Genomic DNA, 56,194 nt, shown 5'->3' on the forward strand with positions numbered 1-56,194 from the left:
CGTGGCGAAGGCCGCCGCGCCCGCGCGGCACGCGGTCACCCCGTGGTGGCCGGATCCGGCCGACGGCAACAGCACGCCGACGGCCACCGCGGCCACGATCAGGGCGACGGCGAGTCGGTGAAGGTGCGGCACGGGCGCCCCCAGCAGTCCGGGCCCACGGCGATCTGTGCGACCGTGCGCGACGTCGAAGTTCCGCGCGGAACGGACCTTCGACCAAGACGATCCGCGCCGCGCGGACTCTTACTTCCCGCTCCCCGGATCTTGCAATCCGTCACCGGGGCCACCAGCCGGTGACCGGCTCAGTGACCGGCGTCCTGCCAGGTGCGGCCGGTGCCCATCGAGACCTCCAGCGGCACCCGCAGGTCGTACGCGCCGCTCATCTGCTCGCGCACGAGGGACTGCAGCGCCGCCAGCTCGCCCGGCGCCACCTCGAAGATCAGCTCGTCGTGGACCTGCAGCAGCATCCGCGACCGCAGCCCGGCCGCGTGCATCGCCCGGTCGACGTTCAGCATCGCGACCTTGATGATGTCGGCCGCCGACCCCTGGATCGGCGCGTTCAGCGCCATCCGCTCGGCCATCTCACGCCGCTGCCGGTTGTCGGAGGTCAGGTCGGGCAGATAGCGCCGCCGACCCATGATCGTCTCGGTGTAGCCGTCGTGCCGGGCCGTGGCCACGATGTCACGCAGGTAGTCGCGCACCCCGCCGAACTGCTCGAAGTACTCGGCCATCAGCGCGCGCGCCTCGTCCGGCGTGATCCGCAGCTGCTGCGACAACCCGAACGCCGACAGGCCGTAGGCGAGGCCGTAGTTCATCGCCTTGATCCGCGACCGCAGCTCCCCGTCGATCTGCTCGGGCGGCAGGTCGAACACCCGTGAGGCGGTGATCGTGTGGAAGTCCGCGCCGGACTCGAACGCGTCGATCAGCGCGGCGTCCTCCGACAGGTGCGTCATGATCCGCAGCTCGATCTGGCTGTAGTCGGCGGTCAGCAGGCAGTCGTAGCCCTCCCCGACCATGAAGCCCTCGCGGATCTGCCGGCCCTCGGCCGTGCGGATCGGGATGTTCTGCAGGTTCGGATCGGACGAGGACAACCGGCCGGTCGCCGCGACCATCTGCCCGAACGTCGTGTGGATGCGCCGGTCCTCGTCCGCCATCGGGATCAGCGAGTCCACCATGCTCTTGAGCTTGGCGACCTCGCGGTGCCGCAGCAGGTGCTCCAGCACCGGGTGGCCGGTCTGGGCGAACAGGCTCGTCAGCGCGTCGGAGTCGGTGGTGTAGCCGGTCTTGGTACGCCGCGTCTTCGGCAACTCCAGCTCGTCGAACAGCACCTGCTGGATCTGCTTGGGCGACCCGAGGTTGAACTCGTGCCCGATCGCCTCCCAGGCGCCCTCCTCCATCGCCTTGACCTCCCCGCCGAAGGTCGCCGACAGCTTCGCCAGGTAGTCGATGTCCAGGGCGACGCCGACGCGCTCCAGCCCCGCCAGCACCTCCACCAGCGGCAGCTCGACCTCCTGCAGCAGCCGCGTCGCGCCCCGCCGCTCCAGGTCCGCGTCGAGCGCGTCGGCGAGGTCGACGACCGCCCGCGCCCGTACGACGAGGTCGAAGGCGGCCTCCTGCTCACCAGAGCCGTCGATCGTCAGCTGGCCGCCGTCCTCGGCCTCCTTGCGCAGCTCCCGGTGCAGGTAGCGCAGGACCAGGTCGCCCAGGTCGAAGGAGCGCTGGCCGGGCAGCGCGAGATAGGCGGCCAGCGCCGTGTCGCTCGTCACGCCGTCCAGCCGCATGCCGCGCGCGGCCAGCGCCAGCATCGGGCCCTTGGCGTCGTGGATCGCCTTCGGCCGCTTCGGGTCGGCCAGCCAGGCGGCCAGCGCCCGCTCGTCGTCCTCCGGCAGCTCCACCGGGTCGACGAAGGCTCCCGCGCCCGCCTGGTTGGCCAGCGCGAGGCCGGTGATGTCACCGGTGCCCCGCCCCCACGTGCCGGTCACCGCGACGCCGACCCGGCCCTCGCCGGTGGCGTGCTCGGCCAGCCAGGCGGCGAGCTCGCCCGGCCCCGGCCGCGCCATCTCGACCTCGAAGCCCTCCTCCGCCTCCGGCTCGACCGCCGACAGCGTGGCGTACAGCCGCTCGCGCAGCACCCGGAACTGCAGCGTGTCGAACAGCGTGTGGATCTCGTCGCGGTCCCACTGCCCGATCGTCAGCTCGGCCGGGGCCGCGTCGAGCGGCACGTCGCAGACCAGCTGGTTGACCTGGTAGTTGCGCATGACCTCGCCGAGGTGCTCGCGCAGGCTCGCCCCGGCCTTGCCGGTGATCTCCTCGACGTGCTCGATGACCCCGTCGAGCCCGTCGTACTTGGTGATCCACTTGGCCGCGGTCTTCGGGCCCACGCCCGGCACGCCCGGCAGGTTGTCGCTGGTCTCCCCCACCAGGGCGGTGAGCATCCGGTGCCGCTCCGGCGGCACGCCGTACTTCTCCTCGACCGCGGCCGGCGTCATCCGCGCCAGGTCGGACACGCCCTTGCGCGGGTAGAGCACCGTGCAGTGCGGGCCGACCAGCTGGAAGGCGTCCCGGTCACCGGAGACGATCGACACCTCCATGTCCTGCTCGACCGCCCGCGTGGCGAGCGTGGCGATCAGGTCGTCGGCCTCGTAGCCCGCGACGGACATCCGCGGGATGCGCAGCGCGTCGAGCACCTCGAAGATCAGGCTGATCTGGCTGCGGAAGTCGTCCGGGGTCTCCCGCCGGTTCGCCTTGTACTCGACGTAGGCCTCGTGCCGGAACGTCGGCTCCGACCGGTCGAAGCACACCCCGACGTGCGTGGGCGCCTCGTCGCGCAGCACGTTGATCAACATCGACGTGAAGCCGTACACCGCGTTGGTCGGCTGACCCGTCGTGGTCGAGAAGTTCTCGATGGGCAGCGCGAAGAACGCCCGGTAGGCCAGGGAATGCCCGTCCAGGAGCAGCAGGCGCGCGTTTTCAGAGGTCGCTTCCGTCGTCACCACGCCAGCAGCCTAGTGCCGTGTCAAGCAACCTTGTTCGTATGACCAGCCGCTTGTTCGTGGTCCTCCGATGGTCTGGCCGGTTTGCCCGGCGATCCTTGGAGGAGGTCGGGTTTTGTCGTAGGTACTTGGTGTAATCACCTCGTGCCTCAACGTGTTGACCCTGAAGCCCCTCGGACGGTGCTGCGCACCGCCCGGGTCGGCCTACGAGTCACGCCCGCGCAGCGGCGGCGCTGTTTCGGGTTGCTGGTCGCGGCCGGGGATGTGTGGGCGTGTGCGCTGGATATGAACCGGTGGCGGCGGCAGCGCGGCCTGGCGCCGATCATCAACTTCCAGCAGCTGTGCCGGGAGCTGCACAAGGCCGGCCCCGGGGCGTTCGGTGATCTGAACTCTCCCTGCGCCGAAGGGGTGCTGCGTCGTTACAGCGACGCCTGGTTCGCCGCCGCCAAACGCCGCGCCGAGGGCGATGCTTCGGCGCGGTTCCCGCGTCGTAAACGCCGTCTAATGCCGGTGCGGTTCCGCTACGGCGGCTTCGCTATCGACGGGCAGCGCCTGCGGCTGGCGGTCGCCCGCGGGCGACCGCGCCTGTGGGTGCGCCTGGACCGGGAACTGCCCTATCCGGTCGGGCAAATCCGGTCGGTCACCCTGCTCAACGAGGGCGCTCGGTTGTTCGTCGAGGTGACCGCCGAAGTCCCTGTCGCCACCTACCCGCCCGGAACCGAACCCGACCCTGCCCGGTTGGCTGGCGTAGATCTGGGCGTGATCCACCAGTACGCGGTCGCCGGACCGGACGGGGAAGGGTTGTTGGTCTCGGGGCGGGCGATGCGCGCCGAGGCCCACCTGCACCTCAAAGACACCAAATACCGCCGCCGGGCCGTCGCCCAGCGGGCGCCCAAACCCGGGCAGGCGGGGTCACGGCGATGGCGCAAATACCGCGCCCGCCAGCGCAAACTCGAAGCCCGCCACAAGCGCCGGATCAAACAGGGCCAGCACGAAGCCGCCAAACAGGTCATCCAATGGGCCGTCAAACGACGGATCGGGACGCTGCGGGTCGGTGACCCGCGTGGCGTGCTGGACCTCGAGGCCGGGCGGCGACACAACCAGCGGCTCCGTGACTGGCGGCCCGGCTATCTGATCCGCTGCCTCAAGGACAAGGCCGAACAGGCCGGGATCCGCGTCGAGCTGGTCGATGAGCGTGGGACCTCTTCGACCTGCCCGGTCTGCGGGCGGCGGGTTCCCAAACCCGTCGGCCGCGGCTTCACCTGTATGCATTGTGGTTTCCGTGGGCACCGCGACCTGGTCGGCGGCGCCAACATCGCCCGGCGTGGCCCTGGCGGCTCCATCACCACGAAGGATTCGTTCCCGGCGGTGATCACGCACCGTCGAGCCGGACGGCACCTGCCCGGTGCCGGACCGTCCCGGCGTGACCCGAGACGACGCCCCCATCACGGCACCGCACAAGGGTCCCCTGGCCGGCCGAGGCCCGCCCCACCACCAGTGGGGAGTCGCTCGCCTATGGCGAGGATCAACCAACACGGTCACTCCACGACCAACGTTGCTTGACACGGCACTAGTCTTCACCTCGGACAGAGCAAGGTGACGGAGGATTCATGAGCGAGGCCGGCGGCCACCCCATCAACGATCTCGAGGGCGTGGACGTGCGCGGGGACCTCGCCACGGCGATGGGCGTGGAGGTCCTCGAGGCGAGCGCCGAACGCGTCGTGGCGCGCATGCCCGTCAAGGGCAACACCCAGCCGTACGGCGTCCTGCACGGCGGCGCCTCCTGCGTCCTGGCCGAGTCCATCGGCTCCCTCGGCGCGGCCCTGCACGCCGGCCCCGGCCGCATCGCCCTCGGCATCGAGATCAACGCCACCCATCACCGCGCCGCCACCAGCGGATACGTCACGGCCGTCGCCACCCGCCTGCACGGCGGACGCACCCTGGCCAACTACGAGATCGTCATCACCGACGAGCAGGAGCGTCGCGTCTGCACCGCCAGACTCACCTGCGCCATCCGTGACCAGGCATAGATTTCTCGCATCTTTTGCACCAGTCACTCCAGTCTCGCTACCGTTGGAGGGCAAGAGCCCGGAGCGCTGAGTAGAAAACGTACGATCCGGTCCCCGTGCAGGGCCGGGGAAGGCATGCACGGGTCACCAGACCGTACGGCACCAAAGGCGCTCCGGGCTTATTTTCGCCCGCGGGCCCCGGCCACTCCGACGCGACCTCGCCGCCGCCGGTCGCTTCCAGGCGCGCTCGATCACGCCGGTCTCAGCGCCGCGCCGGTCTCGATTCGGCCACAGCCGCTTTGCGCGTCGGCCACGGAGCCTTTGCATGATCGCGCCCGTCGCCTACCGTCGCGCTGTGCGCCCCTTCGCGATCACACACGGCGTCCGCACCCGGCACCGATCCGGCGCGCTCCGCGCCCTGACGCCCCTGCTCGCCCTGACCCTCGCCGCGGCGGGCTGCGGCCACCCGGCCCACGACTACACCATTCCGCCACAGGCCCTCCCCGAGCACGAGACGCCGCTCCAGGGCCGGACCGCCGCCATCGGCGAGGTCACCTACACCGCGATCGGGGTCCGCACCAAGATCCCCGAGGTCATCGGCTCGCACGCCAGCTGGATCCCGCACGGCCAGTACGTCCGGGTCCGCCTCCTCATGGTCAACCACGGCCGCGAACGCCACGACCTCGACCCCTCCCGCCAGCGGCTCATCACCGCCGACGGAACCGCGTACGCCCCCAGCATCGACGCCATGCAGATCTCCCGGGCGCCCGCCGGAGTGCAGACCATCGCCTCCCAGGAGATGCGCGCCTTCGATCTGTGGTTCGACGTGCCCGCGAACGCCAAGGTGAAGGCCCTGCGCGTGCTCGGCGACCCCTCCTCCTCCCGGCTCGGCGACCAGCTCAAGGGCGGCGCCGTCAAGAACGCCAAGAACCCCGTCGACATCTCCCTCACCTGACGCGCCGACGACGAAAGGGGCGGCGGCCCGCCCGCGAGCCACCGCCCCTTTCGACACCGACGAACGGTCAGTCGCCCGGACCGGCCGCCGCCTCCGCGCCGCCGCCGAGGTACGCCGCGCGCACCTGCGGATCGTTCAGCAGCTCGCTCGCCTCCGCCGACTTCACCACCGAGCCCGTCTCCAGGACGTACGCGCGGTGCGCGACCTGCAGCGCCTGCTGGGCGTTCTGCTCCACCAGCAGGACCGTCGTGCCCCGCCGGTTGATCTCCGTGATGATCTCGAAGATCTGCTGGATCAGCTTCGGCGCCAGACCCATCGACGGCTCGTCCAGCAGCAGCACCCTCGGCTTGGTCATCAGCGCCCGGCCGATCGCCAGCATCTGCTGCTCACCGCCGGACATCGTGCCGCCCGCCTGGTTCTTGCGCTCGGCCAGCCGCGGGAACAGCTCGTAGACCTCCTCCAGGTCCTTGGCGGCCTGGTCCCGGCGCGCGTACGCGCCCATCTGGAGGTTCTCGACGACCGTCATACCGGGGAAGATGCCCCGGCCCTCCGGCGACTGCCCGATGCCCATGAGCACACGCCTGTGCCCCGGCACCTTGCTGATGTCCTTGCCGTCGAACCGGATGCTGCCGCTCGTGAGCGGACGCAGCCCCGAGATCGTCTTGAGCGTCGTCGTCTTGCCGGCGCCGTTCGCGCCGATCAGCGTGACGACCTCGCCCTCGTCGACCTCCACGGACACGCCCTTGAGCGCCGCGATCTTGCCGTAGTGGACGTGGATGTCCTCGATCTCAAGAAGCATCGGCGGGGACCCCCAGGTACGCATCGATGACCCGCTGGTTGTTCTGGATCTCGGCCGGCAGACCCTCAGCGATCTTCTGGCCGAAGTCCAGCACGGCGATCCGGTCGCTGATGCCCATGATCAGGCTCATGTCGTGCTCGATCAGCAGCACCGTCCGCCCGGTGTCCCGGATCCTGCGGATCAGCCCCTGCAGGTCCTCCTTCTCCGTCGGGTTCATCCCGGCGGCCGGCTCGTCGAGCAGCAGGAGCTTCGGGTCCGTCGCCAGCGCACGAGCGATCTCCAGTCGCCGCTGGTCGCCGTACGGCAGGTTCTTCGCCGTCTCCTCCATCCGGTGCGCGATCCCGACGAACTCCATCAGCTCCCGGGCCTTGACCCGGCCGTCGCGCTCCTCCCGGCGATGCCACGGCAGCCCCAGCGCCGCCCCGGCCAGCCCGGTCCGGTGGTGCGCGTCCGCGCCCACCATGACGTTCTCCAGCGCCGACATGTTGTGGAACAGCCGGACGTTCTGGAACGTGCGCGCCACGCCGCCCTTCGTCACCTGGAACCGCTTCTTGCCGTCGATCCGGGAGCCCGCGAAGACCACCTGGCCCTCGGTCGGCCGGTACACGCCGGTGACGACGTTGAACACCGTCGTCTTGCCCGCGCCGTTCGGCCCGATCAACGCGAAGATCTCACCCTCGTTGATCGTCAGGTTCAGGCCGTTGATCGCGACGACGCCGCCGAAGCGCATCGTGATCTCACGCAGCTCCAGCGCCGGCGTTCCGGTGCTCTTCTCCGCCGGAACGGCTGTCGTCTCGCTCATTCGCCCACCTCACCAGCGGCGACGGTCACCGGACCGCCCACCTCCGCACCGAGGCCGCCCATGCCGCCCTCGCCCTCGGCGAGCTCCGCCTTACGGCGCCGCGACGGCAGCAGACCCTCCGGCCGGAAGATCATCAAGAGGACCAGCACCCCGCCGAACACCAGCACGCGGTACTCCTGAAGGCCACGGATCCGCTCCGGGATCCACGCCACCAGGAACGCCCCGAGCATGACTCCGGGGAGGTTCCCCGAACCGCCCAGGACCACCGCCGCCAGGATCGTCGCCGACAGGATGAACGGGAAGTTGTTCGGAATGATCGACGTCGCCTGCGACCCGTACACCACGCCGCCCGCGCCGCCGATCGCCGCGCCGATGGCGAACGCCGCCAGCTTGAACTTGAACGTCGGAACGCCCATCAGCTCGGCCGCGTCCTCGTCCTCCCGGATCGAGGCCCACGCCCGGCCCACCCGGCTGTTCTCCAGCCGCTTGACGAAGATGATCGCCAGGACGATCACCAGCAGCATCACGTAGTAGTACGGCTTGCCGTCCAGCGCGCCGTACTTGAACGGCTGCACGCCGCCGATCCCGATCGCGTCGAAGAACCCGTTGTCCGGGATCGTCCACTCCGACAACGTCGGCGGGTGCGGAATGCCGCCGATGCCGTTCGGGCCGCCGATGTAGTCGGTGTTCTGCGCCACGATCCGGACGATCTCCCCGAAGCCCAGGGTCACGATCGCCAGGTAGTCGCCGCGCAGCCGCAGCGTCGGAGCGCCCAGGATGATGCCCGACGCCGCCGACAACAGCACGCCGACGACCAGGATCTCCCAGAAGCTCAGGTGCATCTTCGTGCCGAAGATGGCCATCGCGTAGCCGCCGATCGCGAAGAACGCGACGTACCCCAGGTCGAGCAGACCCGCCTGCCCCACCACGACGTTCAGGCCGATCGCCAGCAGGATGTACCCGCCGATCGGGAAGAACAGCAGCGTCGGCCAGTCGGTGTACGGCGACATGAAGCTGCCGATGCCGTCCGCCGGCAGGATGATCGCGACCACGATCAACAGCAGGTAGACCACCCAGCGCGCCCAGCGCGGAGCGGACCCCCACCGGTCACGGAGCGAATCGGAGAAAGAGGAGTACCCGTCCCGCGCACGGGCGAGCGGGTTTCGGTTGGTCGAATCGTTCATGCGCGCGCCTGCTGAAGAGACTCACCGAGAATGCCGGTGGGACGGAACATGAGGACAAGCACCAGAACGCTGAATGCCACGACGTTCTGCCACTCGGAGCCGAAGATCGCCGAGCCGTACATCTCGATCACGCCGAGGACGATGCCGCCGACCAGCGCGCCGCGGAGATTGCCGATACCGCCCAGCACCGCGGCCGTGAACGCCTTGATGCCCAGCAGGAAGCCGACGTCGAACTTCGTCTCCTCGAACCGCAGCATGTACAGCGCCGCCGCCACACCCGCCATGGCGCCGCCCAGTGCGAACGTCGCGGTCACGATCCGGTCGATGTTGACGCCCATCAGCACGGCCGTCTCCGGATCCTGCGCCGTCGCGCGGATACCGCGGCCGAGCTTCGTCCGGTTCACGAACACGTCCAGCAGGACCATCATCAGGACCGCGCCGACGATCACGATGAGCCGGTCGTTCGACAGCTCGAACCCGCCGATGTGGATCACATCGTCACGGTGCACGAAGTGCCCCTGGACCGGCAGCGCGCCCTTCTCCTTCGGCAGGCCGAACGCCTGCGGGATCACGAGCCGCGCGAAGAGCTGCTGCAGGAACAGCGACGCGCCGATCGCCGAGATCAGCGCCGCGAGCCGTGACGCGCCTTTCCGCCGCAAGGGCCGGTACGCCACGTACTCCAGGATCACCGCGCTGCCGCCCGACGCGACACCGCCGACGACCGCCAGCACGAGGGCCAGCCCCACCAGCGCGAAACCGCCGACGTTCGACGGCATCCCGAAAAGGTGCAGGGCTCCGAGCACGCCGAACGTTCCGATCATGAAGATTTCGGAGTGCGCGAAGTTGATGAGTCGCAGGACGCCGTAGACCATCGTGTAGCCGAGCGCCACCAGCGCGTAGATCGCGCCGAGCGACAGGCCGTCAATCGTGTACGGCCAGAATTGACTGAAAAGATTGTTCAATGTGGTCGCCTTTGCCGCAGGGGCGGGAGCATGTCGCTCCCGCCCCTGCGCCTGTCCTAAGGCCGCCGTCTGGCAGGCGGACTACTTGACCGTCGCGTTCTTGGCGCTGCCCAGCAGCGGGAGCTGGTTGCCCTTGACCTCGTAGACGTAGACGTCCGTCGCGGTCGGCTCACCGTTGCTCTGGAACTTGATCTCCTTCGAGACTCCCGGCTTGTCGACCTTCGTCAGGAAGTCGTTGATCTTCTCCGGGGTGGTGTTGCCGGCCTTGACCGCCTCGATGAACGCGGTGGCCGCGTCGTAGCCCTCGGCCGAGTAGATCGCCGGGTCGGCGTTGAACTTCGCCTTGTAGTCCGCGGCGAACTTCTTGCTCGCCGCGCTCGCCGTACCCGTCGGGTCGATCAGGCACGGGCAGCCGATGACCGAACCCTCGGCGTTCGTGCCGCCGGCGCCCTTGGCCAGACCCTGGTCCAGCGAACCGTCACCGGACAGGAAGCGCGCCTTCACGCCACCCTCGCGCAGCTGCTTGATCAGCTTGCCGCCGGCCGCGTAGTAGCCGCCGAAGAAGATGGCGTCCGGCGAGAACGCCTTCACCTTGTTGACGGTCGCGGAGAAGTCCGAACCGTTCGGGTCGATCGGGTCCTCGGAGGTCTGGGCGCCGCCCTTCTCCACCGTCGCCTTGACCGTCTCACCGAGCGGCTTACCGTACTCGGAGTTGTCGTGGACGATGAAGACCTTCTTGGCCTTCAGCCCGTTCGTGATGAACTCACCGATCCCCGCGCCCTGCACGTTGTCGTTGGCGATGAGGCGGTGCCAGTACTTCCAGCCGTGCGTCGCCAGCGCGGCGTTGGTCGCCGAGGAGGAGATGTTCGGCAGCTTGCCCTCCTCCAGGACCGGGTCGGCCTGCGCCGACTCGCCGGAGAAGGTCGGGCCGATGAGGCCGGCGATCTTGTCCTTGGTGATGGCCTGCTTGGCCAGCGGCACGGCCTGCTCGCCCTTGCCCTGGCTGTCGTAGGTCTTGAGGGTGATCTTGACCTTCGGGTTGGTCGCGTTGTACTGGTCGATGGCCAGCTGAGCGCCCTGCTTGGGCGGGATGACGATGCCGGAGTTCTCGCCGGTCAGGTCGCCCATGAACCCGATGGTGACATTGTCACCACCACCCTTGGAGTTGCCACCGCACGCGGACGCGCCGAGCGCCAGTGTCGCGCTCGCCGCCACCACGCCGACGACCGTAATCAATCTGCTCCGCAAGGTAGCTCTTCCTTCCGTCCGAATCCCCTGGATCAGGGACTTATCACCACCCAGGTCGTGGACTCGGTGCGGGCGAAACAGCACGTTTCCTGGGGGCTCGGTGGGTAGTACACCGAGCACCGGCTACGAACAGTAGAGATCCAGCGATGGTGTTGCTGATTCGTTACTGCCCTGTGCCCTAAAAGTCCAGTTTTGGTTACGGACGGCTACTCTGCGTAGTGGCGCAGATCACTTCGTTTCGGGGATGTTAACGGACATAGGACGTCCTGCTATTCGGCTGGTCCGCCAGACGTCTCTCCCGAGCCGCCCGCGATGACCGCCTCCGCCACCGCCCGCATCGTCAGCCGGCGGTCCATCGACGTCTTCTGGATCCAGCGGAACGCCTCCGGCTCCGACCACCCGTGCGCGCTCTGCAGCAGCCCCTTGGCCCGGTCGACCAGCTTCCGCGTCTCCAGCCGCTCCCCGAGCGAGCTCACCTCGGCCTCGAGGCTCTTGATCTCCTGGAAGCGGCTCACCGCCATCTCGATGGCGGGCACCAGATCCGCCTTCGTGAAAGGCTTCACGAGGTAGGCCATGGCTCCGGCCTCGCGCGCCCTCTCGACCAGCTCACGCTGGGAGAACGCCGTCAGGATGACGACCGGCGCGATGCGCCCGGCGGCGATCCGCTCGGCCGCCGAGATCCCGTCCAAGATCGGCATCTTCACGTCGAGGATCGTGAGGTCCGGGAGCAACTCCGTCGTCAGGCGGACGGCCGTCTCCCCGTCCCCTGCCTCACCGACGACCTCATAGCCGTCTTCTTCCAGCATCTCCTTGAGGTCCAGCCTGATCAGGGCCTCATCCTCAGCGATCACAACACGACGCGCGCTCTCGGTCACGCGCACGAGCGTACCCGGACCCGCTACCCTGGTACCCGACCCGGGGTCACTCCCGGTCATCAAAACGGACATATAGCCGGATGTCAGGAAATAGGCCCCGATATCCCAACGGCAGAGGAAATGGTCTCAAACACCATCTAGTGTGGGTTCGAATCCCACTCGGGGCACTTTATGAATCGCCGTTCCCAGCGAGCGGCGATTTTGTCGTAGGACAGCGCGACACTGAGCGCATGTATGACATCGCCACCCGTAATCGCGCCTTAGAACTTCTCGCGCAGGGCTTGACCGTCAGCGAGGTCAGCAGACGCACGCGGATCTCCCGATGGGCCATCCGGGACTGGCAACTGCGGGCCGACCAGGGCAGATCCGTGGCGTCATACCGCACGGCTCCGTGCCCCCGCTGTGCGACGCCTCCGACGATCCCGCAGCCTGCGGACCGATACGCTTATCTTCTAGGGCTCTATCTCGGTGACGGCTGCATCAGCCCCGTCAGCGATCCCGCCAAACGAATCTGGGCTTTGCGCATTTTCTGCGCGGACAGCTACCCCGGCCTGCAGACCGAGTGCGCGGACGCCATCCGCGCGATCCGGCCGGACAATAAGATCCGCTTCCTCAAGCTCGTAGGCTGCACCGAGATCAACAGCCATTCGAAACACTGGCCGTGCTTCTTTCCCCAGCACGGCCCAGGCAAGAAGCACAACCGGACGATCGCGCTGGAGTGCTGGCAGCAGGAGCTGGTCGGGCGATTCACGGAGCCGTTCGTCCGTGGGCTGATCCACTCGGACGGGAGCCGCTCCACGAACCGCGTGCGGCATTCGACGGAAGGCGGCGAGCGCTGGTACGAGTACCCCCGCTACTTCTTCACCAACGAATCGGCCGACATCGCCAGGTTGTTCACCGACGCGCTAGACAGACTCGGCATCGCGTGGAAGCGGTCGAACCGCAACAACATCTCGGTGGCGCGGAGGGAGGCGGTGGCGCGGTTGGATGAGTTCGTGGGGCCGAAGTACTGATCAGCTCGCGTGGCGGATCAGGAACTCCTGCTGGGCGTCCGGGGCCGTCAGGATCGAGCCGGGGACGGCGGGGTCGCGGTGTTCGGACTGGAGGTCCTCGGGGCGGGGGCGCGCGGGCAGGGAGCGCCAGCGGGGCGTGGACACGTCCCGGGAGGGAGCCTTCCGGTCTTCGCTCATGATTCCAGGATGCCGCGCGCCAAGGCGCGTACCAAGCTCCGACCGAATTCCGGTGCGCCTTGACGGTGCACGTCTTCACGTCTCGGATGAGCGTCGCGGGTGGTCAGGCGTCGAAGGCGGCGAGGAGACCGCCCACGATGAGACCCATGCCCACGAACGCGAACGGGCCCGCCGTCCGGGTCGCCGCGCGTGCCTGTGCCGGGGTGGCGCCGGCGGCCCTGAGGATGCGTCGGGCGTCGGCGTAAGGCTCGCGCCGGTCGGGTAGCGCACCGGCTGCGACGGGGATGTGCACCAGGCCGGCGAGTCCGGTGACGACGACGGCCGGCCAGCGGCTCCCGGTCGCGTCCACGAGTGCCAGGCCGATGGCGAGGGCGGTGGCGTAGCCGGCCATGGCGGCGAGTTGTACTCCGGCGGCCAGCAGGGCGGCCGAGGGGATGCCGGTCCCGCCGATCCGGAGCAATGAGCGCCACAGCCGTTCCCCGACCTTACGGCGGAGCAGCATGCCCCACCCGAAGAGGACGAAGAAGGTGACCAAGGGCATGGTCATGACCGTCTCCTCACGGGCGTGGCGCTCGTCCCCGGCCTATGCGGGGCCATCGCCTGGCACGACGATGGTCCCGCACCGGACCGTGGTCCAGCCGCGTCAGGACACCGGGGGCATGGCGATGGCGTCGCCGAGGCGGTGGACGCGCAGCGCGTTGGTGGAGCCGGGGATGCCGGGGGGCGAGCCGGCGACGATGACGACGCGGTCGCCCTTCTGGAGGCGGCCGATCTCGAGGAGCGCGGCCTCGACCTGGCGGACCATCTCGTCGGTGTGGAACACCTCGGGGACGATGAAGGTCTCGACGCCCCAGACGAGGGCCAGCTGGCTGCGGGTCTCGGGGCGGGCGGTGAAGGCCAGGAGGGGGATCGGCGAGCGGTAGCGGGACAGGCGGCGCGCGGTCTCACCGGTCATGGTGAAGGCGACGAGGGCCTTGGCTCCGACGGTGGCGCCGACCTCGGCGGCGGCGCGGGCGATGGCCCCGCCGACCGTCTCGGGGACGCGGTCGAGGGAGTGGGTGGCGCGGAGGGTGTGCTCCTCGGCGGCGCAGACGATGCGGCCCATGGTCTGGACGGACTCGATGGGGTAGTCGCCGACGCTGGTCTCGCCGGAGAGCATGACGGCGTCGGCGCCTTCGAAGACGGCGTTGGCGACGTCGGAGGTCTCGGCGCGGGTGGGGCGGGGCGCGCTGATCATGGATTCGAGCATCTGCGTCGCGACGATGACCGGGCGGGCCTTCTCGCGGGTGAGCTCGATGGCGCGTTTCTGGACGATGGGGACCTGCTCGAGCGGGAGCTCGACGCCGAGGTCGCCGCGGGCGACCATGATGCCGTCGAAGGCTTCGACGATGTCCTCGAGGCGGTCGACGGCCTGCGGCTTCTCGATCTTGGCGAGGAGGGGGACGGTGCGTCCTTCCTCTTCCATGATGCGGCGAGCGGTCGTGGCATCGTCGGGGCTGCGGACGAAGGACAGGGCGACCATGTCGACGCCGAGGTGGAGGGCGAAGCGCAGGTCGTCCTCGTCCTTCTCGGTGAGGGCGGGGACGCTGACGGCGACGCCGGGGAGGTTGAGGCCCTTGTGGTCGGAGACCATGCCGCCGACGAGGACGCGGGTGCGGACGCGGGGGCCGTCGACGGCGGTGACGTTGAGGACGACGCGGCCGTCGTCGATGAGGACGGTGTCACCGGCGTTGACGTCGCCGGGGAGCCCGCCGTACGTCGTGGAGACCATGCTGCGGTCGCCGGGGACGTCCTCGGTGGTGATGGTGAACTCGTCGCCCAGGGTCAGGCGGACCGGGCCGTCGGCGAACCGGCCGAGCCTGATCTTGGGTCCCTGGAGGTCGGCGAGGATGCCGACGCCGTGCCCGGTGACGTTGGAGGCTTCACGGAGATATCGATAGACCTCCGCGTGCTGCTGCTGGGTGCCGTGGCTCATGTTGAGCCGGGCGACGTCGATCCCGGCCTCCACGAGGGCGTTGATGCGCTCCTGGCTGGAACAGGCGGGACCTATCGTGCTGACGATCTTTGCTCGGCGACTCACGCTACAACCCTAGGTAGTTACTGGGCGGTACGCGTATTCATGCAGGTCGGCGTCGCCCAGTGTTCACGTATTGGTCTAGACCGAAGGGGTCGAGACGGGCCCCTTGGTCCAAATGTGAGGGTATGCCGCGTCGCGACGAACAGGCAGCCGGATCCCAAAGTCGGGCTTGCCCGGTTTCGCGGTGCGGGCAGTCGCGCGCCCGTCCATCCGGCCGCTCGGGCGGCCGCGGGCGCGTACGTCCGGCGGGGTGTCTCCGGCGCCGCCGGAGCCGACCGCGCCGGAGACCATGCCTCACCGGGAGCGGCCGCCCGCCCCGCGACCGGCCGGGCGGATGCCGGGGCGGGCGGCCGGCACGCCATGTGCCGGCCGGCCGGGCCGGCGGCTCAGGCCGCGAACGTCTCGACGAGCTCCTGGCAGAAGGCCTTGAGGTCGTCGGGCTTGCGGCTGGTGATGAGGGTGTTGGAGCCGGCGGTGCAGCGCGTGACCTCCTGGTCGACCCAGGTGCCGCCCGCGTTGCGGATGTCGGTCCGCAGGCTGGGCCAAGACGTCAGGGTGCGGCCGCGTACGACGCCGGCCTCGACGAGGGTCCAGGGCGCGTGGCAGATCGCCGCCACCGGCTTGGCGCTGTCGAAGAATCCCTTGGCGAAGGCGACGGCCTTCGGCTCGGTGCGCAGGAAGTCGGGGTTGGCGACGCCTCCGGGGAGGACAAGCGCGTCGAAGTCGTCGGCCGAGACCTCGTCGACGGTGGCGTCCACGGGGAAGGTGTCGGCCTTCTCGAGGTGGTCGCGGGCCTGGACCCGGCCGCCGCCGGTGGAGACGAGCCGTGGCGTGCCACCGGCCTGCTCGACGGCCTTCCAGGGCTCGGTCAGCTCGACCTGCTCGATCCCGTCGGGGGCGACGAGGAAGGCGATCGTCTTGCCGTGAAGGTTGGTGCTCATGGGTCGGTACCTTCCAAATGATGCTTGAGGCCGTTCGTCAAGAGCCCTGCCCGGCATCGGAGCCGATATTCACGTTCCGGTGTGACGTTCGGAACAGAGCGCTCATCCGGGCGGTGGACCGGCGCCGCCGCTGCCGCGCCCGGCCTGGGGCCGCCTCCCCCGTTGAGCGCGGTCGATCATCGATGGCCCGACAATAGTCCTTTCTCGCCACAAATTGGAGAAACAGCGAGTCAGGCCGATTGTCCGAATCAACGTTTCCGTCACTCGATCATCGAGCGTCGTTCATACGTTCGCGTTGCATCCGGCCCCATGGATGAGCCATTTTCTATGAGGTGTTTTCGTGGTCTGGATTCGACGGGAGCGTACATATGCCGGAACTCACCCGCCGCCGCCTGTTCAGTTCGGCGGGGGCGCTGGCCGCGGCGGCTTTCGCCGCGGAGTTCCTGCCTCCGAACCTGCGGCGGGCGATGGCGGACTCGCCGCCACCGGGAAAGGGCCGACTCGGCGACATCAAGCACGTCGTCGTCCTGATGCAGGAGAATCGCTCGTTCGATCATTATTTCGGGACTCTTCCCGGGGTGCGGGGTTTCTCCGACCCGGCGGCGATCACGCTGAGCACCGGCCGGTCGGTCTTCCACCAGCCGGATCCGGAGAATCCGGCGGGCTATCTGCTGCCGTTCCACCTGGACACGCGCACGACGAACGCGCAGGCCATCCCATCGACCAACCACGCCTGGAAGGTCCAGCACCAGGCGTGGAACGGCGGCAGGATGGACAACTGGCTGCCGGCGCACCGGGCGGCCGACGGGGTGAACGCGCCGTACGTGATGGGCCACTACACCCGAGCGGACATTCCGTTCCAATTCGCCCTGGCCGAATCTTTCACGATCTGCGACAGCTATTTCTGCTCGGTGCTGGGGCCGACCTGGCCGAACCGGCTCTATCTGATGAGCGGCACCATCGATCCGGGCGGCGAGCAGGGCGGGCCCGTCACCGGCAACCGGATTCCGGTTCCGTGCCGGTGGAAGACCTATCCGGAGGCGTTGACCGAGGCCGGGGTCGACTGGCGGGTCTACCAGGAGGTCGACAATTACGGCTGTAACGTGCTCGAACGGTTCGAGTCGTTTCAGAACGCCCCGGTCGACTCGGCGCTGTACCGTAACGGCCTTCGTACGTACGCCGCGGACCAGTTCGAATTCGACGCGGCCCACGACCGGTTGCCGACCGTGTCCTGGATCATCCCGACGAGTTACCAGTCCGAACATCCGGACTACACCCCGGCGGCCGGCGCCGACTATGTGGCGAGCAAGATCGACGCGATCGCGTCCAACCCCGCCGTGTGGGCCAAGACGTTGTTCGTCCTCAACTACGACGAGAACGACGGGCTGTTCGACCACGTCCCGCCCCCGGTCCCTCCGCCGGGGACCGCGGACGAGTTCGTCGCGGACCTGCCGATCGGGGCCGGCTTCCGCGTGCCGTGCATCCTCGTGTCCCCGTGGACGCAGGGCGGCTGGGTGGCCCGTGAACCGTTCGACCACACCTCGACGCTCCGGCTGCTGGAACGGCTGACGGGGGTTCCGGCGCCGAATCTGAGCGCCTGGCGACGGCGGGCGTTCGGCGATCTGACTTCCGCGCTCGGGGTGGCGGTGCGCGGCCGGCCGCCGCGGCTGCCCCCGACGAAGCAGGAACTGGCGCAGGCGGCGGACGCCGTCGACCGGTTGCCGACCCCGGAGTTCCCCGGTGCCGCGCAGACCCTGCCGCACCAGGAGAAGGGCCCCCGGCCTCGGCCTCGGGGCTGAGCCGCGGCGGACCGGAAGGGATCCACACGTGCGAAAGCGCATCTCCCGGCGGCGTCTCCTCCTGGCGGCGGGCGGCGTCGCGGGCCTGGTCGTCCTCGCCGTCCCCGCGGGCTCGGCGGCACAGGGTCCCCGGCCGCGGCCCAGCCCCAGCAACAGCGCGCCCGGCGACCTGGAGTGGGAGGCGCCGGGCGAGCGGCCGCAGGCGCGGCGGGCGACCGGCCCGTACATCGCCTATGTGGCGCTGACCGGCGGATACACCGTGGCCACCGTCGACGTCGCGGCCCACCGGATCGTGGCGAACGACATCCTCACCGACTCCGCGCAGGGCGTCGCGGCGACTCCGGACGGCGCGAAGGTGTACGTCGCCGACACCGGCCAGTTCGACGTGCTGGTCGTCGACCCGGCGACCGGCACCGGACGCCGGGTGCGCGTCGGCCCGTTCCCCAGGAGCGTCGCGATCTCCCCGGACGGGACGAAGGTGTACGCGGCGGTCACCGGCGGGGACACTGGGAAGGGCGGTTCGGACACGGTCGCGGTGATCCACAGCCGGTCCGACACGGTCACGCGGTCCGTACGGGTCGGGACGGCGCCGCGCCAGGTCGTGTTCGCGGCGGACGGGGCGCGGGCGTACGTCACGTACGACTCCGGGGTGGCGGTGCTGGACGCCCGGAAGGACCGCGTGGTCCGCAGGATCCGCGACTCGGCCGGTCCGCAGGGCGTCGCGGTGGACCCGACCGGCCGGACGCTGTACGTGACGGAGCCCCGGGCGAATACGGTCGCGGTGTTCGACGCGGCGAGCGGCCGGATGCGCGGCCGGATCGCCGTCGGGGACCAGCCGTGGGGCGTGGCGGTCACGCCGAACGGCGCCAAGGCCTACGTCAGCCGGATGAACGCCGACGCCGTGGCGGTGATCGACACGGCGACGCGGCGGATCCAGCGGACGGTCGCGGTCGGCCGGATCCCGGCGACGGTGGCGATCACGCCCGACGGCACGGAGGCGTGGGTCGGCAACGTGACGTCCGGCGATATCTCGGCGATCAGCACGGCCTCGGACTCCGTCATCGCGACGATCGCCGGCAGCCCGGGAGGGAAGCGGGTGCGCGCGGCTCCGCTCGGCATCGCCTTCGCCAGGACCCCAGGTGAACCACCGCCGGCGGCCCGTAGCCCCAGGCAGGTCAGGCCCACGGTGGGCCGCCAGGGCCCGCCGGCCGGACCTGCGGGCGGCCGACGGCCGGTCGCCGACGACCACGAGGTTGCACGGCCCTTCGTGCCGGGTGGCCGCGCCATGCCCCCGGACGTCTTCGCCCCGGCGCGGGCCGAGGACGCCGAGGACGCATGGCCGTTCGTGCCCGGTGGCCCCCCGGCCTTGCCACCGGACGTCTTCGCCCCCGCGCGGGCCGAGGACGCCGGGGACGCACTGCCCGCGGACGTGGCCGGGTACGGCGCGGACGCCGTCCCCTGGGTGTCCCCGGCCGGCGGGGTGACGGTGGAACCCGCCACGGAGGACGCCGACGCCGAGGCGGAGGAGTCCGGGACCCGGGTCGAGGACCTCGTGCCCGACCTGACGCCGCTGATCGGTACGGCGCCGGACACGGCCGTCGCGACTCTGTCCCCCGGGCCGGGGCCTAGGGACGCCGACCCCGCAGGCCGTTACCCGGCGGGGAATCAGGTCGCGGCTTCGTGAAGACCGGAGATTCCGGTCCCGATCTCCCGTGAGGCGAGCCATTGCTGAAGTTCGAGATGCCGGAACTGGTAGGCGTCTCCGGACGCGCAAAGGAGGCCGATCTCGTGGGCCCAGGCCAGGAAGATCGCGAACCGCCACGGCAGGTCGCCGCGGAGGGCAGCGGTACGCCTCTGCATGAAGTTCCGCAACCACTTCCACCATGTCAGAACGCACCCTGCGAAAATGATCACGCCAATACAGATGTTGAAGACAAGACGGCTCTTGACCTCATCGACGCCCGCCGGACCGAGTCCGGAGAACGTACCGGAGATCCCGCCGGGAAGCGTGGCGACAGCCCATACGCCGAGGATCGGCAGGGCCAGCATGAAGACACCGGCGGCGATGACCCCGAAGTACTCTCCGGCGCTGAGTATCAGCCGCCGCCGGGCGATCGTGGTCCCCGAGGCCCCCCGCTCCGATTGCTCATTGAGGTGCTTGGCGAGGTGGGCGAGCCAGCGGGTGACCTGATCGACGCGGTAGCGCCGGCGGCCGCGCCCTTCAATGGCCGTTGCGACGAAATGGGCGAGGAGGTAAGAGTCGACGTCGCCCTGCTCGGCCACCGTCAACAGCTCCGACGGATCTCGGCCGGCCAGGAGGACGCTCGCGGCGAGCGTCAGCCGCCACGGCGTCGACAGGGTCCGGGCGAGGGTGTCCTGAGGCCGGGCGGCCAGTTCCATTCTCAACTGCACCCATGCCGCCTCCTCTCCAGGCCCCCGGTCGGCGAGTCGCCGTGTGAGGTAGGCGTCGATCTCCTCCGTGCTCAGCGGTCGGATGACGACGGTCGTGGCCCCGCGGAGCACGGCCTCGCCCGTCCGAAGCGCCTCGTACGCCGAGGTACGACAGGTGAGGATGAGCGGAGCGGGGCCGTCGTCTCCGACATACCGGTTGAGCAGGTGCAGTGCCCGGATCGCACGCCTGGGCACACCGCCGGCGCCCGGCTCTCGCGCTTCCAGGTCCATCTCGTCCAGACCGTCGAGGACCGGCAGCACACGCCTGTCTCTCAGCAGCGCGGCGACGACGCGCCGGTTCATTCCGTAGGTCCTCGCCACGCGAGCCGCCAGCCAGCCTTCGAATTCCTCCTCGTCACGGCCTTTCTCAGGAGGGTCCCAGCCCGCCAGTCCGATCCGCACCGGGACGCCGGTGCGGCCGCCCTTTCGCCCGGCCCGGAGGAGGTGCCGGATCAGTTCGACGGTCAAGACCGTCTTCCCTGCCCCCGCGGAACCGGTGATGAGCAGCCGTCCGGTGGATCCGCGGTAGAAGTCGCCGACGGTCCCCAACGTCCCGCTGCTCGGTCCGTCGAGGTCGCGAAAGGAGATCAGGTCGGGCACGAACTCCAGGTCGGCGGTGGCGTTCTCCGGTCCCAGCAGATCCAGTCTCAGCCGGCGCTCGGCCTCGGCGACCTTCGCGGCGAGTTCCCGCTCGGCCCGGTCGAGCGCCTCGGGATCGGTCCTCAGGCGGGTCTGTTCCAGGTACTGCCAGCAGGACAGCACCAATGCGAGAGCGGCGATGACCATACCGGCCACGTTCGAGACGTCGACCGCGTGCTTCGATCTGCCGGCCGCGACGCGTAACACGGACCAGCCACCCCACCCGAGTGCCACCAGGCCCACGGCGATGAACGCCGCACCGGCCCACCGCCGCCCCTCCCGAGGAAGCCATCGTTTCGCCACGGTGCCATCTCACACCGCGGCGCACGCGGCCGGAAGATCCTGCATATGACTACTTGTCCGCGTCGCCACCGAGGCCCCAGTCGGCGCTCTCGTCGAGTTCCGCGAAGCGCTGGGTCAGGCTGTACCAGTTGCCGGAGTCGTCGCGGAAGATCGCCTCGATGCCGTACGGGCGCCGCTGCGGTTCCTGCAGGAACTCGACGCCCCGGGCGGAGAACGCGCGGAAGTCGCCCTCGCAGTCGTCCGTGGTGAAGGCGCCGGCACCCAGGACGCCCTTGGCGATGAGCGCCTTGAGCTGCTCCGCGGACTCCGGGTCGAGCGCGGGCGGGCCCGGGACCATGAGGGTCAGGTCGAGTTCCGGGCGGCCCTTCGCGCCGACGGTGACCCAGCGGGGCCCGTCGTCGCCCAGCCGCATGTCGTTGCGCAGCTCCAGGCCGAGCTTCTCGGTGTAGAACCGCTTGGCCGAGTCCTGGTCGAGCACCCAGACGGTGGCCAGGCCGAGATTGGTGATCACGTGAGCTCCTCGATTCGGGGGTTTGCGCTGTTCAGGATATGGATCGGTGTCGTGTGGCGACTTCTCCGATATTGCTCACTCCGGCCGGAAGCCACCGGCCCAGAACAGCACGAAGCAGCCCGGGATCGGGGCCGGTCCCGATCGGTGCTCGCGGGCGCGGAACTCTGTCGGTGTCATGCCGACCTGCTGCTTGAAGCGGGTGCAGAAGGTCCCGAGGCTCGTGAAGCCGACGACGAAGCAGATCTCGGTCACCGTCAGGTTGGCCGAGCGGAGGAGTTCCTGGGCGCGCTCGATCCGGCGGCGGGTGAGGTACCGGCCCGGCGTCTCCCCGTACGCGGCGCGGAACCGCCGGACGAAGTGATAGCGCGAGTAGCCGGCCTGCGCGGCGACCGCGTTCAGGTCCAGCGGCTCGGACCAGGAGCGGTCCATAAGGTCCTTGGCCGCCCGCATCCGCCGCAACGCGGCGATGTCCGCGGACCGGGGCGCGCCCTCCGGCTCCGCCGCCGCACCGTCGTTGGCCCGCGCCGGGCCTGTTGGCGCCGGCGGCGCGTTTCCGCTGGTCGGGGCGGTGTCCATGGCGGCGATCCTGTCATAGCCCTCCGACACGGCGACGCGGCGGATTGAGTATTACTGCTCATGCGGCCGGGCTCGGGTCTGCCGACGATGGGCGTATGAACACCACAGTCAAGTCGAGCACCACGGCCGCGTTCCTGGTTCAGGCGGCCATCTCGTTCGGGATCTCGTTGACGGCCTGCGCGATCGGCATCGCCTACCTGCCGGTCGGCGGATGGATCAGGGCGTTCCTGGCGCTCGCGTTCCTGTACGCGGTGACCTCGACGTTCACGCTCGCCAAGTGTGTGCGGGACCGGCAGGAGACGGCCACGATCACCGGTCGCGTGGACCAGGCCCGGCTGGACAAGCTGCTGGCCGAGCACGATCCGTTCCGGGTCCAGCCCTGACCGGCCCGGCCGGGCGGGACGTCGTCAGTCCGGTTCGGCGGTGTCCTCGTACGGCCGGGTGGTCGGTCTCTTCGGTGACAGGCCGGTGTACTCCCCCGCGAACGCCAGCAGGTCCGCGGTGAGGGCGCGTTCCTTGCTCGCGGGAGAGGCCGCGTGGGCGGTGTCGGGTTCCCGGCGCATCAGGATCGGCCGGTCCCCGCTGGTGGCGTGCTGGAGGGCCGCGCACATCTTGGTGACGTGCGCCTCTCCGGTCTGCAGGTCGGTCACCGCCCCCGCGAGGAGGAACGCGGGATAGGGCGTGCCGGGAGTGACGTTGTGGTACGGCGAGTATCCGAGCAGCCAGCGCAGCTGGTCGGGCCGGGAGGCGGTGCCGAACTCCTCGGTCCAGGTGCGTCCCAGGCCGAAGCGCTCGTAGCGCACCATGTCGCACAGCGGCCCGGCCGCGATGACGGCGGCGTACAGGTCCGGTCGCCGCACGGCGGCGGCGGTGACCAGCAGTCCCCCGCCGGACTGGCCGTAGCTCACCAACTGGCCCGGCGTGGTCCGGCCGGTGCGGATGAGCCAGGCGGCGGCGTCGTTGAAGTCGCTGATCGCGCGGCGTTTGTACGGTCCGCGGCCGGCCTCGTGCCAGTGCCGGCCTCCTTCGCCGCCGCCGCGTACGCAGGCGACCGCGTAGGTGCCGCCGGCGGCGACCCAGGCGGCCGCCATGGGGAAGAACCACGGGCGCATCGGCATGCCGAAGCTGCCGTAGCCGTACAGGAGGGTGGGCCGGGGGCCCTCGTCCTCGCCGGCCGGGGTGAACAGGAACAGCGTGACCTCGGTGCCGTCGCGGGCCGGGTAGCGGACGCTGCGGCTGATGATCTCCGGGGCGGGTCCGGCCGTCGTGGCGCCGGTCTCCCGTTCCAGCGTCCCGCTCAGGGCGTCGTAGCGGTGGACGGCCGGGGGTGTGGCCGGGTCGCAGTAGCCGAACCAGGCGTGGCTGCCGTGCGGGAGGTTGGTGCGCAGCGACGACACGACGCCCGCGCCGGGAAGGGGCAGGCGGGTCAGTGGCCGGCCGCTCGCCAGGTCGTGCAGGGTCACGGTGGAGACGCCGTGGCGGGCGCGTGCGACCAGCAGGAGGGGACGCGGCAGTGCCGGGTCGTCCAGGACCAGGCACTCGTCGAGCGGGGCCTCGGGATCTTCGGGCACCAGCGTGCGCCAGGCGGCCGGGCCGGGATCGCGCGGGTCCGCCCGGCAGACCCGGCCGCACGGGGCCTGGTGGTCGGTGACCAGCAGCAGGTCGCCGTCCGCGAGGAACCTCGGGAGGACTCGGGCGGGTGTGGTGTTCCGGTTCACGATCCTGGTGAAACAGGGGGCCGCCGGATCGGCGAGTTCGGCCACGTACACGTCGTTGGGCGAGGCGGGCCCGGCCAGCGCGGTGATCGCCAGGTGCCGGCCGTCGGCGCCGACCGCGAGCCCGTAATAGTCGTCCGGGGCGTCGTCGCCGCCGAACACGACCGTGTCGGCCTGCCAGGGCGTGCCGATCCGATGCAGGCGCACCCGCCGCTGCAACCGCGTGTCGCCGTCGGCCAGTTCCTCGTCGGGAGCGCGGCTGACGTAGTAGAACGCATCCCCGCCCGGCAGCCAGGCGAGCGAGGTGTTGCGGGTACGGGGCAGCGGCCCGTCCACGGTCTCGCCGGTCCGCGCGTCCAGCACCGTGATCTCGTTGCCGGGCTGTTCGCCGACCTCCAGTTGGACGGCCACTCGTTCGCCCTCGCGCGAGGGCCACCAGGCGTACAGCCCGGTGTGGCCGGACGGGTCGATCCGCACCGGGTCGAGCAGCACCCGCCTGTTCCCGTCGGCGTCGACCACGAGCAGGCGCCGTTGCTCGTCCCCCGGCCGCTGCTCGGCGAAGAACCTGACCTGACCGCGCACCATCGGCGAGTCCGACACGCCGAAGGAGGACACCTCGTCCACCAGCGCCGCCCACGATCGCCGCTGGTCCCACCGGACGCGGCACGCGCGGAAGAGGCGGTCCTGAGCCGCGGCCCAGGTCCGTACGTCCACGTGGCGGCCGTCCTCCAGCCAGCGGTAGGGATCGGCGACCGGGATCCCGAACAGGTCCTCCACGAGGTCGTCGCGCCGGGCGACAGGGTAGAACGATCGCGTCACGAACGGCTCCCTCCGCCGGATCACCCCGCCTGACATGAGCGGAGGTACTGCGGTGACACCGCAGTACCTCGCCTCACTGAGTCAGGACTCACCGCGAAGAATGTCCTGCTGCCAGCCGCGTACGCCGCCGAAACGGGGCGCCGGACCGGTGGAGCTGTATGGCATGTAGCGACTCATGACAGCCTCCCGGATCCCTCCGATTTCGCCCGCAATGGGCGTTTATGCTGAACCCATCTCCGCACTCACGATCGATAAACGACCTTCCGGATAGATCCGCCTTAACCGCCAGACCACCGATATGTAAAGGCCGCCACCGGCGCGGGCCCGGACCGCTCATCGCGGCGAAGCCGACGGACGCTCCTACAACGAGAACCGGCCCCCGCTCGCGAGGGGCGGAGGCCGGTCACTTCCTCAGAGGCGGACTGATGTCACCGCCTCAGGACCTTCGGGACGAGTCCTCACGAGGACGGGGGCTTCTCACCGAAGACCCTGCGCTCCGCCCTGTCGAGGTCACCGTCCGTGTAGCTCCTCCGGACGTCGCCCGGCTTGGTCTTGTCCGGCCCGACCATGGAGAATGCGAGGTTGCTCACGACGGTGCGCAGAGCCTCGTCGTCGGACATTTCGTTGTCTCGTCGCGTCATGGTGGATCTCCTTTGTGTCTCGCGGCTTTAGGTGCCACTTAGAAGAGTCCCGTCCTGCCGGGCGGCTGCAACCGTCGGCCGTGAGAACACCGCGTGTTCGCGCCTGCACGGGCGTGGCCGCATCGAGACCTGGCAGCCGTTGACACGCCCAGTGGCCGGATCGATCCTGAGCGCAACCGGTCCGGAGGGGGTCCGCGCATGACGCCGTCGAAGATTCTCAAGGTGAGCCTGTCAACGGCGTTAAGCATCGCCAGCGCCGCCGTGGTCCTCGCGGCGTGTAAGCACGGTTCGTCGCCGGACACGTCATCGTCGACCTCGTCCTCGACCTCCTCGTCGGCGAGCCGGCCCGTGCCGAGCGCGCCGGGCAGCGGTTCCCTGACGCTGCCCGTGGGCTGCCGAAGCCCGCAGGGCGGTGACCCCGTTCCCCCGTACTGCCCGCCTACGGCCTCGATCCACACGTCGTCCAAGGGCATCTCGGGCTGGCCGACGGCCTCCAGCCCACCCGAGGAGACGCCCTGGTACTCCCCCGCGCCGCCTCGCCCATCCCCGGCGCCGGTCCCTGACGCGAGCCCTCAGCCGTGAGCGCGGACGAGCGGGAACCCCCACCGCACACCGCCCGGGGAATGGTCGGTTTCCTGTCGACGAACGCCGCCGTGGTCGGGGCGGTGATGTTCTACATGGGATGGGCCTACACGGACGCCTGGCTCGGGCACTTCAACGTGCGAGCGCTCGACGTGGACATCGGCTTCACCGAGTACGTCCTGCGCGGGCTGCACATCTTCTCCCCGGCCGTCATCGCCTTCGGCGCCGGCGTGCTGCTGGCGATGAACGCCGGTCTCGTCCGGGCGCCCGGCCGGGCCGACCGGAACGCGCTGCGCCGGATCGGGGTCGTCGCGACCGTCGCCGGCGTCCTCGGGTACCTGGTCGCCGGCAGCGTCAGCGTGCCGACGTACCCGGTGCTCGCCCTCCTCGGCGCCGGACCGCTGATGCTCGCGTGGTCCGCACGCGGTTCGGCGGACGGCCGGTACGCCTACTCGCTCGCACTGATCATCACGACGCTGTGCGGATTGTGGATGGCCTCGCTGTACGCGAGCGCCAGAGGCGCCGAGGCGGGGCGGCAGACGGCCCGCGAGCTGCAGAGCCGTACGGCGGCCGTCGTCTACAGCGCCCGCCCCCTGGCCCTGGCGGGACCGGGTGTCCAGGTCGAGCGATTACCGAAGGGCGCCGTCTTCGGGTACCGCTACAGCGGCCTGCGGGTACTGATCGCCCGTGGCGACCGCTACTACCTGCTGCCCGTCGAGTGGACCGGCAAGATCAGCGCCACGTACGTCCTGCACGAGGGCGACGACCTGCGCGTCGAGCTGTACTCCGGCACCCGCTGAGCGAAACGGCTCGGCCTGGACCGCGGCCGGAGATGTCTGATGGGATCGTGTCATGAACGCCAAAGGACATGAAATCGACGTCACATCCGCGTCGGACCAGGTCGTGGTGCGGATCAAGGACACCGTCGTGGCCACCTCCTCGCGGCCCGTGGTGCTGACCGAGACCGGCTGCCCCGCGCGGTACTACCTGCCGCCGGAGGACGTGAACATGGAGCTGCTCAGGCCGTCGTCGACGACGTCGCACTGCCCGTTCAAGGGGGACGCCGTCTACTGGTCGGTGCGGACGGACGACGGCACGGCCGAGGACGTGGTGTGGTCCTACCCGGAGCCGTTCCCGAGGGTCGAGCGGATCGCGGGCCTGCTCGCCTTCTGGGCCGAGCGGCCGGGCGTCACCCTGGAGGTCAACGGGCAGCCCGCGTAGCCGCCGTCGAAAAATCTTCAAGTTCGTCGCGGGCAGATGTCGATCCAGCGCCGGGCCGTTCGACGCCTCAGTGAAAGCGCGAAGACGGACCCCGAAGGAGCACGACATGACCGCCACCGCCACCGCCACCGCGGCCTCGACCGTCCTGTCGGCGGACGGCACGCCGATCGCTTTCGCCCGGGTCGGCCGGGGGCCCGCCGTGATCCTGGTCGACGGTGCCCTGTGCCACCGGGAGTTCGGCCCCATGGGCAAGCTCGCCGAGGAGCTGAAGAGCCGGTTCACCGTCTACACCTACGACCGGCGCGGCCGCGGCCAGAGCGGTGACGCCTCCTCCTACGACCCGGCGCGTGAGGTCGAGGACCTGGCGGCCCTGATCGAGGAGGCGGGTGGTTCCGCGCTCGTGGGCGGCGTCTCGTCCGGCGCCGCCCTGGCGCTGGAGGCCGCCCGCCGCGGCCTGCCGATCAGCCGGCTCGCCCTGTACGAGGCCCCGTTCATCGTCGACGACAGCAGGACGCCCGTGCCGGACGACTACGTGGCCGACCTGGAGCGGGCCATCGCCGCGGGCAGGCCCGGCGACGCGGTCCGGCGCTTCATGCGCGTCGTGGGAATGCCGGCCGTCATGGCGGCCCTGATGCGCTTCATGCCGGGCTGGTCGAAGCTGAAGAAGGTCGCTCACACGCTGCCGTACGACGCCTCGTTCGTGGACGAGTTCATGAAGGGCCGTCCGCTGCCCGCCGGCCGCTGGGCGTCGGTCGCCGTGCCGACGGTCGTGATCGACGGCGGCAAGAGCCCGGCCTGGATGCGCAACGCCAACGCCGCCCTCTCCGCCGCCATCCCCGGCTCGGCCCACCGGACCCTGCCGGGCCAGACCCACATGGTGAAGGCGGACGTCCTGGCCCCCGCGCTGGTGCGGCACTTCACCGCCTGAACTCCGCCTCGGCGTGGCGGTGTCGGCCGCGGACCGCTCCGCTCCTCCTGGACCACGCCCGGACGAGAAGTGATCACTTGGCCGGAGAGTCCGCGGCCGGCGTGGGGCTGATTATCCTAGTACTAGGATAAAAGTGTGGTCGCCGATCTGACACCCGCCGAGCTGACCCTGCTCGGCCTGCTCGTGGAGAAGCCGAGACACGGCTACGAACTGAACGAGGTCATCAGCGCGCGCGGCATGCGCGAGTGGACCGAGATCGGCTTCAGCTCGATCTACTACCTGCTGACCCGGCTTCGCGACCGTGGCCTGATCACCGAGGTCGACACGGCACGAGCCGCCCGGGGAAAGACCCGCCGGGTGTACGGGCCGACGGCCGAGGGGCGCCGGGCGTGCGCGCGGTCGGCCGAGGCGGCGCTGGCCGAACTCCAGGCGGTGTTCCCGCCTGTCCTGGTCGGCCTGGCCAACCAACCGGTCATCCCGCCCGAGCGCCTCCGGGCCGCGCTCGACAGGCGTGCCGCGGCCCTGACGGAGAAGATCGCCGCCATCGAAGCGGCCCGCGACGCCCAGCCCGACCTGCCCGGTTTCGTCCGTGCCACCTTCGACTACGCGCTGGGCCATCTGGCCGCCGAACAGCAGTGGCTGGCCGCCTACCGGGCGGCCGAACCCGGCGAACGATCTCCCGACGAGCCCAGGAAGGCAGACGGCCATGACCCGCTATGACGTCAAACGCGACCTCAAGCAGTGCTACGCGCCGAGGAACACCGACTGGGCGCTGGTCGACGTGCCTGCACAGCGGTTCATCGCCGTCGACGGTCACGGCGACCCCAACACCAGCGCCGACTACACCCGCGCCGTCGAGGCGCTGTACGCCGTCGCCTACACGATCAAGTTCACCAGCAAGAACGCCCTCGGCCGGGACTTCGTCGTCGGGCCGCTCGAAGGGCTGTGGTGGTCCGACCGCCCGGAGGTGTTCATCACCCGCGCCAAGGACGCCTGGCACTGGCGCATGCTCATCAGCCAGCCCGACTGGATCACCGACGACCTCATCGACGAGGCCAGGCAGGCCGCGCTGGCGAAGAAGGGTCTCCCCACGATCGCCCGGGTCCGCCGCGAGACCCTGACGGAGGGCACCAGCGCCCAGGTCCTGCACGTCGGACCGTACGACGACGAAGGACCCGTACTCGCCAGGCTCCATCACGAGTACCTCGCCGCCAACGACCTGCGGATGTCCGGGCACCACCACGAGATCTACCTCGGTGACCCCCGCCGAGCCGAGCCCGCCGAACTCAGGACCATTCTCCGGCAGCCCGTTCGGACGGGCTCGATGATCGTCAGTGCGCCGTAGCGCCCGGCGACTCAGCCGTCGGCCAGAACGGCCTGGATCTCCAGACCGATGTCGATCTCGTCACCGAGGACCAGGCGGTCTCCCTGGAGCGGGACGTTGAACTGAATGCCGAAGTCCGAGCGCAGGATGCGCGTGGAGGCGGTGAACCCGGCGCGCATCCCGCCCCACGGATCGACGCTGGTGCCGTGGAACTCGGTGAGCAGCCGTACGGGGTTGGTGATGCCGCGGATCGCCAGCTCGCCGTCCACGCCATAGCGTGGGTGCCGCGCGCGACGGCCGGTACGGGCCGAGGCCACGCCGGTCGTCGTGAAGGTCATGGTGGGATGACGCTCCACGTCCATGATCTCCGAAGACCGCACGTGAGCGTCGCGTTCGGCGTTGCGCGTGTCGATGGACGCGATGGCGATCTCGGCGGTCGCGGTGGACAGGAACGGGTCGTCGGCGATCGCGATGGTGCCGCCGAAGTCGGTGAAGCTTCCGCGCACCGTCGTCATGAGGTGCCGGATGCTGAAGGTGATCTCAGAATGGACCGGATCGATGGTCCAGGTCCCGGTGGTCAGGCCGGGTGGAGCGGCCGTTTCCGTCATGTCACTCCCCGATGGTTACGTTCCGCCCCCTAAGCACCAATCTAGTCGAATCGACAACACAAGGCACATTGAGCGCTATATCACCCAGGACGCCGACCTGCGCAAACCGTCCAGGACGGCCCGAGCAGCACCAGGCCCAGCCGGGCCGAGAGATCGCGACAAAATGATCTACGAATAGGCGCGTGGCGCCCGTTCGGCGGGTCAGCGGGTCTCGTCGGCGCCGATGATGATCTCGGCCAGGTAGGCGTCGAGTTGGGCGACCATGAGCTCCGGGGTCAGGTGGCCGGCCAGTCGCTGGATGGACAGACCGTCGACGACGGCGTGCAGGCGCCGGGCGAGGAGTTCGGTCGAGGCGATGTGCGGGGCCAGGAGGCCCTCGGCGTCCAGGCTCTCGATGACCCGAAGACAGAGACCGTACATGCCATCGAAGTGGGCGCGCTGGACCTCGGCCAGGCGCGGATCACTCAGGCCGAGCGCCAGGAAGGCGAACGCGACGGCGGCCTCGGCGTGACGCCGCGCGTCGACCGGCATGGTCTCCAGCAGCGTGTCGCGGACCGCCTGCTGAACGGTGCCGCTGTGCCGCATGTCGGTGATCCGGGTCGCGACCCGGTGTATCACCTGCTCGCAGGCGAAGGCCAGCAGCTCGGCGCGGGTGGTGAAGTAGTGCCGCAGCGTGCCCGACGACCAGCCGGCCTCGGCGGCGACCGAGCGGATCGAGACCTCGTTCACCCCGTCCCTGGCGATGACGCGGCCGACGGCGTCGGCGAGCTCCATCCGGCGCGCCTCGTGGTCCACGATCTTCGGCATGTCGTCATTATCGCACGATCGTGTTATTTTGTTTTTCATACGACCGTGTGAAAAAAAGCGAGGGTGTTGTGATCTTCCTGATCGTCGGATGCGAGGTCGGGTTCTGGGTGCTGCTGGTGACCGGGCTCGCGACCCGCTATCTCCTTCGCGCCCGGCGGCTCAGCAACGTCCTGCTGCTCAGTGTCCCGATGGTCGACGTCGTACTGCTCGCGGCCTCGGTCGTCGACCTCCGTAGCGGCGCGCCCGCCTCACCCGCGCACGGCCTGGCCGCGATCTACATCGGCGTCTCGCTCGCCTTCGGCCATCAGATGATCCGCTGGGCCGACCAGCGCTTCGCCCACCGCTTCGCAGGCGGCCCCGTCCCTGTGAAGGCGCCCAAGTCCGGGCACGCCCACGCCGCCTACGAACGCGGCCAATGGCTTCGCCACCTCCTCGCCTACGTCGTGGCGGCGGCGGTACTGGGCGTCTTCACGCTGCTCGTCGGTGACGTCCACCGCACCCTGAAGCCGTGGTCGGTGATGGTTCCCTGGGGACTCGTGCTCGCGATCGACTTCGTGATCTCCTTCAGCTACACCATCGCCCCACGCAGGCGACGAGGCATCTGACCTCTCGCGAACGGCCCACCCGCTGCCCGGATCACCGCGCCGCGTCCCATTGATGCCCGGCAGCCGCGCCGCCTTGCCGAGCCTTCCGTACGCCCCTCGCCCTGGCCGCTACGAAACAGCGACGGCCATCCACATCCGTTCAGGACGACTCCACCGCGTCGGGCAGGTAGTCCCGCCAGAACGGGACCGTCGCACGTGGTCGCCGCTCGGCGGTCCATCCGAGGTTCGGTGTCTCGGGCTCGAACTCCTGGCCGATGTAGTCGATCAGGTCGGTCCCGTAGTAGATGGTGTCCCAGCCACGCATCGACAGCACTGGACGTCCGAAGGAGCCTCGCCCGGCCGGCAGGAACCGGTGCGGTAGATCGGAACCATCTTCGGCACCTGCGCCAGCTTCGACCGCGCCGACTCCACGGTCTCCTCGGGAACGCCGGGGCGCTCTTCCCAGTCGCGCCGCCAGTGCCCGCGCCGTGATCACCAGCGCACGATAGCGCCCGACGACTCGTTACTCTCCGAGAACCTCGGCGTTCAACCGTGCAACCTCGATACAGTTACCGCCCTGATCACTACTGCGACCGCTCTTGCGCCACTGAGCGACCTCGACGCATGCGCCGCCTTGACCGCTGCTGCGGCTGCTCTTACTCCATTCGCCGCCGTCACTGCCAGTGACCTGCCCGTGGTCTATAGGTGCTCTTGGTCCCAGCGGCTGCGGGCGGCGGCGATGGCGTTCTTGTGGTCGCGGGACCAGTCGGCCAAGGCGAACACCATGTCTGCCAGGCTCTTGCCTGTCGGAGTGAGCCGGTAGTCGGTTTGCGGCGGGGTGGTCGGATAGACGGTCCGTTCGACCAGCCCGTCGCGGCACAGCCGTTTGGTCGTCAGCGTGAGCATCCGCTGCGAGATTCCCGGGATCGCCCGTTCCAGCTCCCGGAAGCGGCGCACCCCCTTGGACAACTCGACGAGGACCAGCACGGTCCATCGATCACCGAGTCGGTCGAGCACATCGCGTATCCCGCAGTCGTCATCGCCACAAGGTCCGGTGGGAATAGGGCCGTTGACCTGTGGGATTACCGCCGTGTTCGTGACTGACACGAGAGTGCCTCCTTACGGTGCCGCAGTCCGGCGCGGATGATCGTGGCGTTCCAACCTTCACCAACATCAAGGAGCATCGAATGATTCTCGTCACCGGCATCTCTGGCGGGCTCGGCAGCCTGATCTTCCGCGGTCTCTCCGGCGAGGATGGCCTTGACGTGGTCGGCGGCACCCGCTCGGGTGATGGGAGAACCGCGCGCCGGATCGACTTCGACGACCCGGTGTCGCTTGCCGACGGCTTTCGGGGCGTGGACGTTCTGGTGTTCGTCTCGGCCGGATACGCCGAGGACGACATCGTGCTCGCCCGCCATGGCGCCGTGGTGGACGCGGCCGAGGCCGCAGGCGTCCGGCATGTCATCTACACCAGCCTGGCGAGTTCGGGCGACCTGATGACGATCGCGCTGACGCACCGCTGGACCGAAGCGCGCCTCGCCGAGGCCTCGTTCGATGTGACGATCCTGCGCAACGGCCTCTACGCCGAGGTTCCGGTCGGGTTGGCCACGGCCGCCGCCGCGTCGGCCGCCGAGACCGGCGTCTTCGCCGCCGCGTTCGGCACGGGACGGGTGTCCGTCGTGGCGAAAAAGGACCTAGCCGAGGTCGCCGTCCGGGTCGCGGCGGAAATCCAGCACGACCTCGCCGCGGGCCGCCGCAACCGCCACGCGGGCAAAACCTACGAACTAGAGGGTGTCGAGGCGATCGGTGGTCAGGACATCGCCGAGGTGCTGAGCGACGCGCTGGACCGTCCGGTCGACTACCAGCCGATCTCCCTGTTCACCACGCGCGAGGCACTGGCCGGCAGCGGCCTGGAGCCATACCAGATCACCCACACGCTCTCGCTGTTCTCCAACCTCAACGCCGGATACCTCCAGGCCAACGGCACCGACCTGACCACGCTCCTGCCGACCAAGCCCCGCCTCGTTCGAGACCAGATCGTCCAGGCCGTCAAGGACGGCGGCTACCAGTCCCGGTCGGTGACCTCCCAGTCCGTCACCAACCGGACCTGACACCAGCAAGATGGGGCAGTGCGGAAGACACTGATCGAGAGGCAGCAAGACCCCCAGAAGCCCGCGCGTTCACGATGCGCACCACGCACGCATCCCCTGCTCTGCGAACCATTGCGCCCGGCCCATGCGGCCGGGCCCTTGCGTTGGTACGAATTCCAAAGAGACCATCATCCATCCAGATGAGCCGCTCCTTGAGAAGGAACCACACCTTACGGCTCCTCACTCGCCAACAAGGTCGGTGCCTACCCGCACGGACTCGTCGAGCGGAACAGCACCGGCGGCCGACAACCGTGCGACTTCCACACAGTCACCGCCTTGGCCGCTACTGCGGGTGCTCTTGCGCCACTGAGCGACCTCGACGCACTGGCCGCCTTGACCGCTGCTGCGGCTGCTCTTACGCCACTGGACCTCGCCGCTCATCACTCTCCGATCAGGTCTGCCAACATCCGGACAGAGTCGTCGGGCGGGAGCGCGCAGGCGCGCAGAAGGTCCAAAGCGATGCGACATTTCGCAATCTCCTCCGGAAGCCCGGTGATATGCCCGCCGCCGAAGGCTTCAGCGTAAACCAGCATCGTCTCGTCGGGGAGAGTGAACAAGGTCATCGGTCCGCTGGTTCCGGGATGCGCGCCGGCCGCGAACGGCAGCACCTGAAGCATGACGTGCGAGAACTCTGAGGCGTGCACCAGCCGTGCGAGTTGGTCGCGCATCACGTCAACGCCTCCGAAGGGGCGGCGGAGCACGGCCTCGTCGAGGACGACCCACATGAACGGCGGGTCGTTGCGTGTGAGGATCTCCTGGCGGCTCATGCGGGCGGCGACGTGCTTCTCGATCTCTTCGTCGGTGTCGCGGGGCCGCCCCGCGCGCAGTTGGGCGCGGGCGTAGTCCTCGGTCTGGAGGAGGCCCGGGACGGCCTGGGGCTCGTACTTCAGCATCTCGGTGGCTTCGGACTCGACTTCGACGAAGGGGCGGAACCACTCCAGGTAGGAGTGCTTGATGATGCGCTTCCAGAGGCGGGTGAGGGCGCCGTTGGTGTTCAGGACCTGGTCGCAGGCCTTGATGAACTCGATGCGGGGTGCGCGCCTGCCCGTCTCGACCATCGCGATCATGGACGGGGACAGGTGGATCGCGCGGCCCAGGCGTTCCTGGGTGAGGCCGGCCTGTTCGCGGTAGAAGCGCAGCTCGTCGCCCCAGTAGGCGAGCGCCGTGGTACCCGGGACGGTGGCCGTGGCCGGCTTGCCGGAGGTCTTCGATGTCACTACAGGGCTCCTCACCTGGCGCGACGTCGCTTTCACGGTCCCTTCACCGTGGATGCGAATGGCTACTCGGCGTAAGTATGCAACGACAGACTGTGCAGCATGACGAAGATTTCCACATCCACCGGCCTTGAGCAGGAGGTGGCGGAGCTCGCCACCGAAGAGGCTCCCCGGCGCTTCGCGCTGTGCTGGGTCGACGCCGAGCAGGACGACGGCGGTGTCCTGTGCTGGGGCATCCAGCTCCGCCACGGCGACGCCCTGGTCTGCCGGGGCTCCGGAGGCTGGTTCGGGCAGTTCGAGGACGCCGAGACGGCCCGGCGCGTCTTCGCCCGTACGCGGACGGTCACGCTGGTCTGGATCGACGCTCCGGAACCGACCGCCGACTGATCAGAGCCGGGTTCTCAGCCGGCCGGCGCGGGACTCCAGGTAGCGCTGCTCGGCGAGGCTGGCGGTGGCCTTGGCGGCGCGCCGGTAGTGCTCGTACGCCCCGGCCAGGTCGCCGGTCTGCTCCAGCAGGTGCGCCCGTACGGACAGCAGCCGGTGATGCCCGGCCATCCGCTCGTCACCGTCCAGTGTGGCCAGCAGGGCCAGCCCGGCCTGCGGGCCCTCGATCTCGGCGAGCGCGATCGCCCGGTTGAGGGTGACCATCGGGTTGGGCGCGATCCGTTCCAGGATCAGGTAGAGGGCGTGCACCTGCGGCCAGTCGGTCTCCTCGGCCGTGGCCGCGTCGGCGTGCGTGGCGGCGATGGCCGCCTGGAGCTGGTAGGGCCCCAGCGCCGGACCGGCCAGCGACGCCTTGACCAGTTCGGTGCCCTCGTCGATCAGCCCGCGGTCCCATGTGGTGCGGTCCTGCTCGTCCAGCGGCACCAGGTCGCCGGCCGCCGTCGTACGGGCCTCCCGGCGGGCGTGGGTCAGCAGCATCAGCGCGAGCAGCCCGGTCACCTCCCCGTCCTCGGGAAGCTGCGCGTGCACCATCCTGGTCAGCCGGATCGCCTCGCGCGCGAGGTCGGCGCGGTGCAGCTCGCCGCCCGAGGAGGCGGTGTAGCCCTCGTTGAAGATCAGGTAGAGCACGTGCAGGACGACCCGTAGCCGCTCCTCGCGCTCCGCGCCCTCCGGCAGGGTGAACGAGCTTCCGGCGGCCTTGATGCGCTGCTTGGCCCGGCTGATCCTGGCCGCCATCGTGGCCTCCGGCACCAGGAACGCGCGGGCGATCTCGGCGGTGGTCAGGCCGCCGACCGCCCGCAGCGTCAGGGCGGTCTGGGAGGCCGCGGTCAGCGTCGGATGGCAGCACAGGAACAGCAGGACGAGCGTGTCGTCGGTGTCCGGTACGTCCTCGGGCACCACCTCGGTGGCCGTCGCCGACTCCCGCTCGCGGCGCGCGTGGTCACTGCGCATCTGGTCGATGAGCCGCCGGGACGCGACGGTCAGCAGCCAGCCGCGCGGGTTGTCCGGCACCCCCTCGGCCGGCCACTGCACGCTGGCGGCGAGGACGGCCTCCTGCACGGCGTCCTCACATCCTTCGAACTGCCCGTGCCGGCGTACCAACGTGCCGAGGACCTGCGGCGTGAGCTCACGCAGCAGGTCCTCGAAGGGTGGGACCGTCATGCCTCCAATTGTCCGTCAGCGAACATCACCTGGCGCACCTCGATCCCCAGACCCTCGATCGCGGCGTCCGGGATCTGCGCGGCCAGCTCGATCGCCCGCTCCTTGTTCTCGCAGTCGATCAGGTAGAAGCCGCCCAGGTACTCCTTGGCCTCCAGGAACGGTCCGTCGGTCACGACCGGCTGGCCGTTGCGCACGGACACCACGGCGGCCTGGGACGGGTCGACCAGCGCCTGCGTGGTGATCAGTTCGCCGGACTCCTTCAGCGCCTCGATGAACCTGCCGTGCCCCTCGCCGATCGCCGCCTTCTCCTCGTCGGTCAGCGCGTCCAGCACGGCCGGGTTGATGTGCATGCTGATCAGGAACTTCATCTCGTACTCCTCGTGGTTCGCGAGCCCCGGTCGGGCCCTTCGACCGGTTGGTCGGAGCCACCGCCGTCGTCTTGACATCCCCCGCCGGAACTTTTCCGTGGATTCTCCCCCGCGCCGATGTCAAGAAGCCCCCGGCTGCTCCGACCAAGCGGCGAAACGTCGAAGAACAGGGGGTTTTCGGATATGCGAGTCAACCGGGCATGGCTGGGGCTGGCGGTCCTCACACTGCCGACACTGCTCGTCGCGATGGACAGCACGGCGTTGCTCCTCGCGCTCCCACGGCTGAGCGCCGACCTGGGCGCCACCAACGTCGAGCAGTTGTGGATCAGCGACGGTTACGGGTTCACGGTGGCCGGCCTGGTCATCACGATGGGTACGCTCGGCGACCGGATCGGCCGCCGGCGGCTGCTGATGATCGGCGGAGCGGCGTTCGCGGCGCTGTCGGTCGTGGCCGCCTTCGCGGCCGACCCGCTGATGCTGATCGTCGCGCGTGCGTTGCTGGGCGTCGCCGGCGCGACCCTGGCCCCGTCCACACTCGCCTTGATCACCAACTTGTTCCGCGACGACCGGCAGCGCGGGAAGGCCATCGCGATCTGGGCGACCTGCCAGTTCACCGGCGGCGCGCTCGGGCCCGTGTTCGCCGGGTTCCTGCTCCAGTACTTCTGGTGGGGCTCGGTGTTCCTGATCGCCGTGCCGGCGATGGCGGTGCTGCTTCTGGCCGGGCCGGTCCTGCTGCCGGAGTTCCGCAGCGACCGGGCCGGGCGGCTGGACCCGGCCAGTGTCGGGCTGTCGCTGGTGGCGGTGCTCCTGATGGTCTACGGCATCAAGCAGCTGGCCGTCGAGGGCGTGGGAGTCGTGCCGGCGGTGGCCCTCGTCGTCGGCGCGGCCGTCGGGTCCCTCTTCGTCCGTCGGCAGCTGCGGCTGGAGACGCCACTGCTGGACCTGCGGCTGTTCCGCAACCGCCCGTTCACGGCCGTGATCGTCGCGCTGGTGTTCGCCGGGATCGCCATGGCCGGTACGGGTCTGCTGGTGACCCAGTATCTGCAGAGCGTGCTCGGCCACTCGCCGTTCGTTTCGGCGGTGCTGTTCGCGCCGATGGGCCTGGGCGTGGCGGTCGGCACCATGACCGCGCCGGCGCTGGCCCGCCGGATGAGCCAGACCACCGCGATCGCCGGCGGGCTGGTGGCGTCGGCGCTGGGCGGCCTGCTGCTGGTCGCCGTCGACGGCGCGGGCGCCCTGCCGCTGGTGATGATCGGCATCACCGTACTGGCGCTGGGCACCGGCCCGCTGTTCGCGCTGGGCACCGGGCTGGTCGTCGGGTCCGTGCCGCCGGAGCGCGCCGGCTCGGCCGCGTCGATGTCGGAGACCGGCAACTACCTCGGCGGTTCGCTCGGCTTCGGGCTGCTCGGGGTGCTGGCCGCGGTGGTCTACCGCGGCCGGATGCACGGCACGTCCGACTCGCTCGCCGGCGCGGTCGCCGCGAGCGGGCGTCTCCCCGCCGGCCAGGGCGCGGAACTGCTGCACGACGCGCGGGCGGCGTTCGCCGCGAGCCTGCACGTCACCGGCGTCGTCGCCGCGGTCATCTTCGCCGCGTCGGCCATACTGGTCCTGACCATGCGCCCGGCGACCCGGACCGCCCCGACCGCGCTCCCCGACTACGAGGCGGCCGGCTCATAGGCCCCTGCCGAGGCCGCCGTCGGTGAACGACGGAGCCGCGCCGATCCGGTCCCGGACCGGCGCGGAACACGGGTTTCCGCCGTCGGCGATGCGGCTGAGCCGGAAGTCATGCGCAAGCCTCGGAGAATGCCGCGTGAGCGGTCCAGGTCGTGGCGGTTCGTCGCCTTCATGAGCCGGAACGCAGGGCGTTCGCCGAGCATTCGGTACGGGCGGTGCGCGTGTCGGGCGACGCCTCCGCGACGAACGAGGGACACGCCTGGTCTCCGGCGTGTCCCTCAGGCCCGCTCAGAGGAGTGCTCGGCGAGGAATGTCGTCATCGCGGTGGCGAACTCCGGTCCGGTGAGCGCGCTCCAGTGGTCGCCGGGTACTCGGGTGTGTCGCGCGTCGGGCAGGACCGCGGCGAGCGCGTCGGCGGAGGCGTGGTCGTGGTCCCGGTCGCCCACCGCCACCAGTGTGGGGGTTTCGACCTGCCGCAACGCCTCGTCGGGTGTTGCGACCAGTGAGTCCAGGACCCGCAGGAGTGCACGCGGGTCACCGCCGAGCCGGGTCACCCAGTACGCGGCTTCGGCGTCAGGCGATCCGGGTTCGATGTCGTCACCGTTGGCGAGGGCGGTCAGCACGCGGCGGTGCGTGCCGCCGCGCGACGTGTCGCGCACCGCGGCGAGTCCTTGACCGGCCACGATCGCACGGGCCGGCCGGGCGCCCCGGACCAGCATGCGCAGCACGATCCGCGCGCCCAGCGAGTAGCCGCCGAGGTCGTAGTCGTCGAGTCCGAGCCGATCGATCAGTGCGAGGCCGTCGTCGGTGAGCACGTCGGGCGGGTAGCGGGCCGGATCGTGCGGTCGGGCGCTGTCACCGTGGCCGCGCAGGTCCGGGAGGATGACGCGGTGGCCGTGCTCGGCGAGGGCCGCGGCGGGGCCGTGGTCGAGCCATTGCGTCCCCGTCGCGAGGAAGCCGTGGAGCAGCACCAGCGGGCGGCCCTCCCCCGTCTCGCGGTAGGCCAGTTCCAGGCCGTCCCGGCCGGCGAATCGACGCACGCGTGAATCGTTCATGTCGCGGTTCCCTCGGCGTTCTCTGTTCGGCGGTTCCGGGACGGCCGGTCGTGGGACCGTGAGGTTCCGGCCGGCGCACGCCACTGTGGCGGGCGCACGCCGCTGTGGCGGGCGCGCGTCAGGTGCGCTGGTAGAAGCCGTCGAGACGGCCACGGGCGAGGACGTCACCGGCGGCTGCCAGTACGTCGCGCGGCTTGGCGGACTCCAGGGCGCGGCTCGAGGACGTGGTGACCGGCGTGGCCAGCGCGAAGAGCTGGAACACATAGCGGTGCGGGCCGTGGCTCTTCGGGGGCGCCGGTCCGAAGTAGCCGCTGCCGATGCCCGAGCGCAGGACGCGCACGCCGTCGGAGGGGCTCCCCGCGCCGAGCGCCCCGTGGGCGAGACCGGTGACCGAAGGGTCGAGCAAGGCCACGCAGTGCACGAACGGCATGGGCGTGGGGGCGTCGGGATCCTCGACGACCAGCAGCAGTTGCGCCGTCCCCCCTGGCGCGGAAGACCACGTCAGAGCCGGCGACAGGTCCTCGCCACCGACCCGGGTCGAGGCGTGCACGGCGGGGATGGCGCCCTCGTTGCCGAAGTCGGGACTGCTCAGCGCCAGCGTCTGTTCGCCGGCCAGGTTCGGGGAGTTCCAGGCGAGGCCCGCGTGCCCGGCCCGTCGTCGCTTGGGCAGCTCGCCGCTCTTCGTCATTCGGTTCCTCCGTGGGAACGATGGGGGTGCGCCGGTCGGCGGCACCGGCGGTCAGCCCGCGTCGGTCTTCCCGCGCAGCCGGGCGAGCTCGTCGGCGGCGCTGCGCTGGGAGCGCTCGATGAATCGCAGCAGCGCCTCCAGCTCGTCCGGGCCGAAGACCTCGAGGTCCTCGTGGGCGCGGGCGGTGAGTCCGGTGTAGTAGGCCGCGATGCGGGCCAGCCCGTCACCGGTCGGTTCGATCAGGACCCGGCGCCGGTCCTGGGGGTCGTTGGTCCGCTTGATACAGCCGGCGGCGTCGAGCCGGTCGATCATCCGCGATACCGCCCCCGGCGTCAGGCCGACGTGGCGAGCCAACTCGGCGGCGGTGGCGGGCCCCCGCTGGTTCAGCACGTGCAGGCAGTCCAGGTCGCTGGCGGTGACGCCCATCCGTTCGGCGATCAGCCGGTTGAGCTGCGAGATGGCGTTGACCCAGCTCGGCAGGGCGGCCAGCACCCGGTCCTCGGCCGCACGCCGCGACGCATTTCCCATACCGACGACCTCCTCCTTTTGCTTCCGGCAACCTATCCGATTATGGTGCGTCACTCAACTATTGCGTCACACACTTAGTGTGCGACGCACCATCTTCGAATGGGGTGGCCATGCCAGACGCGATCAGCGGACGTACCCGCACGATCGCCCTGACGGTCGTACTGCTCGCGGCCTTCATGGACTTGATGGACGTCACGATCCTCAACGTGATGCTGCCGACGATCGGGACCGACCTGCACGCCGGTCCCGCGGCACTGGAGTGGGCGCTGTCCGGCTACACGCTGGCGCTGACCGTCGGCCTGATCAGCGGCGCCCGGCTGGGTGACCTGCTCGGGCACAAGCGGGTGTTCGTCGCCGGTGTCGCCGGGTTCACCGCCGCGTCCGCGGCGTGCTCGCTGTCGACCGGGCCCTGGACGCTGGTCGCGGCCCGGGTCGTTCAGGGGCTGTTCGCCGCGGCGATGATTCCGCAGGTGCTCTCACAGATCCAGCTGCTGTACCGGGTGGAGGAGCGCGGTCCGGCGATGGCCGCCTACTCCGCCCTGTCGGGGATCGCCGCCACGGCCGGCCCGATCCTGGGCCCGGCGCTCCTCGACTGGAACCTCGCCGGCCAGAGCTGGCGGCTGGTGTTCTGGGTGAACGTTCCCGTCGGCGCGGCGGCGGCGATCGCAGCGGCCAGACTCCTCCCCGACCAGCGCGGCGGCGGCCACGGCCGGCCGGACCTGCCGGGCGTCCTGATCGCCGCCGCCGGGCTGACCCTGGTGGTCTACCCGCTCATCGCGGCGTCCGCCGGCAGCGGATGGCCGACCTGGGCCTACCCTGTCATCCTCGCCGGCCTCCTGGTGCTCACCGGGTTCTGCGTCCTGCAACGCCGCACCGCCGCTCGCGGAGGCCGGCCGCTGATCGACCTCAGCGTCCTCACGAAGCGCTCACTGGCCGGCGGACTAGCGGTTCAACTGCTGTTCCTCGTGCCCATCATGGGGTTCTTCCTCACGATCATGCAGTTCCTGCAGCGCGGACTCGGGATGAGCCCGTTGCACGCCGGGCTGACCCTGCTGCCCTGGTCGGTGACGGTCACCGTGTTCGCGGGACTGTCCGCCGCGGTCCTTCTGCCCAGGATCGGCAGGCTCACCGTGCAGCTCGGTCTGGTCCTGACCGCCGCGGGCCTGGCGCTGCTGGCCCTCGTCGCGGCGAACGCCGACGGCCACACGGGAACACTCGACCTGCTGCCCGGCATCCTTCTCGGCGCCGCCGGCATGGGCCTGGTCGTCGCCCCGATCGCCCAGCTCACCCTCGCCGACGTCGCACCCGCACAGGTCGGAACGGGCTCCGGGCTGTTCAACACCGTCAGCCAACTCGGCGCGTGCCTCGGCGTCGCCATCCTCGGCACCGTCTTCTTCAACCGGCTTCACGACCCCGCCGGTACCGGCGGCCCCGCCGACACCTACGGCCACGCCTTCGGCCGAACCCTCTGGATGAGCGTCGGCCTGCTCGCGGCCGCCCTCGTGATCAGCTTCGCCCTCCCCCGTCGCCCCGCACCGGCGCCCGCCCCGCGCCGGCCCGAGGAACAGCCGGCCTGACACGCCCCGGGCCTCCTTCGAGGCGATTCGTCCGGCCTAGTCGGCTGACTCTCGTGCGCGAGGCTCGGTAAGCGCCGCCACGGCCGCCTGATTTCTGCCGCTTGGCGGCCTTCATCGGCCGCCATGCGCCGCGTTCGCCGAGCACTCGGTACGGGCGGTGGCGTGTCGGCCGACGCCGCCACAACGAACGAGAGGCACGCCCGGTCTCGGGCGTGCCTCTCAGGTTCGGCCGGTCGGACCAGCGGGCCGGGCAGAAGGCCGGCCGGCCGGGCCGGCGGACTGTCAGCCGGTCAGACCGGCGGGCGATCAGACGAGCGGGCGGGCGGTGGGCGGGATCGGGGCCGGCAGGGCCGAGTGGCCGGTCAGCCACTTGTCCACGGCCGCCGCGGCCGAACGGCCCTCGGCGATGGCCCAGACGATCAGCGACTGGCCGCGGCCCATGTCACCGGCGACGAACACGCCGTCGACGGAGGTGGCGTACGACGCGTCGCGGACGACGTTGCCGCGCTGGTCCAGGTCGGCGCCGAGCTGCTCGAGCAGGCCCTCGCGCTGCGGGCCGAGGAAGCCCATCGCCAGGGTGACGAGCTCGGCCGGAATCTCCCGCTCGGTGCCCTCGATGGGCTCGAAGCCGGTCTCCGGGCCGCGTACGTCCACGACGCGCAGCGCCTTGACGCGGCCGTTCTCGTCGCCGATGAACTCGAGCGTGTTCGCCGCGTACGCGCGCTCGCCGCCGAGGTCGACCAGCTCCTCGTGGGCCGACTCCATCTTGAACAGCATCGGGTACGTCGGCCACGGCTGGCTGCCGGGCCGGGTCTCCGGCGGGCGCGGCATGATCTCCAGCTGGGTGATCGACGCGGCGCCCTGGCGGACGGCGGTGCCGATGCAGTCCGCGCCGGTGTCGCCGCCGCCGATGACGACGACGTGCTTGCCCTTGGCGGAGATCGGCGTGTCGGCGATGTCGCCCTCCTGGACCTTGTTGGCCGGGGGGAGGTACTCCATCGCCTGGTGGATCCCGTCGAGCTCGCGGCCGGGCACCTTGAGGTCGCGCCACGCGGTGGCGCCGCCGGCGAGGACCACGGCGTCGTACGAGGCGCGCAGCTCCTCGGCGGTGACGTCCTCGCCGATGTTCACCGAGCAGCGGAAGTCGGTGCCCTCGGCGCGCATCTGGGCCAGGCGGCGGTCCAGGTGCGCCTTCTCCATCTTGAACTCGGGGATGCCGTACCGCAGCAGCCCGCCGGGGCGGTCCGCCCGCTCGTACACGACGACGTCGTGGCCGGCGCGGGTGAGCTGCTGGGCGGCGGCCAGCCCGGCCGGGCCGGAGCCGACGACCGCGACCTTCTTGCCGGTCCGGACGGCCGGCGGCTGCGGCGTGACCCAGCCCTCGGCGAACGCCCGGTCGATGATCTCCACCTCGACCCGCTTGATCGCCACCGGGTCGGAGTTGATGCCCAGGACGCAGGCGGACTCGCACGGCGCCGGGCACAGCCGCCCGGTGAACTCCGGGAAGTTGTTCGTGGCGTGCAGCCGCTCGATGGCGTTCCGCCACTCGTCGCGGTGGACGAGGTCGTTCCACTCGGGGATGAGGTTCCCGAGCGGGCAGCCGTTGTGGCAGAACGGGACCCCGCAGTCCATGCAGCGGGACGCCTGCTTCTCCAGGGAGTCCTTGGAGAAGTCCTCGTACACCTCGCGCCAGTCGCGGATCCGAACGTCGACGGGGCGACGCTTCGGGAGCTCCCGCGGATGGGTCATGAAGCCCTTCGGATCAGCCATGTCTCCCCCTTCACCCGTTGCTGGCGGCCATGACGGCCTGGTCGGCGTCGCGTCCCTCGGCCTCCGCGGCGGCGCGGGCGGTCAGGACTCTCTTGTAGTCACGCGGCATGACCTTGCTGAAGCGGCCGGCCGCGGTGTCCCAGTCGGCGAGCAGCGCGGCGGCCACCGTCGATCCGGTCTCGGTGTGGTGGCGCTCGACGATGTCCCGCAGGTAGGCGAGGTCGTCGGCGTCGAGCGGATCGAGGTCGACCATCTCGGTGTTGAGGCGGTCGGTCCGCAGGTCCAGGACGTACGCGATGCCGCCGGACATGCCGGCCGCGAAGTTGCGGCCGGTCGGGCCGAGGATGATCGCCCGGCCGCCGGTCATGTACTCGCAGCCGTGGTCGCCGACGCCCTCGACGACGGCGGTGGCGCCGGAGTTGCGGACGCAGAACCGCTCGCCGACGACGCCGCGGACGAACGCCTCACCGGACGTCGCGCCGTACAGCATGACGTTGCCGGCGATGATCTGCTCCTCCGCGCTGAACGGCACGTCCAGCGGCGGGCGCACGGTGAGGCGCCCGCCGGACAGGCCCTTGCCGACGTAGTCGTTGGCGTCGCCGACGAGCCGCAGGGTGATCCCGCGCGGCACGAAGGCGGCGAACGAGTTGCCGGCCGAGCCGGTGAAGGTGACGTCGATGGTGTCGTCGGGCAGGCCCTCGCCGCCCCACTTCTTGGTCACCTCGTGGCCGAGCATCGTGCCGACCGTGCGGTTGACGTTGCGGATCGGCATCTCGAGCGTCACCTGGTCGCCGTAGGCGATGGCGCCCTCGGCGAGCTGGATCAGCGTGTTGTCCAGGGCCTTCTCCAGGCCGTGGTCCTGTTCGGTGACGCGGCGCAGCGCCGCGCCGTCGGGCAGGTCCGGCCGGTGCAGGATCGGGCGCAGGTCCAGGCCCGCGGCCTTCCAGTGGTCGACGGCCTCGGCGGTGTCGAGGAGGCCGACCTGCCCGATCGCCTCGTCCAGGGACCGGAAGCCGAGCGCGGCCAGGTACTCGCGGACCTCCTCGGCGATGAACTCGAAGAAGTTGACCACGAACTCCGGCTTGCCGCTGAACTTCTTGCGCAGCTCCGGGTTCTGGGTCGCGACGCCGACCGGGCAGGTGTCGAGGTGACAGACCCGCATCATCACGCAGCCGGAGACGACCAGCGGCGCGGTGGCGAAGCCGTACTCCTCGGCGCCGAGCAGCGCGGCGATGACCACGTCGCGGCCGGTCTTCATCTGCCCGTCGGTCTGCACGACGATGCGGTCGCGCAGGCCGTTGAGCAGCAGCGTCTGCTGGGTCTCGGCGAGGCCGAGCTCCCAGGGCGCGCCGGCGTGCTTGATCGAGGTGAGCGGCGAGGCGCCGGTGCCGCCGTCGTGCCCGGAGATGAGCACCACGTCGGCGTGCGCCTTGGACACGCCCGCCGCGACCGTGCCGACGCCGACCTCGGCGACGAGCTTGACGTGCACGCGCGCGGCCGGGTTGGCGTTCTTCAGGTCGTGGATGAGCTGGGCGAGGTCCTCGATCGAGTAGATGTCGTGGTGCGGCGGCGGGGAGATGAGCCCGACGCCGGGCGTGGAGTGCCGGGTCTTGGCGATCCACGGGTACACCTTGTGGCCGGGCAGCTGGCCGCCCTCGCCGGGTTTGGCGCCCTGCGCCATCTTGATCTGCAGGTCGTCGGCGTTGGTGAGGTACTCCGAGGTCACGCCGAACCGGCCGGAGGCCACCTGCTTGATCGCCGAGCGACGCAGGTCGCCGTTGGCGTCGGGCGTGAACCGCTCGGGGTCCTCGCCGCCCTCACCGGTGTTGGACTTGGCGCCGAGGCGGTTCATCGCGATGGCGAGGGTCTCGTGGGCCTCGGCGGAGATCGAGCCGTACGACATCGCGCCGGTGGAGAACCGCTTGACGATCTCCGCGGCCGACTCGACCTCCTCGATCGGCACCGGCGGGCGTACGCCCTCGCGCAGCTTGAACAGGCCGCGCAGGGTCATCAGCCGCTGCGCCTGCTCGTCGACGAGCTTCGTGTACTCCTTGAAGATCTCGTACCGGCGGCTGCGGGTGGCGTGCTGCAGCTTGAAGACCGTCTCGGGGTTGAACAGGTGCGGCTCGCCCTCGCGCCGCCACTGGTACTCCCCGCCGACCTCGAGGGTGCGGTGCGACAGCTCGTTGCCGCCGGGCGGGAACGCGCGGCGGTGGCGCTGCGCGACCTCCTCGGCGAGCACGTCGAAGCCGATGCCGCCGAGGCGGGAGGTCGTGCCGGCGAAGCACTCGGCGATGACCTCCTCGCCGAGGCCGACGGCCTCGAAGATCTGCGCGCCGGTGTACGAGGCGACCGTGGACACGCCCATCTTGGACATGACCTTCAGGACGCCCTTGCCGTACGCCTTGACAAGGTTGCGGACGGCCTTGGCCGGCTCGATCTCCAGGACGCCGGTGGCGACCAGGTCCTCGACGGTCTCGATGGCGAGGTACGGGTTGACGGCCGAGGCGCCGTACCCGATGAGCAGCGCCATGTGGTGGCACTCACGGGCGTCGGCGGTCTCGACGACCAGCCCGACCCGCGTGCGGCTCTTCTCCCGGATCAGGTGGTGGTGCACCGCGCCGGTGAGCAGCAGCGACGGGATCGGCGCCCGGTCCACGGTGGCGCCGCGGTCGGACAGGACGAGGAGGCGGGCGCCGTCGCGGATCGCGGCCGAGACCTCGGCGCAGATCTCCTCCAGGCGGTGCCGGAGCGCCTCGCCGTCGCCGGTCACGTCGTACAGGCCGGAGACGACGTACGGCTGGAGGTCGGCCCGGTCGCCGTCGTCGTTGATGTGGATGATCTTGGCCAGTTCCTCGTTGTCGAGGATCGGCGTGGGCAGCACGAGCCGGCGGCAGGACTCCGGACCGGGCTCGAGGAGGTTGCCCTCCGGGCCGAGCGTCGACTGCAGGCTCGTGACCAGCTCTTCGCGGATGGCGTCCAGCGGCGGGTTCGTGACCTGGGCGAACAGCTGCTTGAAGTAGTCGAACAGCTGCCGCGGGCGGTCCGACAGCGCGGCCAGCGGCGTGTCGGTGCCCATGGACCCGATCGGCTCGGCGCCGTTCTTCGCCATCGGCGCCAGGATGATCTTCAGCTCCTCGTTGGTGTAGCCGAAGACCTGCTGCCGCTTGACGAGCGTCTCGTGCGAGGGCACCTCGCCCTCGTGCAGCTCCTCGACGACGCGCAGCTCGCGCTCGGGCAGCTCCTCGAAGCGCACGAGGCCGTCGCGGAGCCACTCGGCGTACGGGTGCTCGCGGGCGAGCTCGGCCTTGATCTCGTCGTCCTCGACGATGCGGCCCTGTGCCGTGTCGACGAGGAAGATCTTGCCGGGCTGCAGGCGGCCCTTGCGGACGACCTTGGAGGACTCGATCTCCAGGACGCCGGCCTCGCTGGCCAGGACGACGAAGCCGTCGTCGGTGACCCAGAAGCGTCCCGGGCGCAGGCCGTTGCGGTCCAGGACCGCGCCGACGACGGTGCCGTCGGTGAAGGTGACGCTCGCCGGGCCGTCCCAGGCCTCCATCAGCGTCGAGTGGAACTCGTAGAAGGCGCGCCGTTCGGCGTCCATCTCGGTGTGGTTCTCCCACGCCTCGGGGATCATCATCAGCACCGAGTGCGGCAGCGACCGGCCGCCGAGGTGGAGCAGCTCCAGGCACTCGTCGAAGGAGGCCGTGTCGCTGGCCTCCATGTCGATCACCGGGAAGATCCGGGACAGCTCGCCCGGCAGCAGGTCGGACTTGAGCAGCGCCTCGCGGGCCCGCATCCAGTTCCGGTTGCCCTTGACCGTGTTGATCTCGCCGTTGTGCGCGATGAACCGGTACGGGTGGGCCAGCTCCCACGCCGGGAACGTGTTGGTGGAGAACCGTGAGTGCACCAGCGCGATGCCGCTGGTGTAGCGCCGGTCCGACAGGTCCGGGAAGAACGGCTCCAGCTGCGGGGTGGTCAGCATCCCCTTGTAGACGATCGTGCGGCTGGACAGGCTCGGGAAGTACACCCCGGTGTCCTGCTCCATGCGCTCGCGGGCGCAGAAGACGATCCGGTCGAGCTCCAGCTCCCGCGCGCCGTTCCGGGCGCTGAGGAACAGCTGGGCGAAGTGCGGCATGACCGCGCGCGCCGTCGGCCCGGTGAACTCCGGGTCGTACGGGAGCTCGCGCCAGCCGAGGACGGTCAGTCCCTCCTCGTCCGCGATCCGCTCGATGACGGCCACGGCCTCGGCGCGCTTCGCCTCGTCCATGGGCAGGAACGCGATGCCGGCGGCGTACGCGCCCGGCTCGGGCAGCTCGAACCCGAGGACCTCGCGGAACAGGGCGTCGGGCAGCTGGGTGAGGATTCCGGCGCCGTCGCCGTCGTCCGGTTCGGCGCCCTTGGCACCGCGGTGATCCAGGTTACGCAGGACGGTCAAGGCCTTGACGATGATGTCGTGGCTCTTGCGACCATTGAGGTCGGCGACCATGCCGACGCCACAGGCGTCATGTTCACCCGCGGGGTCGTACAGACCTTGACGCTCAGGGCGTCCCCGGCCCGGAATCATGGCAGCAGGCACCATCAACCCTCCCGTCGTCTCGTTACGCTCCTCGTCAGTGCAGTCCGGGACGACGTTGGCCCACTGCGGTGTCTAGAGATTACAACACTGCCTGATTCATCCCCGACGCGGCGTGATCGCGAAACTTCGACAATCTTCCGCACCTTGTACCAACCGGGTCCTTCATCCGGTTGTTCCGGTCCGGGGAAGGCAGTCCGACCTGCCGCGATGCCGGCGGAGGGCACCACCGCCGGCAGGCTCAGCGATCTTCCAGATTGGTCGGTTCTAGCCCACGTTCCGCTGGAACAGGAACGTCTTGCCCGCGCGCTCCGTGAGCGACGCCGGGGCGATGGTGTCGCTCTCGGACCCGGAACCGTCCGCGGATCCGGCCCAGCCGATGACGACGAAGTGACCGTACGCACCGCCGGACGCGCCGGTGGCGCCCTTGCCGAAACGGTCCACCGGCGAGGCGCCCGACACGGGCTGGAAGAAGCCCTTCGCGGCCGCCTCCGGGTCCATGTCCTGGATCAGCGTGTTGGCGGCGTTGACGTCCCGCAGGTTGAAGATCACCAACTGGCCGACCCATTTCTGGTCGGTCGAGACGTACGCGGCCCGGATCGCCTGCGTGCACCCGTAGCTCTGCAGCGCCGTCTTCAGCGCCGGGCCCCACACCGTGCTCCCGCAGTCCGTGTCCAGCCGCCCGGTGCCCTGCAGCTGCATCGTGATGTGCTCGATGTTGTTGGTCTGGGCCTTGGCCTCGCCGTCGCTGAAGACCTCGCCCAGCGTCATCGCCCTGGAATCCTGCGCGGCCGTGTTCAGGTTGTTCCACAGCGACCAGGACTTGGTGGCGTTGTAGTAGGACGGCTTGTACTGACCGGCCGCCGTGCCCGGCTGTCCGCCGGTCTGTCCCGGTCCGGGCGTCCCCACCGCGGCCGGCGACGGCCCCGTCTTGTCCTTGTCCTTCCCGCCGTTCGCGGCGATGAAGTAGGCGCCGCCCAGCACGCCGCCCACGACGACGACGGCGGCGGCGATCGCTCCGACGACCAGACCGGTGTTCTTCTTCTGGGGCGGGCCCATCGGCGGCTGCCCCATCGGCCCCATCGGGCCCATCGGACCCATCGGCGGCTGGCCCATCGGTCCCATCGGAGGCTGCATCTGCGGAGGCTGCATCTGCGGCGGTCCCATGGGGACCCCGGCCGCCATCGTCTCCTGGTGCTGCCAGCCGGCACCGGACGGGTCGTATCCGCCCTGCGGGGGCGGCGCGCCCCACCCGCCGGACTGGTCTCCAGGGGGCTGCTCGCCAGGACCGTTGGGCGGGTACGGGTAACTCATATCGCGATCTCCTCTGATGACATCGCCTCTTCGATGGGAAAACCCCGGGCGCGGTTCCCTCCCATTTTTGATGGAAGAAGCCTAGAGCGTGGTTCCCTCCCATTCGGCCGGATTTCGCACCTCCGTGCTGGACGCCATGTCCGAGGGACACCTCTACGCTGGACGCATGTCCGAGGTACCCGAGGAGGCCGCGCGTCTTCTGGAGGGTGTCGGGGCCCGCCGCCTGCGCCACGCCCTCACACTGCTGACCGATGACCGTTCGTGGGACGCCGACGCGCTCGTACGCGCGACCGCCGCGCCCCGCCGGGCGGTCGACGCGCTGCTGGCGGCGCTCGGGGACGACCTGGAGGACGGCCGGATCCGCCGCGACCGCGTGGCCGCCTACCGGCCGCTGGCCGCCCCCGCGATCATCGCCGACCCGGTCGCCCACCTTCTGCCCAAGCACGCCGACGCCGTCGCCGAGATGGCGGCGCTGATCGCGGCCGCGCCCCGCGCCCGTACCGCGCTGGACCACGTCGCCGCGACCGCCGACACGGCCGTACGGCGGGCGCTGCTGCTCGGCGCCCGGTTCTGGCTCGGCTCCGCGCGGCTGCTGTGCGTCGGCGACCACGACCTCACGTCCCTGGCGGTCGCGCTGACCCACCCCGGGGTCGAGATCACCGTGGTCGACATCGACGACCGCATCCTGGAGTTCATCGGCGCGGAGGCCGCCCGGCGCGGCCTGCCGATCCGCTGCCGGTTCGCCGACCTGCGGCTGGGGCTGCCGCCCGGCGCGCGGGAGTGGGCCGACCTCGTCTTCACCGACCCGCCGTACACCCCCGAGGGCGTCGCGCTGTTCACCCGGCGCGGCCTGGAGGGGCTGCGGGACCACGACTCCGGCCGGGTACTGGTGGCGTACGGCGCCAGCGAGGGCACCCCCGCGCTGGCACTGAAGGTTCAGGAGGCCATCGGGCCGCTGCACCTGGCGTACGAGGCGATCTGGCCTGACTTCAACCGCTACGACGGGGCGCCGGCCATCGGGTCCGCCAGCGACCTGTACGTCCTGCGGCCCACGAGCCGCACCTGGAAGACGCTCGGATCCACGACCGCCGGCACCCGGATCTACACGCAGGGGCCGCAGGCGGTGGAGGCCCCGGAACGGCCCCTCGAGGCCGCCGCCGAGCCCGCCGACCTGCTGGTCGGCGACTGGCCCAAGGGTTTCGCGCCCGGCACGCCCCGGGTGCACCTGGCGACCTGGCTCGCCAAGCCGTACGCCGGCCGCACCGGTGACGTCGTCATCGCGCTCCCGGCCGGGTACGACGCCCTGCTGCCACGCGTGCTGCTCGCGTCGCGGGCGGAGCGCGTGCGGGTGCTCACCCCCGCGACACTCCCCCGATCCCTCAAGGGCGTGCTCGCGGCGGTGTACCACCTGAAGACGGCACCCGGCGAGATCGTCGCGTCCCGCGTCGAGCCGCCCGGCGGCACCGGAGCCGTCCTCCGCCACATCCTCGACCGGCCGCACGGCCGGGTGGCCAACTCCTGGCGGGAAGGTCTCATCCGGCACGCCGCCGGTGACCTGACCAAGAACCAGGCGCGTGCCCGGATCCAGGAGGCCGCCCCCTGGCTCGGCGACGCGACCGTGCTGGACCTGCCCGCCCACCGGCTCGCCGACCTTCCCGACGCGGTACGGCGGACGCTCACCCCCTGATCCCGGACCGCGCGGCGTGGCGCACGCGCAGCACATGACGGCGAGTGGGCTGCGGGGCGGGCGTCAGCCCTGCTGGCCCTTGTCGGCGACGCGCCCGACGATGGCGGGCGGGGGGCCGATCGTGACGAGCAGCGACACCAGCTTCGGATCCGTCTCGCTCCCGGAGCCGTCCGCGCGCCGTACCCAGGTGATCACCGCGTAGTGGCCCATCGCCACCCCGCGCGCGGTGCTGAACCCCTGGCCGAACGCCCCGTCCTCGCCCAGCGGGCGCACGAACCCGTTGCCGGTCCGTGGATCGGCCGCCGCGACGAGCCTGTCGGCGGCCGTGGAGTCAGCCAGGTTGAAGATCGTCACCATGGCCGTGAAGTTCTTGTCGCCGTAGACCCCGCGCGTCGTCTGGGTGCAGCCCGACTGCTGCAGGAGCCGGATGAGCGGCTGTCCCCACACGGTGTCGGCGCACCGGGCGTCCAGCTTGGACGCCGTGAGTTTCAATGACGCCTTGGCGTCCTGATCCGAGATCTTCTTCTCGTCGAAGACCTCGTTCGCGGTCAGGGGGGAAGGATCGGCGGTGCGCTTGGCGATCGGCGCGAACACGGCCGTCGAGGATGCCGCGGAGTACACCGAGGGCAGCGGGCCGCCGGCCGGTGCGCCCGCCTGCTCCGGCCCGGTCGGCTTCGGGTCGTCGTGGAGCAGCACGAACACGCCGGCGGCGGCGATGAGCGCGACGACGAGGAGGACTCCGGCCGCGGCGAAGTACGCGGCGGGCGGCACGGCGCTGGGGCCCGTCTCACCGCGCGCGGGCAGGGCCGGCAGCTTGATCGCCGGGATCCGGAGCGACGGACGCGATCGTCGTGGCTTCTCCGCCTCCGGATCGTCCTGTCCCTCCCAGCCGGGAGGGCGCCCGCCGTTCCACGCGGACGGCTCCTGTCCCTCCCAGGCCGGGGGCGGTCCGTCGTTCGGTCCGGACGGCGGCCGCCCCTCCTGGGCGGGGGGCTGTCCGCCGTGCCATGCCGACGGCTGTCGCCCCTCCCCCATCGGAGGTCGTCCGTCGTTCCACGCGGGCGGCTGCCGCCCCTCCGTGGCCGGGGGGTACCCGCCGTTCCAGGCGGGAGGTCGCCCTGCGTCCCAATGTTGAGGCGGCGCGCCGTACCCCGGCGACGGCGGCGGGGCGTTCCCCTCGGGGGGCGGCGGGGCGTTCTCGTCGCCGTGGTCGGCAGGCGACCCGGACCGCCGGCGCGAACGCCTATTCACTGGCGAGGACGAGTCGTTCCCAGACGAAGTCGTCGGCCCGCTCGATGGCGATACTGGCGTCCAGGAGCTCGTTCATCGTCTGCGGCTGGGCTCCGCCGGCCTTCTCGACCCAGCTGACGACCACGTAGTGGCCGAACGTCTGGCTGTAGGCGGCGCTGAACCCGTTGCTGAAGTTCGTCGATCCCTTCACCGCGAGCGGGGAGACGAAGCCCGCGCCGCTGGCGGGGTCCAGGTCGCGGACGATCTGCTCGGCGCCCTGCTGGTTCTCGAGGTTCAGCGCGAGGAACTGGCCGACGTACTGCTTGTCGTTGCTGACGTACGCGCCGCGGGCGATCTGGGTGCAGCCGTACTTCGCCAGGTCGCTCTGGAGCTCCTGCCCCCAGGTGGCGGCCTTGCAGTCACCGGCGAGGTCCGATCCGGCGAGCGTGAAGGTGTACTTGCCGTGGGTGACGGTCTTGTCGTCGTCGCCGAACACCTCGTTCTTGTTCAGCGGACGCTTGTCCTTGGTGCGCTGGGCCAGCTTCTTCACCTGGGAGTTGGCCGGGGTGTTGACGTACACCTTGGGCGTCACCCGCGTCGCGGCGGCGGCCTGCGGCTTCTTGTCGCTGCCACAGGCGGCGACGAGGAGCATGGCCACCGCGGCACCACCGATGACCAGAAGGTTCCGCTTGGATCTACCGCCCGAGCCTTGTGCGGCGCGGCGTCCCCGCGACGGCCGACCCTGCTCCCGATCCTCGTAACCCATCTCGCTCACGAGCCGTGAGCTTAGCGAACCTCCACGGACGAGATGTCCATATCGCCGCTCTGCCCCATTTTGTCGCACAGTTTGTGGCGTACCCCACGCGCCGACAGGGCGTCCGCCCGCCCTGCGGAGCGGGCCATCACACCCGGCGCGGTCCGTCACCCCGGCGCGACCCGTCACCCCCGCGGGCGGTCACGCCCGGCGGGCCATCACGCCCTGCGGGCCGCCGACGACCGGTCGGCGGTGTCCGCCGGAGCGGACTCGGCGTCCTGGGACGCGCGCTCGCCGGTAGCGCCGGTCCCGGTCTCGTCCGCGCCGGTCGCCGGCTGAGCCTCATCGGCATCCGCCGCCCCGCCGTCATGGCTCTCGGCGTCGGGGGTCTCGGCGTCGGCCGCCTTGGACGTCCCGCTGTCCGCCGCCTTGTCCGCTGCGGCCGATTCGCCGGTCGCCGTGGCGGGCGCGGCCTCCGTACGGTCGCCGTCCTCGGCCTGGCCGTCGACCTCGCCGCCCGTGGCCTCGTCGTCCGCGTTGTCCGCGTTGTCCGTGGCCTCGTCGTCCGTGGCGTCGCCCGTCGCGGGCTTGCCGTCCTCGGCCTCGGCGGGCTCGACGGCCGCCGCCTTCGCCGGCCCGTCGTCCTTTGTCTCGCCGGGCTCAACGGCCGCGGTCTTGCCGTCCTTCGCCTCGGTCGGCGCCGGGTCGGATTCGGCAGCCGTCGTGTCATCCGGCTCGGCAGGCTCCGCGTCGGCCTCGGCGGCCGTCGGCTCCGCGTCCGGCTCGGAGCCCGTCTCCGGGACCGCGTCGGCGCCCGTCTCCCGGGCCGGGTCGGAGTCGGACGGCTCCGCCGTGGCGTCGCCGTCCGTGGTGGCCGGTTCGGCCGGGTCCACGGTGGCGTCGCCGGCATCCGCCGCCGTGCCCAGGGCGCCCGGCGGGTTCTCGGTCCTGTGCCGCTGGAGGTACATGTAGGCCACCGCGCCGAGGAACACGATCAGGCAGGTCCAGTCGTTGAGCCGCACGCCCAGGATGTGGTGCGCCTCGTCGATGCGCAGCCACTCGGTCCAGGCCCGGCCGACCGTGTAGGCGGCGACGTACAGCGCGAACGCACGGCCGTACGCGAGCCGGAACCGCTTCTCCGCCCAGATGACCAGGACGGCCACGCCGACGCACCAGAGGCACTCGTAGAGGAAGGTCGGGTGGTAGGTGGCGATGTCGGCGTACTTCGCGTCCGACGGACGGTGCGCCGGGTCGATCTTCACCGCCCAGGGAAGCTTGCTGGGCCGGCCGTACAGCTCCTGGTTGAACCAGTTGCCCCAGCGTCCGATCGCCTGGGCGAGGGCGATGCCCGGTGCCGCGGCGTCGGCGAACACGCGCAGCGAGATGCCCCGGCGGCGGCAGCCGAGGTAGGCGCCGAAGGTGCCGAGGGCGATGGCCCCCCAGATGCCGAGCCCGCCGTTCCAGACCTTGAGCGCGTCGATGGGATGGTGCCCGTGCCCGAAGTAGAGCTGGTGGTCGGTGATGACGTGGTAGAGGCGCCCGCCGACCAGACCGAACGGCACGGCCCAGACCGCGATGTCGACGACCGTCCCCGCCGCGCCGCCGCGCGCCACCCAGCGCCGCTCCCCGAGCCAGACGGCGACGATCACCCCGATGATGATCATCAGGGCGTACCCGCGGAGCGGGAGGGGTCCCAGATGGATGCTCCCCTGCGACGGGCTGGGGATGAAGGCGAGCGGCTGCTGCATGGGATGTGAGATTACCGCCTGGCGGACACGCGGAGGCGCGGCGGCGGTGAAGATCAGGCGTCGAATGTACGGGATCGCGCGCTCCTCCGGCATGCGATTCGCCGGAGACGCCCGCTCCGTCCGACTCCGCGCCGCTCCGCGGCGGCGCCTTGCCTGCTCGGGCCCTCAGATCACCGCGTGATCCACTGGGCCGGCTCCGGCCGGGGACGTGGAAAGAGGGACGCGGCCGGTGGCCGCGCCCCTCTTCTTTCCGTCGGTCCGCGACGGCCGGCGGGCAGCGCCATGGTCGGCGCCGCCCGCGGCCGTCACTGGGCGGTCTTGGAGGGTGACGCGCTCGCCGAGCCGCTCGGCGTCGTCGACGGGGACGCGCTCGGCGTCGCGTCGACGGGCTTGGCGGCCAGGACGGCCTTCTCCAGCGCGGACGGCTTGAGCAGCACGTTCGTCAGGTCCAACGACTGGCCGTTGAGGTAGACGGTCGGCGTGCCGGTGACGTTACGGGTCTGCTCCGCGTACTTCGTGACCGCCTCGAGCTGGCTCTGCTTCTGCAGGCCCTTCACGCACTGCTCGAAGGTCGGCGTGTCGAAGCCGAGCTTCTTGGCCCAGCCGATGAGGTCCTTGTTGGAGAAGCCGTTCGAGCCCTCCGCCGGCTGGTTCTTGTAGATCATGTCGTGGTACTGGACCCACTTGTCCGCCGGAGCGCACAGCGCGGCGTTGGC

53 protein-coding genes and 1 tRNA gene (1 of these 54 cut by a window edge) are annotated in these 56,194 nt (G+C 70.5%); 19 read left to right on the forward strand and 35 right to left on the reverse strand.

The features are described from left to right. Positions 1-299 precede the first annotated feature (299 nt). Positions 300-2,993, reverse strand: a complete 2,694-nt coding sequence (gene polA, locus ABD978_RS36925; protein WP_345365056.1) for a DNA polymerase I — start codon at positions 2,991-2,993, stop codon at positions 300-302. Between the two features lie 177 nt (positions 2,994-3,170). Here polA and ABD978_RS36930 point away from each other — a divergent pair, with 177 nt between their 5' ends. The 3 genes from ABD978_RS36930 (at position 3,171) to ABD978_RS36940 (ending at position 5,954) form a co-directional block, all read left to right on the forward strand. Further along, positions 3,171-4,553 (forward strand): RNA-guided endonuclease InsQ/TnpB family protein, encoded by a 1,383-nt coding sequence (locus ABD978_RS36930; protein WP_345365287.1) that lies wholly within the window; start codon positions 3,171-3,173, stop codon positions 4,551-4,553. Between the two features lie 47 nt (positions 4,554-4,600). Continuing rightward, a complete protein-coding gene (locus ABD978_RS36935; protein WP_425550809.1) occupies positions 4,601-5,020 on the forward strand; it encodes a PaaI family thioesterase in 420 nt (139 codons plus the stop codon). A 304-nt stretch (positions 5,021-5,324) separates the two neighbouring features. Next, positions 5,325-5,954, forward strand: coding sequence for a DUF4352 domain-containing protein (locus ABD978_RS36940; RefSeq protein WP_345365057.1), 630 nt, complete (start codon positions 5,325-5,327; stop codon positions 5,952-5,954). A gap of 67 nt (positions 5,955-6,021) precedes the next feature. On the opposite strand, the gene ABD978_RS36945 is transcribed toward ABD978_RS36940, so the two are convergent. The 6 genes from ABD978_RS36945 to ABD978_RS36970 all read right to left on the reverse strand — a co-directional run bounded on the left by ABD978_RS36945 (position 6,022) and on the right by ABD978_RS36970 (position 11,884). Then, entirely contained in the window at positions 6,022-6,753 is a 732-nt protein-coding gene (locus ABD978_RS36945) for an ABC transporter ATP-binding protein (protein WP_345365059.1), read from the reverse strand. Further along, on the reverse strand, positions 6,743-7,555 hold the full coding sequence (locus tag ABD978_RS36950) for an ABC transporter ATP-binding protein (protein ID WP_345365061.1): 813 nt from the start codon (positions 7,553-7,555) through the stop codon (positions 6,743-6,745). The genes ABD978_RS36945 and ABD978_RS36950 overlap by 11 nt, the downstream gene beginning before the upstream one ends. Further along, a complete protein-coding gene (locus ABD978_RS36955) occupies positions 7,552-8,739 on the reverse strand; it encodes a branched-chain amino acid ABC transporter permease (protein ID WP_345365063.1) in 1,188 nt (395 codons plus the stop codon). The genes ABD978_RS36950 and ABD978_RS36955 overlap by 4 nt, the downstream gene beginning before the upstream one ends. After that, positions 8,736-9,701: a branched-chain amino acid ABC transporter permease gene (locus ABD978_RS36960; protein ID WP_345365065.1), complete on the reverse strand. Its 966-nt coding sequence runs from the start codon at positions 9,699-9,701 to the stop codon at positions 8,736-8,738. The genes ABD978_RS36955 and ABD978_RS36960 overlap by 4 nt, the downstream gene beginning before the upstream one ends. An 81-nt stretch (positions 9,702-9,782) precedes the next feature. After that, positions 9,783-10,949: a branched-chain amino acid ABC transporter substrate-binding protein gene (locus ABD978_RS36965; RefSeq protein WP_345365067.1), complete on the reverse strand. Its 1,167-nt coding sequence runs from the start codon at positions 10,947-10,949 to the stop codon at positions 9,783-9,785. A gap of 269 nt (positions 10,950-11,218) precedes the next feature. Continuing rightward, on the reverse strand, positions 11,219-11,884 hold the full coding sequence (locus ABD978_RS36970; RefSeq protein ID WP_425550810.1) for an ANTAR domain-containing response regulator: 666 nt from the start codon (positions 11,882-11,884) through the stop codon (positions 11,219-11,221). 34 nt (positions 11,885-11,918) lie between these two features. Here ABD978_RS36970 and ABD978_RS36975 point away from each other — a divergent pair. Both ABD978_RS36975 and ABD978_RS36980 read left to right on the forward strand, forming a co-directional pair. Next, positions 11,919-11,991 (forward strand) — tRNA-Leu (locus tag ABD978_RS36975). Positions 11,992-12,054: 63 nt separating this feature from the next. After that, entirely contained in the window at positions 12,055-12,837 is a 783-nt protein-coding gene (locus ABD978_RS36980) for a transcriptional regulator (protein WP_345365071.1), read from the forward strand. Here the strand turns inward: ABD978_RS36980 and ABD978_RS36985 are convergent, their stop codons facing one another. The 4 genes from ABD978_RS36985 to ABD978_RS37000 all read right to left on the reverse strand — a co-directional run bounded on the left by ABD978_RS36985 (position 12,838) and on the right by ABD978_RS37000 (position 16,032). Next, complete coding sequence (locus ABD978_RS36985; protein WP_345365073.1) at positions 12,838-13,014, reverse strand: hypothetical protein; 177 nt, start codon at positions 13,012-13,014, stop codon at positions 12,838-12,840. Positions 13,015-13,117: 103 nt separating this feature from the next. Beyond that, entirely contained in the window at positions 13,118-13,561 is a 444-nt protein-coding gene (locus ABD978_RS36990; RefSeq protein WP_345365075.1) for a hypothetical protein, read from the reverse strand. A 96-nt stretch (positions 13,562-13,657) separates the two neighbouring features. Then, on the reverse strand, positions 13,658-15,094 hold the full coding sequence (gene pyk / locus ABD978_RS36995; protein ID WP_345365077.1) for a pyruvate kinase: 1,437 nt from the start codon (positions 15,092-15,094) through the stop codon (positions 13,658-13,660). A 383-nt stretch (positions 15,095-15,477) separates the two neighbouring features. Then, positions 15,478-16,032, reverse strand: a complete 555-nt coding sequence (locus tag ABD978_RS37000) for a type 1 glutamine amidotransferase domain-containing protein (protein WP_345365079.1) — start codon at positions 16,030-16,032, stop codon at positions 15,478-15,480. Positions 16,033-16,400: 368 nt separating this feature from the next. Between ABD978_RS37000 and ABD978_RS37005 the strand changes: the two genes are divergently transcribed. Continuing rightward, positions 16,401-17,831 (forward strand): alkaline phosphatase family protein, encoded by a 1,431-nt coding sequence (locus ABD978_RS37005; protein ID WP_345365081.1) that lies wholly within the window; start codon positions 16,401-16,403, stop codon positions 17,829-17,831. 28 nt (positions 17,832-17,859) lie between these two features. Then, positions 17,860-19,515: a beta-propeller fold lactonase family protein gene (locus tag ABD978_RS37010; RefSeq protein ID WP_345365083.1), complete on the forward strand. Its 1,656-nt coding sequence runs from the start codon at positions 17,860-17,862 to the stop codon at positions 19,513-19,515. Here the strand turns inward: ABD978_RS37010 and ABD978_RS37015 are convergent. The 3 genes from ABD978_RS37015 to ABD978_RS37025 all read right to left on the reverse strand — a co-directional run bounded on the left by ABD978_RS37015 (position 19,497) and on the right by ABD978_RS37025 (position 22,311). Continuing rightward, the gene (locus tag ABD978_RS37015) at positions 19,497-21,224 is read right to left on the reverse strand and encodes an NACHT domain-containing protein (protein WP_345365085.1); all 1,728 of its coding nucleotides are present in this window, start codon (positions 21,222-21,224) and stop codon (positions 19,497-19,499) included. The genes ABD978_RS37010 and ABD978_RS37015 overlap by 19 nt on opposite strands. A gap of 49 nt (positions 21,225-21,273) precedes the next feature. Beyond that, on the reverse strand, positions 21,274-21,735 hold the full coding sequence (locus tag ABD978_RS37020; RefSeq protein ID WP_345365087.1) for a VOC family protein: 462 nt from the start codon (positions 21,733-21,735) through the stop codon (positions 21,274-21,276). 75 nt (positions 21,736-21,810) lie between these two features. Next, a complete protein-coding gene (locus ABD978_RS37025; RefSeq protein WP_345365089.1) occupies positions 21,811-22,311 on the reverse strand; it encodes a helix-turn-helix transcriptional regulator in 501 nt (166 codons plus the stop codon). Between the two features lie 95 nt (positions 22,312-22,406). Between ABD978_RS37025 and ABD978_RS37030 the strand changes: the two genes are divergently transcribed. Next, the gene (locus tag ABD978_RS37030) at positions 22,407-22,694 is read left to right on the forward strand and encodes a YiaA/YiaB family inner membrane protein (protein ID WP_345365091.1); all 288 of its coding nucleotides are present in this window, start codon (positions 22,407-22,409) and stop codon (positions 22,692-22,694) included. 24 nt (positions 22,695-22,718) lie between these two features. On the opposite strand, the gene ABD978_RS37035 is transcribed toward ABD978_RS37030, so the two are convergent. Further along, entirely contained in the window at positions 22,719-24,845 is a 2,127-nt protein-coding gene (locus ABD978_RS37035) for a prolyl oligopeptidase family serine peptidase (RefSeq protein WP_345365093.1), read from the reverse strand. A gap of 458 nt (positions 24,846-25,303) precedes the next feature. After that, positions 25,304-25,486 (reverse strand): hypothetical protein, encoded by a 183-nt coding sequence (locus ABD978_RS37040; RefSeq protein ID WP_345365095.1) that lies wholly within the window; start codon positions 25,484-25,486, stop codon positions 25,304-25,306. Between the two features lie 578 nt (positions 25,487-26,064). Here ABD978_RS37040 and ABD978_RS37045 point away from each other — a divergent pair. The 5 genes from ABD978_RS37045 (at position 26,065) to ABD978_RS37065 (ending at position 29,562) form a co-directional block, all read left to right on the forward strand. Beyond that, positions 26,065-26,868 carry a hypothetical protein gene (locus tag ABD978_RS37045; protein WP_345365097.1) on the forward strand — a complete coding sequence of 268 codons (804 nt, stop codon included), beginning with the start codon at positions 26,065-26,067 and terminating at the stop codon, positions 26,866-26,868. A gap of 52 nt (positions 26,869-26,920) precedes the next feature. Continuing rightward, entirely contained in the window at positions 26,921-27,289 is a 369-nt protein-coding gene (locus tag ABD978_RS37050) for a DUF427 domain-containing protein (RefSeq protein ID WP_345365099.1), read from the forward strand. A gap of 106 nt (positions 27,290-27,395) precedes the next feature. After that, a complete protein-coding gene (locus ABD978_RS37055; protein WP_345365101.1) occupies positions 27,396-28,217 on the forward strand; it encodes an alpha/beta fold hydrolase in 822 nt (273 codons plus the stop codon). Positions 28,218-28,352: 135 nt separating this feature from the next. Beyond that, entirely contained in the window at positions 28,353-28,937 is a 585-nt protein-coding gene (locus tag ABD978_RS37060; protein ID WP_345365103.1) for a PadR family transcriptional regulator, read from the forward strand. After that, positions 28,924-29,562, forward strand: a complete 639-nt coding sequence (locus tag ABD978_RS37065; RefSeq protein WP_345365105.1) for a GyrI-like domain-containing protein — start codon at positions 28,924-28,926, stop codon at positions 29,560-29,562. Before ABD978_RS37060 ends, ABD978_RS37065 begins: the two co-directional genes overlap by 14 nt. Positions 29,563-29,573: 11 nt before the next feature. On the opposite strand, the gene ABD978_RS37070 is transcribed toward ABD978_RS37065, so the two are convergent. Further along, the gene (locus tag ABD978_RS37070) at positions 29,574-30,149 is read right to left on the reverse strand and encodes a YceI family protein (protein WP_345365107.1); all 576 of its coding nucleotides are present in this window, start codon (positions 30,147-30,149) and stop codon (positions 29,574-29,576) included. Between the two features lie 201 nt (positions 30,150-30,350). Further along, entirely contained in the window at positions 30,351-30,956 is a 606-nt protein-coding gene (locus ABD978_RS37075; protein ID WP_345365109.1) for a TetR/AcrR family transcriptional regulator, read from the reverse strand. A 68-nt stretch (positions 30,957-31,024) separates the two neighbouring features. Between ABD978_RS37075 and ABD978_RS37080 the strand changes: the two genes are divergently transcribed. Further along, positions 31,025-31,561, forward strand: a complete 537-nt coding sequence (locus ABD978_RS37080; protein ID WP_345365111.1) for a hypothetical protein — start codon at positions 31,025-31,027, stop codon at positions 31,559-31,561. 139 nt (positions 31,562-31,700) lie between these two features. On the opposite strand, the gene ABD978_RS37085 is transcribed toward ABD978_RS37080, so the two are convergent. From ABD978_RS37085 to ABD978_RS37095, 3 genes are all read right to left on the reverse strand, one after another. Next, positions 31,701-31,865, reverse strand: a complete 165-nt coding sequence (locus ABD978_RS37085) for a hypothetical protein (RefSeq protein WP_345365113.1) — start codon at positions 31,863-31,865, stop codon at positions 31,701-31,703. Positions 31,866-32,063: 198 nt separating this feature from the next. Beyond that, complete coding sequence (locus ABD978_RS37090) at positions 32,064-32,306, reverse strand: DUF397 domain-containing protein (RefSeq protein WP_345365291.1); 243 nt, start codon at positions 32,304-32,306, stop codon at positions 32,064-32,066. Beyond that, positions 32,240-32,557 (reverse strand): winged helix-turn-helix transcriptional regulator, encoded by a 318-nt coding sequence (locus ABD978_RS37095; protein ID WP_345365115.1) that lies wholly within the window; start codon positions 32,555-32,557, stop codon positions 32,240-32,242. The genes ABD978_RS37090 and ABD978_RS37095 overlap by 67 nt, the downstream gene beginning before the upstream one ends. A 170-nt stretch (positions 32,558-32,727) precedes the next feature. Between ABD978_RS37095 and ABD978_RS37100 the strand changes: the two genes are divergently transcribed. After that, positions 32,728-33,651 carry an NAD(P)H-binding protein gene (locus tag ABD978_RS37100; RefSeq protein ID WP_345365117.1) on the forward strand — a complete coding sequence of 308 codons (924 nt, stop codon included), beginning with the start codon at positions 32,728-32,730 and terminating at the stop codon, positions 33,649-33,651. A gap of 219 nt (positions 33,652-33,870) precedes the next feature. Here the strand turns inward: ABD978_RS37100 and ABD978_RS37105 are convergent, their stop codons facing one another. Further along, positions 33,871-34,158, reverse strand: coding sequence for a DUF397 domain-containing protein (locus ABD978_RS37105; RefSeq protein WP_345365119.1), 288 nt, complete (start codon positions 34,156-34,158; stop codon positions 33,871-33,873). After that, a complete protein-coding gene (locus ABD978_RS37110) occupies positions 34,071-34,943 on the reverse strand; it encodes a helix-turn-helix domain-containing protein (RefSeq protein ID WP_345365121.1) in 873 nt (290 codons plus the stop codon). The genes ABD978_RS37105 and ABD978_RS37110 overlap by 88 nt, the downstream gene beginning before the upstream one ends. A 63-nt stretch (positions 34,944-35,006) precedes the next feature. Between ABD978_RS37110 and ABD978_RS37115 the strand changes: the two genes are divergently transcribed. Then, positions 35,007-35,291: a hypothetical protein gene (locus ABD978_RS37115; RefSeq protein WP_345365123.1), complete on the forward strand. Its 285-nt coding sequence runs from the start codon at positions 35,007-35,009 to the stop codon at positions 35,289-35,291. On the opposite strand, the gene ABD978_RS37120 is transcribed toward ABD978_RS37115, so the two are convergent. Both ABD978_RS37120 and ABD978_RS37125 read right to left on the reverse strand, forming a co-directional pair. Further along, on the reverse strand, positions 35,292-36,509 hold the full coding sequence (locus tag ABD978_RS37120) for an RNA polymerase sigma factor (RefSeq protein WP_345365125.1): 1,218 nt from the start codon (positions 36,507-36,509) through the stop codon (positions 35,292-35,294). Then, a complete protein-coding gene (locus tag ABD978_RS37125; RefSeq protein WP_345365127.1) occupies positions 36,506-36,877 on the reverse strand; it encodes a YciI family protein in 372 nt (123 codons plus the stop codon). The genes ABD978_RS37120 and ABD978_RS37125 overlap by 4 nt, the downstream gene beginning before the upstream one ends. 183 nt (positions 36,878-37,060) lie before the next feature. On the opposite strand from ABD978_RS37125, the gene ABD978_RS37130 reads away from it, so the two are divergent. Beyond that, positions 37,061-38,554, forward strand: coding sequence for an MFS transporter (locus ABD978_RS37130; protein ID WP_345365129.1), 1,494 nt, complete (start codon positions 37,061-37,063; stop codon positions 38,552-38,554). 275 nt (positions 38,555-38,829) lie between these two features. Here the strand turns inward: ABD978_RS37130 and ABD978_RS37135 are convergent, their stop codons facing one another. From ABD978_RS37135 to ABD978_RS37145, 3 genes are all read right to left on the reverse strand, one after another. Continuing rightward, a complete protein-coding gene (locus ABD978_RS37135; protein ID WP_345365131.1) occupies positions 38,830-39,606 on the reverse strand; it encodes an alpha/beta fold hydrolase in 777 nt (258 codons plus the stop codon). Positions 39,607-39,724: 118 nt separating this feature from the next. Further along, entirely contained in the window at positions 39,725-40,294 is a 570-nt protein-coding gene (locus ABD978_RS37140) for a YbhB/YbcL family Raf kinase inhibitor-like protein (RefSeq protein WP_345365133.1), read from the reverse strand. 51 nt (positions 40,295-40,345) lie between these two features. Beyond that, positions 40,346-40,822 carry a MarR family winged helix-turn-helix transcriptional regulator gene (locus ABD978_RS37145; protein ID WP_345365135.1) on the reverse strand — a complete coding sequence of 159 codons (477 nt, stop codon included), beginning with the start codon at positions 40,820-40,822 and terminating at the stop codon, positions 40,346-40,348. 110 nt (positions 40,823-40,932) lie between these two features. Here ABD978_RS37145 and ABD978_RS37150 point away from each other — a divergent pair, with 110 nt between their 5' ends. Next, complete coding sequence (locus tag ABD978_RS37150; protein ID WP_345365137.1) at positions 40,933-42,399, forward strand: MFS transporter; 1,467 nt, start codon at positions 40,933-40,935, stop codon at positions 42,397-42,399. A 306-nt stretch (positions 42,400-42,705) separates the two neighbouring features. On the opposite strand, the gene ABD978_RS37155 is transcribed toward ABD978_RS37150, so the two are convergent. From ABD978_RS37155 to ABD978_RS37165, 3 genes are all read right to left on the reverse strand, one after another. Continuing rightward, complete coding sequence (locus ABD978_RS37155) at positions 42,706-44,169, reverse strand: glutamate synthase subunit beta (RefSeq protein ID WP_345365139.1); 1,464 nt, start codon at positions 44,167-44,169, stop codon at positions 42,706-42,708. Between the two features lie 10 nt (positions 44,170-44,179). Then, positions 44,180-48,751: a glutamate synthase large subunit gene (gltB, locus tag ABD978_RS37160; RefSeq protein WP_345365141.1), complete on the reverse strand. Its 4,572-nt coding sequence runs from the start codon at positions 48,749-48,751 to the stop codon at positions 44,180-44,182. A 261-nt stretch (positions 48,752-49,012) separates the two neighbouring features. Next, positions 49,013-50,059, reverse strand: coding sequence for a hypothetical protein (locus tag ABD978_RS37165; protein ID WP_345365143.1), 1,047 nt, complete (start codon positions 50,057-50,059; stop codon positions 49,013-49,015). A 166-nt stretch (positions 50,060-50,225) separates the two neighbouring features. On the opposite strand from ABD978_RS37165, the gene ABD978_RS37170 reads away from it, so the two are divergent. After that, a complete protein-coding gene (locus tag ABD978_RS37170; RefSeq protein ID WP_345365145.1) occupies positions 50,226-51,746 on the forward strand; it encodes a bis-aminopropyl spermidine synthase family protein in 1,521 nt (506 codons plus the stop codon). A gap of 63 nt (positions 51,747-51,809) precedes the next feature. Here ABD978_RS37170 and ABD978_RS37175 read toward each other — a convergent pair whose 3' ends face one another. The 4 genes from ABD978_RS37175 to ABD978_RS37190 all read right to left on the reverse strand — a co-directional run. Next, positions 51,810-52,781 (reverse strand): hypothetical protein, encoded by a 972-nt coding sequence (locus tag ABD978_RS37175; protein ID WP_345365147.1) that lies wholly within the window; start codon positions 52,779-52,781, stop codon positions 51,810-51,812. A gap of 208 nt (positions 52,782-52,989) precedes the next feature. Further along, positions 52,990-53,751 (reverse strand): hypothetical protein, encoded by a 762-nt coding sequence (locus tag ABD978_RS37180; protein WP_345365149.1) that lies wholly within the window; start codon positions 53,749-53,751, stop codon positions 52,990-52,992. Positions 53,752-53,948: 197 nt separating this feature from the next. Then, positions 53,949-55,478, reverse strand: a complete 1,530-nt coding sequence (lgt, locus tag ABD978_RS37185; protein ID WP_345365151.1) for a prolipoprotein diacylglyceryl transferase — start codon at positions 55,476-55,478, stop codon at positions 53,949-53,951. 305 nt (positions 55,479-55,783) lie between these two features. After that, positions 55,784-56,194 carry the 3' end of a DsbA family protein gene (locus ABD978_RS37190; protein ID WP_345365153.1) on the reverse strand. Its footprint extends 426 nt past the window's final position, so 411 of the gene's 837 nt are visible here — the last part of the coding sequence; its start codon lies off the right edge, out of view; the stop codon is at positions 55,784-55,786.

The sequence above is a fragment of the Actinoallomurus liliacearum genome (assembly GCF_039542035.1).
Taxonomy (GTDB): domain Bacteria; phylum Actinomycetota; class Actinomycetes; order Streptosporangiales; family Streptosporangiaceae; genus Actinoallomurus; species Actinoallomurus liliacearum.

Bases quoted from the DNA above. Each gene is read 5' to 3' on its own strand.
- ABD978_RS36935 (WP_425550809.1), top strand. From the start codon at position 4,601: ATGAGCGAGGCCGGCGGCCACCCCATCAACGATCTCGAGGGCGTGGAC.
- ABD978_RS36940 (WP_345365057.1), top strand. From the start codon at position 5,325: ATGATCGCGCCCGTCGCCTACCGTCGCGCTGTGCGCCCCTTCGCGATC.
- ABD978_RS36945 (WP_345365059.1), bottom strand. From the start codon at position 6,753: ATGCTTCTTGAGATCGAGGACATCCACGTCCACTACGGCAAGATCGCG.
- ABD978_RS36950 (WP_345365061.1), bottom strand. From the start codon at position 7,555: ATGAGCGAGACGACAGCCGTTCCGGCGGAGAAGAGCACCGGAACGCCG.
- ABD978_RS36955 (WP_345365063.1), bottom strand. From the start codon at position 8,739: ATGAACGATTCGACCAACCGAAACCCGCTCGCCCGTGCGCGGGACGGG.
- ABD978_RS36970 (WP_425550810.1), bottom strand. From the start codon at position 11,884: ATGACCGGGAGTGACCCCGGGTCGGGTACCAGGGTAGCGGGTCCGGGT.
- ABD978_RS36980 (WP_345365071.1), top strand. From the start codon at position 12,055: ATGTATGACATCGCCACCCGTAATCGCGCCTTAGAACTTCTCGCGCAG.
- ABD978_RS36985 (WP_345365073.1), bottom strand. From the start codon at position 13,014: ATGAGCGAAGACCGGAAGGCTCCCTCCCGGGACGTGTCCACGCCCCGC.
- ABD978_RS36990 (WP_345365075.1), bottom strand. From the start codon at position 13,561: ATGACCATGCCCTTGGTCACCTTCTTCGTCCTCTTCGGGTGGGGCATG.
- ABD978_RS37000 (WP_345365079.1), bottom strand. From the start codon at position 16,032: ATGAGCACCAACCTTCACGGCAAGACGATCGCCTTCCTCGTCGCCCCC.
- ABD978_RS37005 (WP_345365081.1), top strand. From the start codon at position 16,401: ATGCCGGAACTCACCCGCCGCCGCCTGTTCAGTTCGGCGGGGGCGCTG.
- ABD978_RS37025 (WP_345365089.1), bottom strand. From the start codon at position 22,311: ATGGACACCGCCCCGACCAGCGGAAACGCGCCGCCGGCGCCAACAGGC.
- ABD978_RS37030 (WP_345365091.1), top strand. From the start codon at position 22,407: ATGAACACCACAGTCAAGTCGAGCACCACGGCCGCGTTCCTGGTTCAG.
- ABD978_RS37040 (WP_345365095.1), bottom strand. From the start codon at position 25,486: ATGACGCGACGAGACAACGAAATGTCCGACGACGAGGCTCTGCGCACC.
- ABD978_RS37050 (WP_345365099.1), top strand. From the start codon at position 26,921: ATGAACGCCAAAGGACATGAAATCGACGTCACATCCGCGTCGGACCAG.
- ABD978_RS37055 (WP_345365101.1), top strand. From the start codon at position 27,396: ATGACCGCCACCGCCACCGCCACCGCGGCCTCGACCGTCCTGTCGGCG.
- ABD978_RS37065 (WP_345365105.1), top strand. From the start codon at position 28,924: ATGACCCGCTATGACGTCAAACGCGACCTCAAGCAGTGCTACGCGCCG.
- ABD978_RS37070 (WP_345365107.1), bottom strand. From the start codon at position 30,149: ATGACGGAAACGGCCGCTCCACCCGGCCTGACCACCGGGACCTGGACC.
- ABD978_RS37075 (WP_345365109.1), bottom strand. From the start codon at position 30,956: ATGCCGAAGATCGTGGACCACGAGGCGCGCCGGATGGAGCTCGCCGAC.
- ABD978_RS37085 (WP_345365113.1), bottom strand. From the start codon at position 31,865: ATGCGTGGCTGGGACACCATCTACTACGGGACCGACCTGATCGACTAC.
- ABD978_RS37100 (WP_345365117.1), top strand. From the start codon at position 32,728: ATGATTCTCGTCACCGGCATCTCTGGCGGGCTCGGCAGCCTGATCTTC.
- ABD978_RS37105 (WP_345365119.1), bottom strand. From the start codon at position 34,158: ATGTCGCATCGCTTTGGACCTTCTGCGCGCCTGCGCGCTCCCGCCCGA.
- ABD978_RS37115 (WP_345365123.1), top strand. From the start codon at position 35,007: ATGACGAAGATTTCCACATCCACCGGCCTTGAGCAGGAGGTGGCGGAG.
- ABD978_RS37120 (WP_345365125.1), bottom strand. From the start codon at position 36,509: ATGACGGTCCCACCCTTCGAGGACCTGCTGCGTGAGCTCACGCCGCAG.
- ABD978_RS37125 (WP_345365127.1), bottom strand. From the start codon at position 36,877: ATGAAGTTCCTGATCAGCATGCACATCAACCCGGCCGTGCTGGACGCG.
- ABD978_RS37130 (WP_345365129.1), top strand. From the start codon at position 37,061: ATGCGAGTCAACCGGGCATGGCTGGGGCTGGCGGTCCTCACACTGCCG.
- ABD978_RS37135 (WP_345365131.1), bottom strand. From the start codon at position 39,606: ATGAACGATTCACGCGTGCGTCGATTCGCCGGCCGGGACGGCCTGGAA.
- ABD978_RS37140 (WP_345365133.1), bottom strand. From the start codon at position 40,294: ATGACGAAGAGCGGCGAGCTGCCCAAGCGACGACGGGCCGGGCACGCG.
- ABD978_RS37145 (WP_345365135.1), bottom strand. From the start codon at position 40,822: ATGGGAAATGCGTCGCGGCGTGCGGCCGAGGACCGGGTGCTGGCCGCC.
- ABD978_RS37150 (WP_345365137.1), top strand. From the start codon at position 40,933: ATGCCAGACGCGATCAGCGGACGTACCCGCACGATCGCCCTGACGGTC.
- ABD978_RS37155 (WP_345365139.1), bottom strand. From the start codon at position 44,169: ATGGCTGATCCGAAGGGCTTCATGACCCATCCGCGGGAGCTCCCGAAG.
- gltB (WP_345365141.1), bottom strand. From the start codon at position 48,751: ATGGTGCCTGCTGCCATGATTCCGGGCCGGGGACGCCCTGAGCGTCAA.
- ABD978_RS37165 (WP_345365143.1), bottom strand. From the start codon at position 50,059: ATGAGTTACCCGTACCCGCCCAACGGTCCTGGCGAGCAGCCCCCTGGA.
- ABD978_RS37170 (WP_345365145.1), top strand. From the start codon at position 50,226: ATGTCCGAGGTACCCGAGGAGGCCGCGCGTCTTCTGGAGGGTGTCGGG.
- ABD978_RS37175 (WP_345365147.1), bottom strand. From the start codon at position 52,781: ATGGGGGAGGGGCGACAGCCGTCGGCATGGCACGGCGGACAGCCCCCC.
- lgt (WP_345365151.1), bottom strand. From the start codon at position 55,478: ATGCAGCAGCCGCTCGCCTTCATCCCCAGCCCGTCGCAGGGGAGCATC.